The organism is Psychroflexus sediminis (genome assembly GCF_900099815.1).
Taxonomy (GTDB): domain Bacteria; phylum Bacteroidota; class Bacteroidia; order Flavobacteriales; family Flavobacteriaceae; genus Psychroflexus; species Psychroflexus sediminis.
On record NZ_FNCW01000001.1, the window covers coordinates 121,276 to 178,946 of the forward strand.

A 57,671-nucleotide genomic window follows, 5' to 3' on the forward strand; every position below is an offset into this window, starting at 1 on the left:
GTTTCTACCGCGCCATTTACAAAATCATAATTTAAATTTCCTGAAACAGATGAACCTACTTCCGTCGTCCAGAGTTCATTTAAACTTAAATCTGTACGTAAAGCAAAACCTAAGTTTAAACTACAACTAGGGTCCGCATTTGGACAGTTACCGAAAAAACCGGTGATTAATAAACCGAGATTAGGATTGGTATCCCCAGTAGCATCAGTATTAGATATAATTACATTAAACCCTGTGGAATTAAAACTCGCATTGAGGATTTCATAATATTTATCATCTAATATATCTCCGGTTTGAGCTTCAATTTGTGCTGCAAAAACTTTTTTTACACCACTTACATCGATAGAACCTACAACAAAAATGAGATCGAAATAGTTGACAATGTCAAAAAACCTGGCATTAGCTAAAGTAGTATCGTCATAAGTTTTGGACCATACAACTGTACCGTCATCCTGGAGGCGTTTAAGGATAGGTATTGGAGCAGCAGCAGATAGCAAATTACTGGCTATTATTACGTCATTTGTTCCGTCATTAACCTGGGCTAAATTGGCATTGGCAAAATGTCCCTGAGCAAATTCAATATTTTTTTGAAACAGCTGGCTGCTTGCCGTCATTGAAAATAGCAAACACAAAAGGAAGAGTAGTTTTGATTTCATAATGCATATTTTAAATGTTAAAATTTAATAAATATAGTTAAAAATTTTAAGTATCAACGAGTTAAGCTTATTTATAAAATCGAGAAATTTGCTTACAAGGGTTTAAAGCAATAAAAACCATAGCATTTTAGCAAAGGCATCTTATTAGCTGGTTTCGTATAATTTTATAAATTTCCCTGTGTAAGATTGTAAATATTATACCCGAATAAGATGAGAATGGTGAGAAGAGCGATAAGGGTTGGAATGGGTATATTTCTTACATTCATAGGAATATGAAAGGGCGCTTTTTTCAGATCCTTTCTGTTTTTGTAGCGATACCTGATCATGGAGAAATTCACCATGCCAAAGACGATAAAAATAAAAATATTGCTGATGCTCGCCACGAGTTTTAAATTACCCAATAATCCAAAACCAACAGCAGTAAGCGCAATTGCTATTATGGCATAATTTGGGGCATTGCCTATGCCGGAAATCGTGGTGAATTTCTTTAGCCATTTTATTTTACTGTCTCTTGCGATATCATAGAGCAGGCGAGAAGTTCCCAGGATATTACTCAGTATGGTTTTGCTTGTAGCAAATAAGGCCACGATTATAAGGCCAGTAGAACCTATACTGCCCAATTTTGTTTTGATAACTGCGGCTAGAGGACCTTCGGCCTGGGCAAGTCCATTCCAGCTTAACACACTTACGGAAGAAATGGCAACAAGAACATAAAGAAGCAATACAATCAAGCCGCTAAGAAGGATACCCCTGGGCATGACTTTTTCCGGATTTTTGGTTTCCTCAGCCATTTTTACCAAATCTTCAAAGCCTATATAACTAAAGAAAATTAAAGCACTTCCAGCTAAAACACCAGTCCAGCCATTACTGTTTAGTTGAGTGAGATCTACGCTCCCAAATTCTGGAAGGCAAACTCCTATAATCACAGCTAAACCTGTAATGGTAATAAGGGTAGCAATTGAATTGAAATACGAACTGTGTTTAGCTCCAAAAATATTGAATACGGCCATTAACCCAATTATACCTATAACAATTATCCAGGAGGGCAACTCCCATAATCTGGAGAGATAATCAGCAAAACTAATGGATATTGCCGCGGCAGCAACGACGCCTGTGAAGACCATGAATACAGACATGACTAAAGCAGATTTAGGACCCAAACTCTGTTTTATATATTCAAAACTTCCGCCAGAATCGGGAAATCTGCTTACAAATTCAGCATAACTTAAACCGGTGAGAAGTGCTACACAGGCTGCAATTACAAAACTTAACCAAAGCATATTTCCGCCAAGGGCTGCTGCCTCTCCAATAATAGCATAAATGCCGGCACCTACAATACCGCCTACACCAAACATTAGAATATCCCAAAAGCCAAGCGTTCGTTTAAGTTTTCTTTTTCCCATGATTAAATGCTATTTTAAAATGATACCATAAATTATTTCATTTTAAACTTCTGAAATGAATACCAGGAGTTAAATCAAAATATAAGCTCACGAATGTCTAGGCTATCTTTTTATATATGTTTTGGTTTTGCTCCAAATTTTCTCGTGTCTTCTTTGGTCAAAATTTTGTAGTCTTCGGTTTTAGTCAGGTGCTCTAAGGGTTTTAGTAAGTGTTTTGGCAAGGCTGTCAGTTGTCTTGTGTCCAAGTCCAGCCAGGATCCCATCATATCACACCTGGCACAATTTTTTCCATTTTGATTGTATAAATTATGTTCAAATTGAAAAAACATGCCGTCTTCACTAAGACCTTTAATCTCTAAGCTAACTCTCACGTGATCTTCTGGTTTTAGCTCCTTAAAGTAAAAAATATGCTCGTAAAATACGATTGGGCCTAAATTGTGTTTGATGAGTTCCTGCTGCGAAAACCCATTCTCTACCAGAAAAGCCATACGGGTGTGACTCATGAAGTTTTGGTATGAAGAGTTCGCAAGATGTCTGTTTGCATCGAGATCGCTCCAGCGTATTTCAAATGATTTGGTATACATGATGTTATAAAAATTTCGTAATTAAAATGACTATAGCGCTCAGGATGGTAGCTATCAGTACGCCTCTAGCTCTGTAGTCTTGTTTTTTTCGGATAAACACAAAAAAGGGGAGAAAGTTTAAAATAGCCCCGAGGGCGATGATACTTCCAAGTAGACCTTCTTCTGAGGCTTTATTTAGGACCGTTTCAAATTCCTTTTGCATTACTAAACTAATATAAAGGAACATGCCTGCAAGATTTGCGGCTATTCCTATTAAAAAACCAATGGCTACTTCTTTTTTAATCATCGATATTCCAGGATTTAAGTTCTCTTATAAAGTCATGTGCAGTAAGATCAAATTTTATAGGGACGACAGAAACATATCCAGATTCTAAGGCTTCTACATCTGTGTTTTTTCCCTTATCCTGGTTAACGAACTCACCAGACAGCCAGTAATAGTCTCGCCCTTGCGGATTTTGGCGCTTATCAAATTTTTCCTCCCAGCGGGCATTGGCCTGTCTGCACACCTGAATTCCTTTGATTTTTTCCTCACCAGCTTTTGGGATGTTTACATTTAAAACCACACCCATGGGCAAGCCATTTTTAATGACGCTCTGTGTGATGCGTTTCACATATTTGGTAGTATGGTCAAAATTCGCCTCCATAGAATAGTCCAGCAACGAAAAACCAATCGCGGGAATTCCCTCCACTCCTGCTTCTACCGCGGCACTCATGGTGCCGGAATAAATCACGTTGATAGAAGAGTTGGACCCATGATTAATGCCGCTTACGCACAAGTCTGGCTTGCGTTTTAGAATTTCCTGAGTGGCAATTTTTACGCAATCTGCCGGTGTTCCAGAGCACGAATATTCTTTAACTTTAGAATATTTATCTATGGTAACGGGATCGCAATACAGATTGTCACTTATGGTGATAGCATGTCCCATGCCGCTTTGTGGACTATCTGGAGCTACGACAATGACATCCCCAAGGGTCTTCATAATCTTGATGAGATGCCTTATACCTGGAGCCGTTATGCCGTCATCGTTAGTGACGAGTATTAAAGGTTTGTCTTCTTCTTGCATTTTTCAATTTTTAAAGTCGCTAAAATAAACATTTCATGAGGTATATTCGTCAAGAAACACGTTTAACAAATTATTAGCTAGCATTAAAGAAAGTGGTATAGTTTTTACTATATATTGTAAAATATTACTTTAGTATTTGATTTAATGAATTTTGACACAATGAAACGATACAATTTAAAAAACAATCTTGTTATTTTATTTTTAATAACATTATTATCGATTACTTCTTGCAGCTTTACAACCAAGGATTTTGACGAGAACTCCGATAAAGATCAGGTCCTCATTGAGCTTATCACTTATGTGATTGAGCAGGGACATTTCGATATGAAAGAAATGGACGATGATTTTTCTCAGTCTGTTTTTAAGGATTATATAAAAGGCATAGATCCCATCAAAAGACATTTTTTAGCTAGCGATTTTGAAGAATTTAAGGCTTTTGAAACTCAGATTGATGACCAAATCAAAAATAAAAACCTGCTTTTTTTCAACCTTACCGTTGAGCGCTACAAAAAGCGAATGGAAGAAGCCAAAGGATTTTATGCAGAATTGCTGAAGGAGCCTTTTGATTTTCAAAATGAAGAGACCATAAACACAGATTATGATCAGGTGGATTATGCAAAAAATAAGAAAGAGTTAAAACAAAGATGGAGGGAGCAATTTAAATTTTCTACACTGTCCACGTATTATGACTTAAAGGAAGAGCAGGCTCAGAAAATTGAAGAAGGCGAAGAGGTGAAGATTAAATCGGATAAAGAGCTGGAAGCAGAAGCTCGAGAAATTACAAGAGAGTCGACAGAGAATTATTTCGATACCATGTCTGATCTTGAGCGAAGAGACTGGTTCAATTTATATATCAATTCATTCGTAAGCCAGTTTGATCCTCATACCAATTATTTCGCTCCTCAAGATAAAGATAGATTCGATATTTCCATGTCTGGAAAACTTGAAGGTATAGGGGCCAGGCTACAAAAACAAAGAGATAATGTAAAAATTATAGAAATTATATCCGGGGGTCCTGCCTGGTCTAACGGCGAGTTGGAAGTTGGCGACCTCATCCAAAAAGTGAAACAGGAAGATGAAGAGGAACCCGTAGATATTAGAGGCATGCGTTTGGATGATGCAGTTGACCTTATCAAAGGGCCTAAAGGAACTCAGGTTACCCTTACGGTGAAAAAAGTAGATGGAAGCACTCAGCTTATTAGTATTATAAGAGATATTGTCGAAATTGAAGAAACTTATGCCAAAACGTCAACAGTTGAAAGAAATGGTGAGCTGTTTGGAGTTATAAATCTTCCCAAGTTTTACTTTGATATGCAGAATTACACAGAAAGAAATGCAGCATCAGACATTAAAAAAGAACTTGAAAGACTAAACCAGGTTGGCGCTGAAGGGCTTGTGATAGACCTTAGAAATAATGGGGGTGGTTCATTGTCTACCGTTGTGGATATCGCTGGGTTTTTCATAGAAAAAGGACCCATCGTTCAGGTAAGAGATGCTCAAGATAATACTGAAGTATTAAAAGATAATGATGCCGATGTGGTATGGGATAAGCCTCTGGTGATCCTGGTCAATGAATTGTCTGCGTCTGCTTCAGAAATACTTGCTGCAGCCATGCAGGATTATAAAAGAGCTGTTGTGATTGGCAGCAAACAAACCTACGGAAAAGGAACTGTTCAAAATGTAGTTGATCTCAACCGATGGATGAGAAATAATACAACTTTTGGAGATATGGGAGCTTTAAAAATCACAACCCAAAAATTTTATAGAATCAACGGTGGCTCTACCCAGCTCAAAGGTGTAGAAAGCGACGTAGCGGTTCCAGATCGTTTTTCTTATATAGACATTGGAGAACGGGATTATGAAAATCCTATGCCATGGGATAAGATTGAACCCGCAGCTTATAAAGTTTGGAAGGGTTATTCCAACTTGGAAAACATTATTTCTGCCAGTAAAGAGCGTTTATCCAGTAGTCCTCAAATCCAAATGATAGATGATAATGCTCAATGGATAAAATCGCAAAGAGAGCAAGATGTATTTAGTCTTGATTATGAAGAGTATAAAAAAGAAATGGCTCAGGTAGAAGAAATGGCTAAGAAATTTGAAGGCATCACTCAATACAATACAAATCTCGTGTTTAAGTCACTTCCATACGAGGAAGCTTTGATGGTTCAGGATTCCTCTTTAGCCGAAAAAAGAACAAGGTGGCATGAAAGCTTATCCAAAGATGTTTATGTAGAAGAAGCCATACATGTTCTGCAAAATTTGAATGTTGATGAAAATTCAATTAAACTTGCAGCCAGGAAAGATTAAGTTAATGTCAATAATAGACGTTTGAAAAGAAACACTTCTTTACAAGATTTAGCGCTCCAAAAGTTTAAGAAAAACCTTTGGGGCGTTTTAAGTTTTTGGTATATCGTACTGTGCTTGTTTGTAGGTGTTTTTGCCTATTTTCTGGCTCCGGATAGTTCTGAAAACGCCAATTCCATGGCCCTGAGTATTCATTCCAAGCCTCCGGGATTTACCGTGCAGGTTATTGAGCTCCCAAATCCTAATACAGGCGATCAATCCTGGTTATCAAAATCTTTTTTTGGAAATGAATACCCCAACGAAATCATACCCATTGAATCCTACAGAATAAAAGGTAATACACTCTATTATCAGGACTATGGAGTACAGGATAAGGCTTTAGAAAACGCATTGGAATTAACTTCATTGGAATCTGATTTTAGTTCAGAACATATTTACGAAAAGACCTATTGGTTAGGGACAGATAAATATGGGCGTGACCTGTTAAGCAGAATGCTCATCGGTTTGCGTATCTCGTTTTCGGTAGGGTTCATATCCGTTTTTATCTCCCTGCTGCTCGGTATCTTTTTAGGATCTGTTTCCGGATATTATGGTGGTAAAATTGATACTGCAGTGATGTGGCTTATCAACGTCACCTGGTCCATTCCAACTTTGCTTTTGGTGATTGCGATTACACTGGCGCTCGGTAAGGGCTTTTGGCAAGTGTTTATAGCAGTGGGCTTAACGATGTGGGTAGAAGTAGCTCGTGTAGTAAGAGGCCAGGTAATGAGTGTCAAATACGCTCAATATGTCACAGCGGCAAGAGCATTAGGGTTTAAAAATCAAAGAATAATTTTACGGCATATCCTGCCCAATGTCCTTGCACCGGTTATCGTAATATCTGCCGCCAATTTTGCGGCGGCTATATTGATTGAAAGTGGGCTTAGCTTTTTGGGCATAGGAGCACAGCCACCAACTCCCAGCTGGGGAGCAATGATCAAGGATCACTACAGCTATATTATCTTGGGGAAAGCCTATTTAGCCATTATCCCTGGATTGGCTATCATGAGCTTAGTGATGGCGTTTATGCTCATCGGTAATGCCTTGCGAGATGCTTTGGACGTCAAAAACTAGTCGTTAAGCTTCAGGACTGCCATAAAGGCTTCCTGAGGAATTTCCACATTTCCAACTTGCCTCATACGCTTTTTACCCTTTTTTTGTTTTTCCAAAAGTTTTCGCTTCCTGGAAATATCACCTCCGTAACATTTTGCCGTTACGTCTTTTCTTAAAGCTTTGACCGTTTCTCTTGCGATTATTTTTGCACCGATAGCAGCTTGTATAGGGATGTCGAACTGTTGTCTCGGGATTAATTCTTTCAGTTTTTCACAGATCCTCTTACCGATATCGTAAGCATTATCAACATGAAGCAAAGCCGACAGGGCGTCTACAGTATTACCATTAAGCAGCACATCCACTTTGACTAATTTAGATCTTCTCATGCCAATTGGCGAGTAGTCAAATGAAGCATATCCTTTGGAAACCGTCTTTAGTCGGTCATAGAAATCGAAAACAATTTCAGCTAGAGGCATATCAAAACTGAGCTCGACCCGATCCTGAGTCAGGTAAGTTTGGTTGGTGATTTGCCCGCGTTTCTCAATGCAGAGTGACATCACAGACCCCACAAAATCAGATTTAGTAATGATACTCGCTTTTATAAAGGGTTCTTCTACGCGATCCAAATAAGTAGGCTCAGGTAAATCTGTAGGATTACTGACAATGATAGGTTTGTCTTTGTCTTTTAGCGTATATGCGTTATAGGATACATTGGGAACCGTAGTAATGACAGTCATATCAAATTCACGCTCGAGACGTTCTTGAACGATTTCAAGATGAAGCATTCCCAGGAAGCCACACCTAAAACCAAAGCCTAAGGCTGCGGAACTTTCCGGAACAAAAACCAGCGAAGCATCGTTGAGCTGAAGCTTCTCCATCGCTGCTCTCAGGTCTTCATATTCATCGGTTTCTACCGGATAAATACCAGCAAAAACCATTGGTTTTACATCTTCGAAACCTGCCACAGCTTTTTTGGTAGGGTTCTCGGCATCGGTGATGGTATCACCTACTTTTACCTCTTTGGCAATTTTTATACCTGTGATGAGGTAACCTACGTCCCCGGCTTTTATTTCCTTTTTTGGAAATTGAACCAGTTTTAAGGTGCCGACTTCATCTGCAGAATAATTTTTATCGGTAGCGACAAATTTTATATTTTGACCTTTTTTGATGCTGCCATCAAAGACTCTGAAGTAAGTTTCGATTCCTCTAAACGGATTGTATACAGAGTCGAAAACCAAAGCTCTAAGTGGAGCTTCAGGATCGCCCTGGGGTGCCGGAACGCGTTCCACAATCGCATTCAAAATTTCTTCAATACCAATGCCTTCTTTGGCGCTGGCTCTGATAACGTCTTCCCGCTTACAGCCAATCAAATCTACAATATCGTCTGTAACTTCATCGGGATTGGCACTGGGGAGATCGACTTTGTTGAGGACAGGAATGATTTCCAGATCATTTTCTAAAGCCAGGTATAAATTCGAAATGGTTTGTGCCTGTATGCTTTGAGCAGCATCAACAATCAATAAGGCTCCTTCGCAAGCGGCGATAGATCTGGATACTTCATATGAAAAATCGACGTGTCCAGGGGTGTCGATGAGGTTGAAAACATAATCTTCCCCCTGGTAAGGGTATACCATCTGAATAGCGTGACTTTTTATCGTAATGCCACGCTCGCGTTCTAAATCCATATTGTCCAAAAGCTGTTCCTTGCGCTCGCGTTCGGTTACAGATTTGGTAAAATCCAATAAACGGTCGGCTAAAGTGCTTTTTCCGTGGTCGATATGGGCAATGATGCAAAAATTTCGAATGTTCTTCATAGTCCGTTTTCCTGATTAAAAGCTTAAAAAGCTCCAGAATTTGATGTGCAAATATACAGGAATTGTTTGGCTTAAGCGCTGTATCTGAAGCCCTCTTAAAAGCTTTATGTGAATTGTTTATAATTCCCTAATTTTGCAATAAAAAGTTGTGGCTAAGATAGGTAACATAGATTTAGGCGAATTCCCATTGCTCCTTGCTCCCATGGAAGATGTAAGTGATCCTCCTTTTCGCGCGTTGTGTAAAGAGTATGGGGCGGATATGGTGTATACCGAATTTATTTCTTCGGAAGGATTGATTCGGGATGCCGCCAAAAGTGTCATGAAGTTGGACATCTATGAGAAAGAAAGGCCTGTAGGCATTCAGATCTTTGGAGCCAACCTGGAGTCCATGCTGAGGTCTGTAGAAATCGTAGAGAAGACCAAACCCGATGTTATTGACATCAACTTTGGCTGCCCCGTAAAAAAAGTCGTGTCCAAAGGGGCCGGGGCCGGAATTTTAAAAGACATAGACCTCATGGTGAAACTGACCGATGCCATGGTAAAACACACCAACCTGCCTATAACCGTTAAAACCCGATTGGGCTGGGACCACGATTCTATCAAAATATATGAAGTTGCCGAACGCTTGCAGGACGTTGGCTGTAAAGCCATTTCCATTCATGGTCGTACGCGAGCACAGATGTATAAGGGTGAAGCCGACTGGAAACCTATCGCAGAAGTCAAAAACAATCCGCGCATGCACATTCCTGTATTCGGAAATGGCGATGTGGATACACCGGAAAAAGCGGTACTTATGCGCGATGAATATGGTCTGGACGGTGCAATGATAGGCCGAGCGAGTATTGGTTCGCCCTGGTTTTTCAAAGCAGTGAAGCATTATTTTGAAACGGGAACCCACTGCGAGCCGCCTTCTTTGGTGGAACGTGTTGATATTGCCAGACGTCATCTGCAAATGTCCATCGACTGGAAGGGTGAAAAGTTAGGTGTTTTTGAAACCCGCAGACATTATACCAACTACTTTAAAGGTATCCCTCACTTTAAAGAATACCGCATGAAAATGGTAACCTCAGACCATGCGGAAGATGTGTTTGCCACTTTCGATGAAGTAGAAGAGAAGTTTGCAGATTATCAGTTTGTAGATTAGCTAACAGTTTTTAATTTTTTCTGAATCTGATACCGTTCACCTAATTCCTGAAAATGAAGTTTTATATTTTAGTTGTATTGATGACGATGCTTGGTTTCACGACACAAGCTCAAAGTTTTGATGATAAAGCCCATCAAACTTTAAAAAACTATTTAACTGAATTTCCAAATCAAACCCAATTTTCTGTGGCGGTTCTGAATGGCAATAAAACGAATTATTATGGATTAGTTAAATTTTCAGACACCATAAATCAGTTGGATAACTCGGCTTCTGTTTTCCAGATTGGATCTGTAACCAAAGTATTTACGTCCACATTATTGGCTCAATTAGTTTTAGAAAACAAAGTGGAGTTATCAGATTCTATTCAATATTATTTCAGTTTCCCTTTAAAAGAAAATAAAATCACTTTGGAATCTCTTTCCAACCATTCCTCGGGATTGCCCAGATTGCCTTCCAATTTAAATTTAGCAACTGCCAATCTTAAAAACCCCTATCAGTCTTACGCAGAGGCAGATTTAGACTATTACCTAAGCACAGAAATGGAGTTCTCTTCAGGAGATCAGCCTAGCTATCAGTATTCTAATTTGGGTGCTGCTATTCTAGCCAAAGCATTAGAAAATGCAACGGGCAAAACCTTTGCTGAACTACTTTCAGAAAAGATATTTCAGCCTTTAGAAATGAAAAATTCTTCACTGGATAAAGACTCAGTTGGTGGAAATCTGGTACAAGGACTGGATGCAAGTGGAAATCCTACACCAGTTTGGGATATGGGTCAGTTTGGAGGCGCTGGGGCTATTTTATCGACAACCACGGATCTGTCAAGGTTTGTCAATGTTCATTTTCAAAATGCCGAAGATGCGTATTCGCTGACTACACTCCCCACCTATATGGTGAATGATAACCTGAGAATTGGTCTAGGCTGGCATATTTTGCAGGACGAGCAGGACAATAATTTATACTGGCATAATGGGGGAACCGGCGGATACTCTTCGTCTGTATTTATGGTTCCGGAGACACAAAAAGCGGTCATTATTCTAAGCAATGTATCGGCTTACCATCCTAAAGCTCCAAGTATAGATGAGCTGGCGTTCAAGCTTTTGAAGAGCCTCCTACCTCCTAAGAGGGACAAGTCCAGCGTGCTTAAAGAGAACGAGTGAAAGCCTCTTCCCTTTGGGAATCCCGAGGCTTCGGGAGAGATGGGCTTCCTCCCCTAGCCCCTCCCAAGGAGGGGGATAAGGATAAGAGATATGATTTTATTTTCAGAAATAAATAAAACAATTATATTGCATTATAATTCTACCCATTTGTTTTGATTCGGAACCGCTTCATCCTATTGAACAAAGTCTCAAAATCAAAAACTCATGATTCGTAATTATTACAATGAACAATGGAAAGACGTCGTCTTTGACGACAAAATTGCCACCTTCGAGAAGTACAAAATCTCAAACTACGGCAGAATGCTTAACTGCAAAGGTGAAAATGAAGTTTTAGTCAAAGAATCTTTCATCAATGGCTACCAGACTCTTCCTTTGAAACAAGAACTGAACAAAAAATCAACCAGTCGATACGTTCATAAACTGGTTGCTGAGCATTTTCTGGAAAAAGGAGAGGGGATTTATGTGATCCACCTCAACTACGACAAGCTCGATAATAAGGTTGAAAATCTTAAATGGGCTACCAAAAAAGAAAAAGAGGAGCATCAGTTCAGCAATCCGGACTATATAAATCGTCCCAAAAAAAGAACCTATTCCAAACTTACGGAGTCCCAGGTCAGGCTGATTAAGCGCAAAATAAACGATCCCAATCGCCGTACACGGATGAAGATGATTGCCAAGCAATTTGGTATTTCAGAAATGCAGCTCTATCGTATCAAAAGTGGAGAGAACTGGGGTTCGGTGACGGATTATTAAGGTTTTATAAAACTTACTGATTTGGTTTCAAGAGGTAAGCATAGCGCTCGGAGCTATACGTTCCGTCCTGGAAGGGCTTGCTTACCATGCTCCGCATTTAAATCCCGTTCTGTTTAATTCATCGGTGAATTTCATTACTGCCTGGGCGTAACCATCTCCCCGCAACGGCTTCCTGCACTGCCGCTTTATCATAATCCTTAAAGGTGGTTGCTGTGAAAGTGAGTTTTTGCTCAAATGCGGAGTTACTGGATGACTGATGTTTCACAATCTTAGACTGGTCTGACTAAGACGGGAGGTATAAAGCGATATAAAGAAAACCCCTTGTGCAGCTTTTCAAAAGACACGGATTTTTCTGATTCAATCCTAATAGTTCAGATTAAGTAATGTATTAATGACATCGAATAATTTCAATCCTTTTCATTTTTCAGAGTGAGAGGTTCTACCTGATTAACAAAAATTATATAAAAAAAAGAGGAAAGGTAGTTAAACTCCTTTTAAAAGCCCTGCATCATTTTCCATTTGGCTTTTAACTTTTAACTTTAATATGTTTAATCAAAAAAAATAAAACCTATGAAACTTTTTAAAATCATATTGCCGGCTATTTTAGGTCTGTTACTTATGAGTTGCGGTTCAAATGTACAAACGGTCAGACCCAATAAAGCCGACTTAAGCCAATATGAAACTTTCTCTTATTTGCCAAATGCCTCCATAGAAATACGCAATTCTGCGGTGCAAACCGATTTTTTAAATTCATTTATCATTGAAACTATTAATGAACAAATGAAAACTGCGGGATATACCCTGGATAGAGATAATCCAGATCTTTTGGTTCTCATTAGCATTACAACCGATCTGGAAACTGAAAGAGAGCAAGAACCTGTTTATGCGAATTATCCTTACGTAGGTGCCGTGCCTGGAACACCAGTTAGCCCTTTTTATCAGCCTTTTTATTATAGAGGATGGTATGACTGGTACTACCCGGGCGGAGTCATTGGCTACACAACGGATACTTACTCTTATAAAGAAGGTACTGTAGTTATTGACTTAATCGACAGAGAAACCAAACAATCGGTTTGGAAAGGAATTACGTCTGAACCTATAATGGATAAATCTGAAACCGAAGCAGTGCAGGAAGCTATCATCGATATATTTAAAGCCTATCCTTTGAATAACTAAAGATTCATAAATTAAATTCAAATTTTTTTAAAAAACAAAAGCCTTTCAATTTCTTGAAAGGCTTTCTTTATGGTGTGGTCCCGCTTTGACAAACTTTTGAAATCGCATGCAAAACCATGAAAATTATGGCATCGATTTGTATCTAACTTTGATTAAGTATTATTTATCGAACAATAAGCGTACAGATGAATATCAATTTTTGTACTTAACCTTCAAATCACTGACTACAGTTAATTTTCTTTAAGCAACTCGGATAAAATTAAAAAGGGAAAGCGATTAAGAGATGCAAAACTCTTAGATATCAACGGGAAACCTCAGAAGTCTTATAAGGCAAATGGGAGAGGACTTTGTTTTTAGATTTAGACTCAGATGTTAAATAGAAGGGCTGGTCCTTCAACTAAACAATGCTTTTTAAGTATCGGGAGTAAATGAAATGAGTTGACAGACTTGTGAAATCTAAACAGGACTCACTACCTGATAAGCATTTATTCTCTCAATTATGGGGGGATCCTTTGAAGCACTCTTTTCAATTCTAATATCTCTTGGCAATGATCCAGGTTGAGGGGAATGCCATTTTTTGGGAATCTTATTTCTGCAGCGATTTCTAATATTCAAATAAGGTGTCTTTCTGGTATGCCCTTAGCTCTCTTAAAAAAAAGACAAAGTTAAAAGGGGGCCAGCTTTAGAGAAATCTGTATGCGGAAGAATTTATAAATTGTAATTATGTAACTTCATCTTAAAATTCAAGCAGAAATGCCAAACATCAAAACAATTTCTCCTGAAGAAGCCGAAGGCAGACTCAAGGATATATATGATGATTTAATACAAAAGCGCGGAAAGCTTGCTGAAGTTCATAAAATACAAAGTTTGAGACCGGAAAGCATTATGAAACATATGGATTCATACATGGAAATCATGTATTCCAAATCTGAACTTTCGAGAGCTCAAAGAGAAATGATGGCAGTGGTGACTTCAAAAACAAATAATTGCAAGTATTGCATAGAGCATCACGCTAGCGCACTTCAGCCGTACTGGAAAGATGAAAAGAAGCTTGAGCGTCTCAAACAGAATTATTCAGAGGTTAACATGACTTCTAAAGACAGGGCGCTCTGTGTTTTTTCTGAACAACTGACTAAGAATGAAACGCAAGACTACACGAATTCAATAACACACTTGAAAGACGAAAACTTTAGCGACGAAGCTATTTTAGATGCAGCTTTGGTGGTGTCCTATTTCAATTTTGTGAACAGGATGGTTTTGAGTCTGGGCGTTGATCTTGAGCGTGATAAAGGCAAAGATTATAACTATTAATGTATTGATTATGAACTATGATGCTATAATTATAGGCACAGGACAGGCAGGACCTTCTCTGGCTGCAAGCTTGGCAAAAAACGGCTCCCGAGTTGCCATAGTAGAAAAAAGCTATCTGGGCGGCACTTGTGTAAATGTAGGCTGTACACCTACCAAAGCCTACGTTGCCAGCGCAAGACGCGCTTTCATCGCCAAAAACAGTTCTGATCTTGGTATCGAAATTAAAGGCGATGTGCATATCAACCTCAAAGCAATTAAAGAAAGAAAAGATAAAATTGTCTCCGACTCTAGAAATGGGTTAGAATCTGTGTTTTCCAACAATAAAAATATTGATTTGATACGAGGGAAAGCGAAATTCTTAAGCAACACTTCTGTTGAAGTAAATGGAAAAACCTATGAAGCAGACAGGTTTTACATCAATGTTGGCGCAAGACCCAGAATACCCAAAGGTTTTGAAAATGTAGATTTCCTTACCAATGAAAGTATTTTAGAACTGGAAACCATCCCGGAACATTTGATAATCGTTGGCGGGGGTTACATTGGACTCGAGTTTGGACAAATGTTTTCTCGTTTTGGCAGTAAAGTAAGCATCCTGGACAGAGGTGATCAACTGCTTAAACATGAAGACCCAGAGTTTGGAAAAGCAATACAGGAAATTTTTGAAAATGAAGGAATAGAGGTGCTCTTAAATTCTGAATGCATCACTGCTGAAAAAAATGGCGAGACCCTTGAGGTGACTATTCAAAGCGAACAACAGAAAAACAAAATTCGAGGCTCTCATCTTTTACTTGCCGCAGGGAGGTTGCCCAATACCACAGATTTGGGTCTGGAAAACACAGACGTGAGTTTAGATGATCGTGATTTCATAGAAGTAAACGATGCCTTAAAAACCAAAGCTTCCAACATCTGGGCCCTTGGAGATTGTAACGGAAAAGGGGCGTTTACGCATACAGCTTACAACGATTTTCAAATTGTAAATTCACATCTGTTTGGTGATAAAGAGCGGAAACTTTCAGACCGGTTCACCTGTTATGCCGCCTTTATAGATCCCCCTTTAGCCAGAGTAGGAATGAATTTACAGGATATTAAAAAAGCGGGGATCAAAGCAAAAGTGGCCTCCAGACCCATGAGCAAAATCGCCCGGGCCAAGGAGATGGGAGAAACGCAGGGAATGCTGAAAATTTACATTGAAGAAGATTCAGAAAAAATTTTAGGCGCCACGTTTTTAGGAACCGGAGCCGATGAATACATCCATACCATCATAGATCAAATGTATGCGAAACAGCCTTTTACTGTTATTCGGGATGCGGTTCATATTCATCCAACCGTAAGTGAATTATTGCCCACGATGCTCGAAAACCTAAAACCCCTGGAGGAAGAATAGTCAGGTTAAAAAAATTAATAAAAAAAGCCCTACATTTCTGTAAGGCTTTGATTTTACTGGTGGTCCCGCATGGGACCTCCCCGATAGCTATCGGGGTATGGGCCACCTGATTATGAATATTTTTCAATTAATCTTTTTACTATATCTGGATTAGTTTTAAGATTATGATAGTATTTTTTGCTTTTCATTCTTTTGACATGAGCTTCTATTTTTCTAGCAATCGATATATTTTCAACAGTAATTGAGAAGAAGAGTTCCCAGTCGGACGCAAAAGCAGTTGGAGCATTTTTAAATTGATGATTATTGTGCCATTCTATTCTTCTTTTTAAATCTGATGCTTCACCAATATAATATTTGTCTTTAGAAGGGGAATGTATGATGTAAACCCAATGCATGTCGTTATATACTTAAAAACCACCTATACGAGATAAGTGGTTTTTCTTTATTAGTGGTCCCACTTGGACTCGAACCAAGGGCCACCTGATTATGAGTCAGGTGCTCTAACCAGCTGAGCTATGGGACCAGTGCTGATTGTTAAGGAGGGCAAAAATAAGTATAAGTTTATTATCAGCCAAAATAATTCTTAAATTAAAATTGAGTTTGGTCTTCACATAACTCGACCAGCACCCCATGATTGCTTTTGGGGTGAAGAAACACGATGGATTTGCCGTCGGCTCCGGCTTTGGGTTTTTCGCTAAGTAGCTGAAAGCCTTCCTTTTGCAGTCTTTGCATTTCAGCCTGAAGATCATCTACATAAAAAGCAATATGGTGGATGCCTTCTTTCTGTTTGCTCAAATATTTTCCCACAGGGCTGTCTTCACGCGTGGCGCCTAAGAGTTCGATTTTGCTTTCACCACAGTCAAAAAAAATGGTTTTCACCCCTTCGCGCTCCACGGTCTCTGTTTTGTAAGGCGCTACATTGAGCAAGGTCTCGTAGGTTTTAGTGGCCTCTTCAAGATTATTAACGGCAATACCGATATGTTCGATTTTTTTAATCATAAGATATTCTCACAAAGTTTTGCCACAAAACTAACATTTATATATTTATTCTAACTTTGCAGCATGGAATCAAATAGACAAAAGAAAATTGCCGGAATCCTTCAAAAAGATTTAGCCGAAGTTATTCAACTGGAGCTTAAAGCAGCAGGGACCCAAAATTTAATTATATCGGTGACTAAAGTGAGGGTGACTCCGGATTTACTTCAGGCTAAAGCGCATCTGAGTATTTTTCCTTCTGAAAAATCAGAACAAATCGTTGAAGAAATAAGAGGCAGGAAATCTAAAATTAAGCATGAAGTTGCTCAAAGAACCAAGCATCAATTGCGACGTATGCCGGAGTTGACTTTTTTCAACGATGATTCCATAGAGTATATCAATGACTTAGAGCAGGCTTTCAAAGGCAAAAACGATCCGATTAAGAACCCAGATTTGATAGACAAGCGCAAGAAAAATTGAATGTATCCTTTTACATCGCCAAGCGTTATTTTTTCTCCAAAAGTTCCAATACGGCCATCAATATTATCACGTGGATTGCTTCTGTAGGGGTTATTGCCGGAGCATTATCGCTTTTCGTTGTCTTATCCGCCTTTGCAGGCCTTAAAGAGTTTAGTCTTTCGTTTACCAATAAATTTGATCCTGATCTGAAGGTCATGCCTGCCTCCGGAAAGTTTTTTACTGTGGATTCCCTTCAGAAATCGAAAATCGAAGCAAATAAAGACATTAAGATGTACTCCGAGGTCATTGAAGAGCGGGTATTGCTCAGTTTTAAATCCAAAAATACACCAGCCTACATCAAAGGGGTGGATTCGACATACAGCGGTATTAGTGATATTGAGAACGCTGTATTTCTCGGCCAGTGGTTAGAAGACAATGCCTATCAGGTCGTCCTGGGAAATGACCTCTCTAGAAAACTATCCGCCGGGGTCCGCGATTATTCAGGTCTGCTAAGCCTGTATGTGCCGAAACCTGGAAAAGGTCAGATTTTGAATGTAAAAGAGGCGTTTAGAACGGCTAATGCTACGGTTGTTGGAATTTATTCCATCAACGAAGAGCTGGATAATAAATTCGCTTTTACAGATATTGGCTTCGCTAGAGATTTACTTCAACTCCATACAAATGAAGTCTCAGCTTTGGAAGTAAACCTGTCCCCTTCAGCAGATTTAAATTCGGTAAGAAAAGAGTTGGAGGCTGTATTTGGTCAGAATATAGTTGTAAAAGATAGGATTCAGTTGAACGATAGTTTATATAAAATGTTGAATACAGAGAATTTAGCTGTGTATTTAATTTTTACGCTGGTCATCATCATCGCTTTATTCAACGTGATAGGTTCTATCATTATGGCAGTTCTAGAAAAACGACAAAACTCTAAAACCCTGCTGAATCTGGGGTTAACTAAAACAGAAGTTCAGCGTATTTTCTTTTTTCAGGGCGGGCTGATGAGCGTTGCCGGGGGTATTGTTGGTCTTGTCTTAGGTATTCTCCTGATTTTTTCCCAGCTTTATTTTGAGTGGATCATGATCACACCGAGTTTAGCTTATCCGGTAAAGTTAGAATTCATCAATATTGGAATAGTCTTCTTAACCATCTCGGGTTTAGGCTTTTTAGCCTCTTACATCTCTTCAAAAAGCGTAAAGCGCTCGTTTCGTTAATATTTCCCTTTTTTTGATTAAGTTGCTAAAATAAAGCGATTTAAGAAGAATTTTCGAACTAATTCTACAAGATTTTAAGCTTTTGGCACATAGTTTTGCTTCAAACTATCTTGTTATGAATAAAATTACATCCTTATTAATCATTTGTTTTGTTTTTATTTTCAGTATACGAACTATTTATGCTCAGTCTATTGAAGTAACAAATACAATCCCTGGAATTGAAACTAGGACAACGTCACCTACATTTAATACAACAATTCCTAATTTTAATCTTAACGGAGGTAATACTGTTGCAGTCTTATTTTCTGCTGAAGGTACTAACTCCTTTACAGCAACATATGATGGTCAACCTATGACAATAGTAAATACTTCTATTAGCCGTTTCTATTCAGGAATTGCTTATCTGATTAATCCCACAAGTAGTTCAGGTGATATTCAAATACAAAGCCCTTTTAGCGAAGGAGGTACTAGACTCTCTTCCGTGTATAGTGTTATTGCACTCAGTAATGTTGACGCAATAGCTGGAACGGATACAGATGCGACATCTGGAAATAATAGATCTACGTCTCTTAGTTATAGCACATCTTTAAACGGGAGCTATGTTTTAGGTGCAGCTGGAAACAATAACTTTAATGGGCCAGCACCAAATATAGCTGGACGACCATCACTTAACCTTTTTAGTGGAGCATCTGATGGTAATCATGCAGTAACTCATGCTCATGGTCCAGTACCTCTTTCTGGGACATTTACAGATAATTACGATGATTTCCGTACTGCCACAACTATTGCTTTTAATGCAACCTTTGAAATCTGTGATCCTGTTACCTCAGGCAATATTGATACAGATGGAGATGGAGTTAGTGATATTTGTGACTTAGACAATGACAATGATGGTATTTTAGATTCTGTTGAGAATTTAACTGGTTTTCTGAATTATGAATTTTATAACTCAGTTCCTGCTGGACCTTCAGTAGATAATATTCCTACCTCTGGAGCTGTAGGAACCGGTTTTGTTTCCGATTTTGATGTTGATGCGCTTTGGGAAAATATCACCCCAGGTGATGGTAATACTTTTTCTATACGATATACTGGAAATATTAATATTTCAACAGCTGGCAGTTACACTTTTTTCACGAATTCTGATGATGGGTCTAAATTGTTTATTGATGGAGTAGAAATAGTAAATAACGATGGAAACCATGCTGTGCAAGAAAGACAAGGAACAGTCAGCTTGACTGAAGGTTCTCATACCATTAGAGTTTTATATTATGAAAATGCAGGGCAAGAAACACTTAGTGTGTCTTACTCCGGTCCTTCTATTGCAAAACAACCTCTTCCTTTTTCTATTTTGAGTCCTGATCCTGGTAGCGTGGATACTGATGGAGATGGAATTCCAAACTACTTGGATTTAGATTCTGACGGTGATGGATGTTCAGATGCTAATGAATATTATGGCTTATCCAATGCAGACGGAGCAGATGATGGAGTATTTGGAGTTGGTACTCCTACGGTGGATGCTAATGGTTTGGTCGCTGGAGCTGGATATAATGGTAGTTATTTTTTAGATGTTATCGATAATTCTATAAGTCGTTCTTGTGAGGATTTTGATGGTGATTTTATTCCAGATTTTATTGATCTCGATGATGATAATGACGGTATTTTAGATACAAATGAGGGAGATTTAACAATCGGTGAAATTAACTATGAATATTATAATTTGGTGCCGACTGGAAATACAGTAGATAATATACCAGCAAGTGGAGCAGATCAAACGGGTGTTATTTCAAATTTTGATGTTGAAGCTTTGAGTATAGCCATAACTGGTAATGCAGAAACTTATTCTGTGAGATACACTGGATTCATAAATATTGCTGCAGACGATACCTATACGTTTTTTACAAATTCTGATGATGGTTCAAAGTTATTTATTGATGGCATAGAAGTAGTTGATAATGATGGGCTTCACAGCGCTGCAGAAGCTTCTGGAAGTATTTCTTTAACAGCAGGTTTGCATGCTATCGAAATTCTTTACTTTGAAAACACTGGAGACGATTTACTGACTGTATCTTATCAGAGTTCAACTATTACTAAAGCACAAATACCTTTTTCAATTTTATCATCACTTTTGGGGGATTTGGACACAGATTTAGATGGTTTCCCTAATCGGATAGACTTAGACTCTGATAATGATGGCTGTTCTGATGCTAATGAATATTATGCGCTGGCAACTGTAGATGGAGGAGATGACGGTGTATATGGAACAGGTGTTCCGGCTGTAGATGCTGATGGTCTTGTGCTATCGGCAGGGTATGATGGTGCAAATTATGCTGATGCCTTGGATGCAAATGTCAACGAAGGCTGTTCTTACATCCAAACTGTAGATGGAAACTGGAATACGGCTACCAATTGGAGAGAACAAGCTGTTCCTTCTTTAAGTCATGATGCTATTATAAGAGCAAACAGTACGGTTTTCCAAAACCAGGCTGTAAATGATTTAATTATTGATTCTGGCTTTGCTGTTATTGTCGATTCTGGTCAGACGCTAAGTGCGAGTGGAAATTTAACAAATAACGCCGAAGTGACAGGAGCAGGCGAAGTTATTCTCAATGGAACCTCAGCTCAAAGTATTTCTGGAACAGGATCTTATGAAAACTTAAGAATAAATAATCCAACTACTGTTGATTTTACGGAAGCCTCAGAATTGTTTGGCGTTCTATATGTAGAACAAGGCACATTAAACACAGGGGGCAATCTTTCTTTAGGCTGTGATTTTGGAACAGGTAAAACTGCTCAGGTTGCCCCTGTATTAGGAGCCATTGTAGGCGATGTTACAGTAGAACAGTGTTACCCAGCAAGAAGAGCATTTAGATTTATTTCTTCCTCGGTTACTACATCTACATCTATAAGAGAAAACTGGCAAGGAAACCCTACGGATTATTTAGATGATGAGCCGCTTGGATATGGAACTCATATTACAGGTTTAGAACCAGATCCTGCTGTGGATGCGAGTCCTGCTCAGGATGGTACTAATGGGTTTGATTACAGTCCATCTGGAAATTCTTCCATGTTTACATTTGATAATACGGGAGCAAGCTGGAATGCGATTGCAACGACAGTACAAAACTTAGACGCAGGAGAACCCTATCGCCTTATGATCAGAGGAGATAGAAGCATTGATATTACAGATATTGCCACCTCTCCAACAAATACCAGGTTAAGAGCTACAGGAGCGCTTACCATCGGAAATACGATTCAAAGCGTTTTATCGAGTACGGCAGGTGGTTTCAATTTTATCGGGAATCCTTATCAGGCTCAAGTAAATATGAATTCAGTTTTATCAGGTTCAACCAACCTCTCTACAACAGAATATTACGTTTGGGATCCAACTTTAGGAGGAACACCTACACCAGGTTTGCCAGGAGGCAGAGGCGCATATGTAACGGTAGATTTGGTCACAGGCACAAATTCATTAGGTTCAGAAGCAAACCAATATCTCCAGCCTATGCAGGCAGCTTTCGTAAGAACCGATAATGATGGGGCTTCTTCATTATTCTTTTCTGAAGCTGTTAAGGAGGTAAGTCCTGTACAGACTCAAACCAAATCCTTATCACAAGCAGAATATATCAATATTCAGTTGTTTGATGCAAACTCATTTTCTCAGGGTGAAACCCCTTCAGACGGATTACGAATTACATTTGATAAATCTTACAGCCTTTCTGCGGAAGATGATTCTCCAAAACTTGGAAATCTGGATGAAAACTTAGCCAGGGTAGAGGATAATTACTACTCAGCAATTGAAAGACGACCTTTCCCAGAAACAAGTGAAAAGTTGGACTTGTTTATCAATCAGTATAGAAGCGAAGCTTATATCATGAAGTTTGATATGACGAATAATCTAAATACTGATGTGTTTGTTGAAGACAAGTATCTAAATCAAATATCGAAAATCACTACAACTGATGACACATTTTCTTTTATAATAGACAAATCTATTCCGGAATCTATGGCAACAAATCGATTTAGTCTGGTCTTTGAACCTGTGAGTCTTTCAACTCAAGAAGAAAGTTTAGGAAGCTTAAGCCTATATCCTAACCCGACTAAAGGTAGCTTCCAGATAAGTGGCCAAGATTTGGGAGAGGGCGCAGAAGTAGAGATTTATAATATGATTGGACAACAAGTTTACAACAGAAACTTGAATGGTTCATCGGGTACAGAAATCACAGATTTCAACGCTAATGCAGGGGTGTATTTAGTGAAAATAAAAAATGATCAAGGCGAAAAAACCTTCAAATTGATAAAACAATAAGCTTATGAAACTAAATAAATCACATTTTTTGGTACCAGGAATTTTAATCATCATGTTATTGGTCTCCACAGAAGCTTTTGCACAACAACTTCCTCCAGCTTTTGGGGGTGATGGTGATGATGTTAATGATCTCGCCGCTCCCATCAACGGACTCATTGCTTTAGGGCTTGCTGTTGGCGGATACCTCGGGGTCAGAAAATTAAAAAAGTAAATTTTATTCAACTATTAGATAAGACCACCTGAGAAACTCAGGTGGTTTTTTTGTATAAAGCATTTTACAGATTAAGCTGGTGAAGACCTTTAAAAGATGAAATTCAGTTAAAAATGCCTATTGTATTGATTTCGAACTAATTCTACAAGAAAAAATAGGCTCAAGCATTATTTTCGTCAAAATTCATAGTTTTTGAACAAAATTATACTTTTCCTTTTTTTCTCAATTTTTACTTGCATTACAGCTCCCTGTAATGCGCAGGGGACTACTTCATCCACAAATAAAACTGCTGAATATGTATTTATTTCAGATGGAGAGTGGACTAATCCTGATAACTGGAAGAACCAGAGCATTCCCCCTACATCTTCAAAGATCCTTATCCAGGCAAACCTGGTATTAAATGTTTCTGTAGTTTTAAGTGACCTTGAAATCAGGGATGGGGCTAGTATTGCTATAAACTCTCAAACCCTGCTTTCAGTAACAGGCCATATCAAAAATGACGGGGAAATTTATGGAGAAGGTGAACTTGTTTTAAATGCTAGTTCACCACAATACATCAGAGGAAACGGCAGTTATGTCAACTTACGACTGTCCAATCCAACTTCAGTTCACTTAAAGGATAAAATGGATGTATATGGCAATCTCTATGTAGACGCTGGAAATTTTGTTACAAACAATAACCTGCATCTCAGATGCGATTTAACCACCGATAAAACTGCTCAGGTGGGCCGGGTTTCAGGTCACATCAGCGGAAAAGTTACAGTAGAACACTGCTATACAGCGAGACGAGCCTTTAGACTGGTAAGCCCGTCTGTAACTACATTTACTTCCATTCATAAGAATTGGCAGGAAGATGCAGACAGTTATTTTGATGAAGATGTGCCCGAAAATTACGGGACGCATATTACCGGTTTAAATCCAGGTGATGGTCCGGCTTACTTGCATCAGGACGGAGAAAAGGGTTTTGATTTCAGCCCTTCCGGCGATGCCTCCATGTTTGTTTTCAATAATCAACAGGCCGAATTTATTCCCATAGATAATACAAATGTGAATAAATTGAAAGCAGGTTCTCCCTACAAGATTTTAGTGCGAGGCGACAGAAGCATAAATATTTATTCAAATTCTGCAAGTCCAACCCCTACGCGGCTTAGAGCTGAAGGTGAATTGGTGACAGGGGATTATACAAAAACCGACTTATCAACTGCTAAAGACGGATTTAGTTTAATTGGTAATCCTTATCACGCTCAAGTGGACATGAACAAAGTTCTGGCCAAATCAAAAAACATAAGGAAAGACGTGTACTATGTTTGGGATCCAAAACTGGGAGGAGTCCAGGATTTGGAAGAAGGTGGGGGACGGGGCGCTTATGTGGTCGTGGAGCTGCCTTCAGGCCGTAATTCGTCTAATTCTGAAGCCAGTCAATATCTTCAGCCGATGCAAGCTGCATTTGTTCAAACCATTGATGAAAATGCGCTCACTGAACTTAATTTTTCTGAAACGGATAAGGTTTCTGAACAGGAACAAACCCAGGCATTTTCTACATCAGGTGAACGATATCTAAATATTCAGCTTTATAATGAGATTTCATTCAATGCAGCTAGTACACCTTCAGATGCTTTAAGAATAGACTTTGGCGAAAACAACTCAAATTCGGCCAATGATGACATTGGCAAACTCCCTAATATCGATGAAAACTTCGCAAGGCTTTTAGATCAAAACCTGGTGGCCTGGGAAAGGAGAGCCTTGCTTGAAGATGAAGAAATCTTACCGCTTTATATAGATCAGTACAGAAGAAAAAATTATATCCTGCATTTTGAAACTTCTGATGTCTTCGAAGCAGACATATACCTGTGGGATCAATATTTAGAAACCGAAATTCTTATCTCAGAGGCAAATCCCACCTATGCCTTTAATGTGGACTCATCAGTCTCTGCATCTGTAGATGAAAACCGATTTTCTTTGAGACTGAAACCTGTTAGCCTTTCTGCATCAGAAACACAATTGTCAACTACTAAACTTTACCCGAATCCCACTCAGGGTTCTTTCAGCATTAGCGGGTTGGAAGGTGTTGAAGAAGTCAGTATTTACAATATGATAGGTCAGAGGGTTTATTCTCAACAAACAGCTAATCTCTCACAACTCCTTATCAGGGACTTTAGTGCTGAAGCGGGAATTTACCTAGTCAAATTGACGTCTAAAAATCAAGAGCAGAGTTTTAAACTTCTGAAGGAGAATTAAATTTACACCAACAAAAAAAGAGCGCTTTCTAAGCTGAAAGCGCTCTTTTTATATGAAGTATTCCGTATCTATTCCTCCAAAATCATGACGTTATTTTCACGATTCACATCGGCCATAAAGCCAGACGGATCGATTTCAATTTTTTCAATTCCGTAGCGTGTGCTCGTAATCTCAAGATTATAAGTCGGATAAGCCCAGGCCCAGTCCTCTACAACAGTTCCCGCATTCGGTTTTTCCCATCTCATGATTCTCAATGGAATGTAGAAAGTTTCAGAAGTTCCGCCTTTGTAATCTACCTTCACTTCCAAAGGCATTGGCGTAAGCCCAATTCTTTCCAGAGTGATATTAGTGGTTTCCTGAGCAGTGTTGACATCCTTTATAGCATAATCAACAGTATTGGTAGTTCTGGTCCAGTCGTTGAGGTACCAGCTCAATTCTGCGCCGCTTACCTTTTCAGCTACGCGAATAAAATCATTGGGGGTAGGATGTTTAAATTTCCATTCATCAAAATATCTGTTCAGGACCTGCTCTAAATTTTCCTTACCGATCAAATAGCCAAGCTGACCTAAAAATACGGCTCCTTTGGAATAGGCTGAGGTTCCATAAGCTTGGTTGTATGCATAACGATCGGCATGAGTAGTTTGTGGTTGCTCATAGCCGGAATTTGCTAGGCTTACATAACCCCTGTAGTTCCCGGCTGTTGGATTTTCTTTGTTTTGATCCATAACTTCATTCATGGCCAGACCGGAAATATAAGATGTAAAGCCTTCATCCATCCACTCATGCTGAGCTTCATCTGTAGCTAGAATATGCTGAAACCAGGCATGCGCCATTTCGTGAGCAGTAACGCCAACAAGACTTCCGAACTTTCTTTCGCCTGTAATTAAAGTGCACATGGCATATTCCATACCGCCATCACCGCCTTGAATTACAGAATATTGATCGTAGGGATACAGACCGATATGTTCGTTGAAATAATCTAAAAGTTCAATGGTTTTAGACTGTAAATTTTTCCAGTTTTCTTTAATATCTTCATTGTCTTTATACAGGAAATGAAGCGTCGTTCCGTCATTTCCGGTCACGGTATCATGGATGTAGTCTTTATCTGCAGCCCAGGCGAAATCGTGAACATCAGGAGCTATAAAGTGCCAGGTCAGTTTCTTTCCTCGTCGTTTTACATCAACGCCTTCATCCTCATAGCCATAACCCACTTCGTTAGGGTTTTGGATATAACCGGAACCTCCTAATATAAAATCTTTATCGATTGTGATTTTTACGTCAAAGTCTGCCCACACGCCGTGGAATTCTCTGCCGATATAAGGGTCTGCATGCCAGCCTTCAAAGTCGTATTCAGCCATTTTAGGATACCATTGGGTCATAGACAGTTCTACGCCTTCAGCATTATTTCTGCCCGATCTTCTTATTTGCACAGGGACCTGTCCTTCAAACTCCATGGTGAAGGTTGAGGAATCACCCGGTAAAATCGGTTTGTGGAGCTCTACTTCCAGAACGGTACCCACTAGCTCGTAATCTAAAGCAACTCCATCTTGGGTTAAGGACGTAGCTCTCATGAAGCCTATTTCACTTTCGCTAAGCTTGGAAATTCGATCTCCAACTCTGGAGTCCGGATCCTGTATGGTTCTGGATCTCACGTCCATTTCACTGCCAGGCTGAAAAGCATTGAAATACATATGGTAAAAAACTCGGTTTAAGGTGTCCGGAGAATTATTCGAATACACGAGTTTTTGATCTCCTTGATATTGGTAATTGGTATCATCAAAGTCAATATCCATGTCATAATTGGCGTATTGCTGCCAGTAATTCGTGTTATTTTGACCGAATAGCGTTGCTATTGAGATTAATAAAATAAAGGTTAAAGTGTGTTTGAGCATTTTATTTGGTTTTAGAAGCTAATATTAAAGCATTATACATGTTTACCATTTTCCCTGAAACTGAAATTTCATCAAATGGTTTGGTTTCCTGGGGATCTCCTCCAAGAATGACTTCCTGATCTGTGCTTAAGCCAGATTCCATCAGAACTTGTTTTACCTGGGCAGCACTTAATGAGGGATATATTGACCTGATCATGGCAGCGACTCCTGCAACATTGGGAGCGGCCATAGAAGTACCCTGAAGGAACTCGTAGGTGTTTAAAGGAGTTGTAGCATAAATAGATGAGCCAGGAGCAAATACATCTACACTGCTTTTTCCATAGTTTGAAAATCCTGAAACAAGATTTTTACCATATTCAGAGGTGATCGAGCCTACATTGATAAAATTATCTACAATGTTAGCAGGGTTTTCTGGAGTCTCATCGTTGGGGTATACCCGTTTTTTATCCAGGTTTATGCCCTCATTACCAGCAGCGTTGACGATCAGGACATCATTTTTCTCGGCATATTTTATAGCATCGTTAACCCATCCAGGGTGCTTTGAGAAATATTTCCCAAAAGATGTATTGATAATACTAGCTCCGTTATCTACAGCATAACGGATGCCTAAAGCAATATCTTTATCATATTCATCTCCATCCGGTACAGCTCTTATAGGCATGATCAAAACATTTTCAGCAACCCCTTTAATCCCTTTCTGATTTGCCCTGTTGGCAGCTATAATACCAGCTACATGAGTTCCGTGTTTTGCATCTTCTTTATCTTCATTAGGTCCACTCACCTCATTGTTGCCGTAAATTTTGCTTGAAAAATCATCTGCATCATCTCCTAGTATTTTGGCTCTGGCATAAAGACCCAGATTGAGATGGTATTTGATTTTATTTTTAAAATACGCCATGGCTTCAGCTAATTGATCCTGGATATCTTGAAGATCTTCACCAATATTATTCATCACATTCAGCAAAAGCATTTTTTGATTGGTGGCAATGTCATCTTGTGGCTTAAAGGCTGTCACGTTTTCTATAGTAAGAACATCGGTATCAAGTTCGATTTTTATGCTTTCCTCGGCTTCCTGTAATTGATTGTTCATCATAACATATCTATCCAGGTTGGCTTGAGCCATATTCAATTCTTTATCATATTCAGCTTTGGCAGCTTTGTAAAGTTTAAAATCTTCCAGATTTTCCTCAGCTATTTCACTCTCCAGCTTTCCTTCAAATGAATCTTGAAAATCTCTTACAATCCTGGTGAATTCGAGATTTTCCTCCACTACATCACCGAGAAAATTCCACCCGTGAATATCATCTATAAAACCATTGTTATCATCGTCTGTTCCATTCTCTGGTATTTCATCTATATTGGTCCACACAACGCCTTCCAGGTCTTCGTGTTCTATATCGATTCCGCTATCCAAAACGGCTACGATTACCGTTTTTCCTTCGTAATCCTTGAGGAGTTCCTCATAAGCTCTGTTGACACTCATTCCGGGAATAGTATCATTGAGTAAGTCTTTACTTCCCCAGTACTGAAGCTCCTCTTCTGTGAGTTCTACGGTTTTTTCATTGACACTTTGTAAATTGGGAATAGGTTCGGACGAAAACCTGGGCCCGGTAGCACAACCGATTAAAAAGGCTGAGACTAAAAGGCTTAAGCCTCCAGTTTTGAAAAAATTATTGTTCATGTTGTTTAATTTAAGTAGTGAAAAGTTCATTGAAGTTAAATTTTGAATCAAGTCTGGCTCCTTTTTCGGTATCCTTCAAATTGATAACTTCGTTATGGGCATCGTGTTCTAAAAACAGGTAGTAGTTGTTGTTGACCGCTTCTTTCAAAAAAAGTTTCTTTTCCGTCAGCGTTTTCAGAGGTCTAGTGTCGAAACCCATCACATAGGGTAATGGTATATGTCCGGCCGTAGGAAGTAAATCTGCAGTAAAGACCAGTTTTTTATCCTGATACTCAATAATGGGGATCATCTGCTTATCGGTATGTCCATCAACAAAAAGAACTTCAAATCCCAGATTCTCATAAAAATGACGGTTTTTGGATCTTTTTAAAAAATTTAAATGACCAGACTCCTGCATAGGGAGTAAGTTTTCCTTCAGGAAAGAAGCCCTTTCTCTGTCGTTAGGATTAATCGCCCAGTCCCAGTGTTCTTGGTTGGACCATATCTTTGCATTTTTAAAAGCAGGTTCATAACCTGTTTTGTCTTTATTCCATTGGATGGTTCCTCCGCAATGATCGAAATGCAAGTGCGTTAAAAATACATCCGTAATATCATCTCTATGAAATCCGTGTTTTTTTAAAGAGCTATCAATGGAATGGTCTCCCCATCTGTGGTAGTGACTAAAAAATTTTTCGCTTTGTTTATTTCCCAGGCCTGTATCTATAAGGATGAGTTGTTTGCCGTGTTCTATCAAAAGGCTAGTAGCAGCAATGTCTATCATATTGTTGGCATCTGCCGGGTTCGTGCGTTGCCAGAGTGATTTTGGAACAACACCAAACATGGCTCCTCCGTCAAGTTTAAAATGTCCGGTTTCAATGGGATATAATGTCATATAATTATATTTTAGAGCAAAATACTAAAAGAGTCTTAACTTTGGAATTCGAGTCTTTTAGATTATGCTATTTTTAACGACTCAAACTTAACATTTATGATTGAACTGGCAGGAATTATAATATTAGGGATTTTAGCTCAGTGGTTTGCATGGCGTTTTAAAATTCCTGCGATTTTACCACTTATTCTTATTGGACTTCTGGTAGGTCCCTTAGCTACTTTATATACTGAAGATGGGTCCAAGTTAATCGAACCTATCTGGAATGGTGAATCCGGATTGTTTCCCGGGGAGAGTTTGTTTTACTTTGTTTCACTTGCTATTGGTATTATTCTTTTTGAAGGCGGACTTACTTTAAGACGTGGTGAAATTCTCCACGTGGGACCAGTAATCGTCAAACTGATTACAGTTGCGGTAGTCGTTACCTTTATTGGGGCAGGTATGGCTGCACACTGGATTCTTGGACTGAGCTGGCAAATTTCCCTCCTGTTTTCAGGTCTCATCATTGTCACTGGTCCAACCGTTATCACCCCTATTTTAAGGAATATACCTCTAAAAAAAGATGTGTCTACGATTTTAAAATGGGAGGGGATTTTAATCGATCCCATAGGCGCTTTGGTAGCCGTATTGGTGTTTGAATTTATTTCAGCCGGAGGTGGAGAAGCGGTGACTTCTACGGTATTGATTGAATTTGGTAAAATTGTGCTTTTTGGATTTACATTTGGATTCACATTTGCCAAAGCTCTGGCTTTAGCCATTAAATCCAAGGTGATCCCACATTATTTACTGAATGTGGTTACCCTTGCTGCGGTTTTAGGTGTGTTTGTTTTAGCCGATCATTTTGCTCACGAAAGTGGGCTGCTTGCTGTGGTTATCATGGGTATTATCATGGGGAATACCAACCTGCCAAATTTGAAAGACCTGCTCTATTTCAAAGAATCACTTAGTGTATTACTGATCTCCATACTTTTTATTTTGCTGGCGGCTAATATCAATTTAGAAAATCTGCTCCTGGTAATTAACTGGGAGACACTCATCCTTTTTGCTGTGGTCGTCTTCCTGGTCAGACCACTGGGTGTTTTCTTAAGCAGTTATAAATCGTCTTTAGAAACCAATGAAAAACTTTTCATCAGCTGGGTAGGACCAAGAGGTATTGTGGCTGCCGGGGTGGCTTCTCTGTTTGGGCTTAAACTCGTAGAACAAGGTATCCCCAGTGCCGAATTAATCACACCTCTGGTATTTATAATAGTATTGGGTACTGTTCTTTTAAATGCGACTACAGCCAGGCCTTTTGCCAAGCTGGTGGGTGTGTTTTTAAAAGAATCTCAGGGTATATTAATCGTTGGATCGTCTTCTTTTTCAAGAATTATCGCCAAATATCTTAAGGATAACGATCGGCATGTGGTGATCGTGGACAACAACAAAAGCAATATTGATAAGGCTAAAGAGATGGGACTGGAAGCTATAAATGCCAATATTTATTCAGATGACTTGATAGATAATGTAGAATTGAGTGATGTCGGTTATCTTATGGCTTTAACCGGGAATACAGCGGTCAATAAAAAAGCTATCGAGAATTTTGCCAAGCAATTTGGTGAGCGAGGCACTTACCGGGTGATCTCTTCTGAAGAAATGGAAGACCCGGAAAACAACCCTGATGACGGTTTATTCTCTCAAACCGACGATTACATCAAACTTGTAAATCTTACGAGAAAATATCCTGAAATTCATGAAATAGCTCTCAATTCTCACGAACACTTTGAAGGCTTAATCGAAATAACAAAAGTAGAGCCTGAAATTATCCCGCTCTTTATAAAGACCCCTGAGGGGCAACTTGAGATTTTACCAAACAACGCCAAAGAACTTGATGTAGAGCCTGAATCTAAATTGGTTTATCTGGGAAAATCCTTTGACAAGGAGCCCTCCAAGATGGTGGTGGAAGATCAATCCATAAAGGAAGAGGAAGGTGATAAAGAAATAGAGAGGGAAAAGAATCAAGATCAAAAAGAAAAAGACTCTGGTGAAGATTCTGAGGAGGATAAAGAAACTGAAGAAGAGAATGATAAAGATAAGAAGGAGTCTTAATCAAGCTTAAGATGCAAGAACAAGAACTGCTAAATTTATTGATGTTACAAAACATCCCTGGCATAGGACATATCAATGCCAAGAAATTGGTGCAGTACTTTGGGAATGCCACCAATCTTTTCCAGGCTAATATCAAGCAGTTATCTGAAGTAGAAGGTATTGGTGATAAGCGCTTAAAAAGCCTTAAGGATTCAGCCTACCTCAGAGAAGCTGAAAAAGAACTTGAATTTATTAAAAAAAATAATATTGAGGTTCACTACTATCAGGATGAAGATTATCCTTTTCGGCTAAAGCAGTGCATAGACGGGCCCTTACTCCTTTTTTCCAGAGGAAAAATCGACCTGAAAAACAAGCCGATCTTGAGCATTGTCGGTACCCGCCAAATTACCAGTCACGGGATTGCTTTTTGCGAAAAATTTATCAGTGATCTGGCTCCCTTGAAGCCGGTGATTGTCTCTGGTTTTGCCTACGGAACCGATATTGTGGCGCATAAAGCAGCTATGGATCATAATTTGCAAACCATAGGTTGTCTTGCGCACGGGCTCGATCAAATTTACCCCAAAGCACATCAAAAATATACCGCTGCCATAGAGAATAACGGAGGGTTTTTTACAGATTTTTGCAGTCACCATACCTTCGATAGAAAAAACTTCCTGAGCAGAAACAGGATTGTTGCAGGCCTCAGTGAAGCAACGGTGGTGATTGAAAGCGCTGAAAAAGGAGGTTCTCTGGTCACTGCAGATATCGCTCATTCTTACGACCGGGAAGTTTTCGCAATTCCTGGACGACCACAGGATAAATTCAGTAAAGGCTGTAATATGCTTATCAAGCAGCAAAAGGCTCAAATGATTACCAGCGCTGCCGACCTTGTTTACTTTCTCAACTGGGACCTTACGGCGCAAAACAAAAATAAGCAAGCCCAGCTTTTTGTTGATCTTAAAGGAGAAGAAAAACTAGTTTTTGAAAAACTTAAGGAAATTGGCAAAGCCGAGATTGATGCCTTATCTTTGGCATGTGATTTACCCACGTATAAGTTGGCTTCTGTCTTGATTAGTCTGGAACTATCAGGATGTGTAAGGCCCTTGCCGGGTAAACAGTTTGAAATTATTTAAACCCTAAAATGACAACGATGAAAACATTTTTTAAAATTTTAAGTATAGCCGTTTTAGTTAGTGTGTCTTCATGCCAGGAAGAAAAGTCTGAAGACGCAAAAGCCTTTGAAGCTCAGATGAAAGAAACCATCAAAATTCACGATGAGGTTATGCCTAAACTGAGTACAATCAACAGCATGATTTCCAGGCTGGAGCGTGAAAAAGAAGAAGTGGCAGAGACTGAAACGAGTTCAGAAGAAGTGGCATTATACAATGAGGCTATAGCGGATTTGGAGAAATCTCACGATCTTATGATGTCCTGGATGAAGAACTTCAGTTATTCCTTTTCCAGAACAGAAATCAATCAAGGCTTAGCTACCATAGACAGGGATAGCGTAAAAGCCAAATTAGAAAATTTGCAGATTCAATATAAATCTGCTGAAGAGATGAGAGATTTCACCAATGAATCTATCGAAAACGCTCAGGCACTCCTGGCTGAAGAATAAGATTTTGGCAACTGAATTTAAACCAGCTTCGGCTGGTTTTTTTTATGGGGTAAAACCTTTAAAATCCCCTTTAAAATAAGAAATACTAATAGTAATTATTCTAAATAATTATGTTAAGTGATACGCCAAAATAATTCATTAATCTTATATTTGTTTCTAATTTAGAATTAATTCATATAATATGATTAAAGTAAGTGAAACCGCTAAGCGAAAAATCATCAATTTAATGGCTGAAGATGGCTTCAATACTAGTGATCACTTCGTGAGAGTTGGTGTGAAAAGCGGTGGTTGTTCGGGTTTGTCTTACGAGTTGAATTTCGATCAAACTCAGCTGGAACAAGACAAGGTTTTTGAAGATAACGATGTTAAAATCGTCATCAATAAAAGCAGTTTTTTATACTTAATAGGAACGACTCTGGAATACTCCGGAGGATTGAACGGAAAAGGGTTTGTTTTCAACAATCCTAATGCGCAAAGAACATGTGGTTGTGGTGAAAGTTTTTCACTTTAATTAAAAAAAAGAATATGGCTTATACAGAGCAAGAACTCGAGAAAGAACTTCAAAATAAAGAGTACGAATACGGTTTTTACACGGAGATGGAAGCGGATACGTTTCCACCCGGACTAAATGAGGATGTGGTTATTGGCATTTCCAAAAAGAAAGGTGAGCCGGACTGGATGACCCAGTGGAGGCTGGAAGCTTACAGGCATTGGTTAACTATGAAAGAGCCTAACTGGGCAAACATCGGTTATGAAAAACCAAATTACCAGGCGATATCTTACTATTCTGCACCTAGCACAAAACCGAAGTACGACAGCTTAGACGAAGTAGATCCGGAAATGCTGGAGACTTTCAAAAAGTTGGGTATTTCTATAGATGAACAAAAAAAATTGGCTGGTGTGGCGATGGACGTAGTTATGGATTCAGTTTCAGTAACAACGACTTTTAAAAAGACTTTAGCTGAAAAAGGAATTATATTCTGCTCAATTTCAGAGGCGATTAAGGAACATCCTGAACTTGTCAAAAAATATATCGGGAGTGTAGTTCCCACTTCAGACAATTACTTTGCAGCTTTAAATTCCGCAGTATTTAGTGATGGGTCATTCTGTTACATCCCAAAAGGGGTAAGATGTCCAATGGAATTATCGACTTATTTCAGAATCAATCAGGCAGGAACCGGACAGTTTGAAAGAACTTTGGTGATCGCTGAAGATTCGAGTTATGTGAGCTACCTCGAAGGATGTACAGCTCCTTCTCGTGACGAAAATCAATTGCATGCTGCGGTTGTAGAACTTGTCGCTATGGATAATGCGGAGATTAAATATTCAACCGTTCAAAACTGGTATCCAGGTAATAAAGAAGGAAAGGGCGGGGTTTATAACTTCGTCACCAAACGTGGAATTTGTGAAAAGAACGCTAAAATAAGCTGGACACAGGTTGAAACGGGTTCTGCAGTGACCTGGAAATATCCAAGCTGTATCTTAAAAGGCGATAACTCTACAGGGGAGTTTTATTCTATTGCTGTAACCAACAATTTTCAGCAGGCAGATACAGGCACAAAGATGATTCACCTGGGTAAAAATACCAAGAGTACCATTATTTCTAAAGGTATTTCAGCAGGGAAATCTCAAAATAGCTACCGAGGCCTGGTGCAAATCAATAAGCGTGCGGAGAATGCAAGAAACTTTTCTCAGTGTGATTCCTTATTGATGGGAAACAAGTGTGGAGCACATACCTTCCCTTACATCGAAGCTAGAAATAAAACCGCTCAGGTGGAGCATGAGGCGACGACCAGTAAAATTGGAGAAGATCAAATTTTCTACTGTAACCAGCGTGGGATTGATACTGAAAAAGCCATCGCCTTAATTGTGAACGGATTTAGTAAAGAAGTCCTGAACAAGTTACCGATGGAATTTGCAGTAGAAGCACAGAAATTGCTCGAGATTTCCTTGGAAGGATCAGTTGGATAAATAACTATGAGAAACCTTATTTTTCTTTTTGCGATCTGCGTCTTGTTTTTAGGATCCTGTAAGTCAGATTCTAAAACCTCTGATGCCGAAACAAAGAAGGTTCAAACGGAATCCGATCTAGAATTCAATTCGATTTCAGGTGAATTCATTTACACCGATTCTGTTGCAGTTTTCAGTAAGCAAGATGAAATTTACGGGGTTGTGATGAATGTAAAAGCCAGGCAGCTAATCGCTCAAGCTCGGGAATTAAATTCAGATCCATATGCTTCTTTTGAAGTGACTCTGAAAGCCGATATCAAAGAGAATCCAGAAAAAGATGCTTGGCCACAAGTCATCGATATTCAACATATAATTAAAGTAAAGCCGCTGTCCAACGATGATAGCTTGAGATTAAATAAATAAGAATAAGTTATGTTAAAGATAAAAAATTTACACGCCAGCGTAGAGGGTGAAAAAATATTAAAGGGAATCAATCTGGAAATTAATCCAGGTGAGGTTCACGCTATAATGGGGCCTAACGGTTCCGGAAAAAGCACACTTGCTTCTGTAATTGCAGGAAACGAAGATTTTGAAGTGACCAAAGGTGATATCCTGTTTGAAAAAGCAAATATTTCGGAATTGTCTCCGGAAGAAAGAGCTCATAAAGGCATTTTCTTATCCTTTCAGTATCCAGTAGAAATCCCAGGAGTTTCAGTGACCAATTTTATCAAAACCTCTATCAACCAGGTTAGAAAAGCTCAAGGTCAAAAGGACATGCCGGCTAATGAAATGCTGAAAAAAATTAGAGAGAAATCAGCTTTGCTGGAGATGGATAGAAAATTCCTTTCCAGATCACTGAACGAAGGTTTTTCCGGTGGAGAAAAGAAAAGGAATGAAATCTTCCAAATGGCTATGCTGGAACCTAAACTGGCAATTTTAGATGAAACCGATTCCGGTCTGGATATCGACGCTTTGCGCATCGTTGCCGATGGTGTTAATAGATTGAAGACCAAGGAGAATGCTACATTGGTGATTACGCACTATCAGCGTTTATTGGATTATGTTATTCCAGACGTTGTTCATGTATTGATGGATGGTAAAATAGTTAAAACTGGTGGTAAAGAATTAGCCAAAGAACTGGAAGAAAAAGGATACGACTGGCTGAAAGAGGAACGCGCAGAAATGACTTCATAAGCACCAAAACGATTGAAAACTATGGAACTTAAAGATAAATTAATGTCTTCTTATCTTGCTTTTGAAGAGCAGGTCGATTTGGAGAACGATATTCACGAAGTACGAAATAAAGCGATAAAGTTCTTTGAACATACAGGCTTTCCTACCAAAAAGGAGGAGGCATGGAAATATACCTCGCTCAATTCCATTTTGAAAGAGGATTACAGCATATTTCCTAAAAAGGAGGATGCTATTGATTATAAAGACATCAAGAAATACCTGATTCACGACATAGATACCTACACGATTGTATTTGTAGACGGTATTTATTCTTCTCATCTGTCCAGAACCACGCATGATAAACTGGATGCATGTTTGATGTCTTCTGCTTTGGATAAAGAAAAGTATAAGCCTGTTATCGAGAAGTATTTTAATAAAATTGTCCCTGAAGACAGTATGTCTTCTTTGAATACGGCTTTTGCCAAGGAAGGGGCTTACATCAGAATACCAAAGAACGTGGTCGCTGAAAAGCCTATTCAAATCATGAATTTCTTCACTAGCAATGAAGCTGCTTTGATGGTTCAGCCTAGGAATTTAATCATCGCAGAAGAAGGTTCTCATGTGCAAATTATAGAAAGGCATCAGAGTTTGACAGATAACCCTGTGCTTACCAATTCAGTGACTGAAGTTTATGTAGGCAAAAATGCTGAGGTAGACTATTACAAAATTCAGAATGACAGAATCACCTCGTCCCTAATCGATAATACCTTTATCAAACAGGAACGCGACAGTAAATGCTCCATGCACACCTTCTCACTGGGTGGAAAAATTACCAGAAATAATCTGAAGTTCTATCAGCACGGAGAAAACTGTGATTCAGTATTAAAAGGGGTGACTATTTTAGAAGACAAGCAGCATGTCGACCATAACACCCTGGTGCATCATACCCAGCCTAATTGTGAAAGTCATCAGGATTACAAAGGCATTTTTTCAGAAAAATCTGTCGGGGTGTTTAATGGAAATGTACTTGTAGACAGAGTGGCACAGAAGACTAATGCGTTTCAAAGCAATAACAATATCTTAATTGACGATACAGCCACCTGTAACTCAAAGCCACAGTTGGAAATTTTTGCAGATGATGTGAAATGCAGTCACGGTTGTACGATTGGTCAGCTGGATAACGAGGCCTTATATTATTTAAGAACGCGTGGTATTCCTAAAAAGGAGGCTAGAGCTTTGCTGATGTTTGCCTTTGCCAACAAGGTTTTGAGCAGTGTTAAGATACCGGAAATTAAAAAAAGAATCACTAAACAAATTGCATTGAAATTAGGCGTAGAACTAGGGTTTAACCTGTAAAAATTTCAATTCAGTCAACTTGTTTAGAAGTAAATAAACGAAACGAAACATGACGAATACTTCTGAACAAATTTTAGATATAGACAAAATACGCAAAGACTTTCCAATACTCAGAAGAGAAATCAATGGAAAGCCTTTAGTGTATTTTGATAATGCAGCGACTTCGCAAACTCCAACGCAGGTCATCGACTGTATCGTAGATTATTACGAAAACAAAAACGCTAATATCCATAGAGGGGTTCATTCTCTTTCTCAAATTGCCACCGATGCCTATGAAGCTGCCCGGGAAACAGTAAGAAAGCATTTCAATGCTGAATTTGCCCACGAAATCATTTTAACGGCAGGAACCACACACAGCATCAATCTGGTTGCTAACGGGTATGCTTCTGTTTTGAAACCTGAAGATGAAATCCTGGTTTCGGCAATGGAACACCACTCCAATATTGTGCCCTGGCAAATGCTTTGTCAAAAAACGGGCTCTCAGTTAAAAGTGATACCGATGCTGCATACGGGTGAGCTGGATATGGAGGCTTATAAAGAACTTCTGAATGCAAATACGAAGCTGGTTTTTGTCAATCACGTCTCAAATGCTTTAGGAACCATCAATCCGATTGAGCAGATTATCAACTTGGCTCATGGAGTGGATGCCAAAGTTTTAATCGATGGTGCACAGGCAGCACCCCATCTTAAAGCAGACGTTCAGGCTCTGGATGTCGATTATTACACCGTTTCGGCGCATAAGATCTACGGACCTACCGGTGTTGGTATGCTCTACGGAAAAGAGGAGCTTTTGAATATGCTGCCCCCTTATCAGGGTGGCGGTGAAATGATTTCAGAAGTGACTTTTGAAAAAACAACCTATGCTGGCTTACCGCATAAATTTGAAGCAGGGACCCCAAACATCTCGGGGGGAATTGCTTTTGGAGCTGCTTTAGATTATATGAATGACATCGGTTTTGAGGCGATTGCAGCCTATGAAATGGAATTGCTGAACTATGCCACTACAGAAATTCAAAAAATAGAAGAGGTCGAGATTTACGGGACTTCGCCAGATAAAAAAACAGCGGTCTTGTCGTTCAATATTCAGGGACTTCATCCTTACGATATAGGAACGCTTTTAGATAAAATGGGAATTGCTGTGAGAACCGGGCATCATTGCGCTCAGCCTATCATGGAATTTTATAAAATTCCAGGAACCGTGCGGGCTTCCTTTTCATTTTATAACACCAAAGAAGAAATAGATTCTTTTATAACTGCTTTGAAAAAGGCAAAATCCATGCTATTATGAAAGGAATTTTAAATTCGGGTATCCTTGTGGTGTCTTTAGTCATAATACTTGGATCGTGTAAAGCTCAGAAGAGGACTTCAGATCAATTGATAGCCCAGGAATACGCAATAACACAACTAGGGGATAAGGAGGTTTCTGAGTCTGAATTGACCTTAAAAGTAAATCCGGAGAATTCTGTGATATCGGGATATGCAGGCTGTAACAATTATAGCTACAGCTATAAACTGAAAGAGGGAAAACTCAATTTAGGTTATGCGACAGCTACCAAAATATACTGTGAGGACTCCATGGAACTTGAAAATTTATTCTTTCAAAAAATGTCCTCAGTGACTCAGTTTGAAAGTTCAAAACAAGCCATTTATTTTAAAAACGAAGACGGTAAAATCCTCGTCAAAGCAAAAAAGAAAGATTAACGTGAATAGTATTCAAGAAAGACAAGAAGAGATTATAGAAGAATTCAGCATGTTTGAAGACTGGATGCAGCGCTATGAATATATGATAGAACTTGGTAAATCTCTGCCGCTTATCGATGAAAAGCATAAAACAGAAGAAAACATCATCAAAGGCTGCCAGAGTAGAGTCTGGGTGTATGCGGAAATGGATGATGATCAGGTGGATTTTACAGCAGATAGCGATGCCATAATTACCAAAGGCATCATTGCTATTCTCATTAGAGTTTTTTCAGGTCAGAAACCTGAAGATATCATCAATGCCAAGACCGATTTTATAGACGAAATCGGCCTTAAAGAACACTTGTCACCCACCAGAGCAAATGGTTTGGTGAGTATGATAAAACAAATGAAAATGTATGCTATTGCTTACAATAGCCAACAAAACAATAAAGCTTAAGAAAATGGCTGAAGAAAGAAATACAGAAGAATTGGGAGAAGACATCGTAAGGGTTTTAAAAACCATTTACGATCCGGAAATTCCTGTTGATATCTACGAATTAGGTCTTATCTATGACGTATTTGTCAATGAAGATAACGACGTCAAAATACTGATGACTTTAACCTCACCCAACTGTCCGGTTGCAGAATCTTTACCCCAGGAGGTCAAAGAAAAGGCCGCCTCTTTAGATTGGGTCAATGAATGTGAGGTGGAACTGACTTTTGATCCTGCCTGGTCACAAGATTTGATGAGTGAAGAAGCGAAACTGGAACTGGGAATGCTGTAATCTATGGCAGAAATAGTCAATAAAGTAGCCCTGAGTTCTCTCAAAACCTTCAATCTGGAAGATTACTATCCGGTGGGTGAACGCAAATCTATTGATATTAAAGACTGGTTGTTCGAAGGGATTATTCTTAAAGAAAAAGACTTTAGAGAAGCTTTAAAAAATCATGACTGGTCTCAGTATCAGGATGCCTATGTGGCTCTAGACTGCTCAAGCGATGCCATCGTTCCGGGCTGGGCTTACTTATTGATTACCTCTTACTTGCAAGGCTTTACAAAAAAAGTAGTATTTGGAAATCTGGAATTTCTCAACGCTTTACTTTACCAGGAAGCATTGCAGGATGTGGATTTTACTGAATATCAGGATAAGCCGGTCATCATTAAAGGCTGTTCCAACAAACCCGTTCCGGAAAATGCTTATTTACTGGCCTTACAAAAACTTCAGCCGGTGGCCAAGTCGATTATGTACGGAGAAGCCTGTTCTGCAGTGCCGCTTTATAAGAGACCTAAGAAATAATTGATAAAAGTTACAAAAAACCAAACTTTTAAATAGTTATCTTTTGGTTTCATAGATTTGTTTTTAAAAACTTTAAAAATGAGACCTCACTATTTTTTATGTTCCTTCTTGTTTTTTTTGGCTACTTTTTTTGCTTCAGCTCAGTCTGATGACAACAAGTTGACCAAAAAGGATACAATCTGGACCACTGAAGGAACCTTCCAGTTTTTAATCAACCAGGCTGCTTTCAACAGCGATTGGCAAGGGGGTGGGACGAGCAACTACTCGGTAAATGCTGTGGTCAATTATGACATCAGTTATAACAAAGGGAAATACACCTGGGACACCAAGCTTCTTGGAGATTACGGAATCAGTAAAACCAAAGACCAGGAATTCAATCGAAAAACCAGCGACCGTCTGGAAATCAATTCTACCGTTGGTCGTCAGATCAACCAGTCGAACTGGTATACCTCCGCCTTTGTAAATTTCAGAACTCAGTTTGATAACGGTTATACGTTTGGGGAAGATGCCGACGGCAATGAAAGCAGAACACTCAGAACTCAGTTTATGTCTCCGGCCTTCACGCAGTTAGGTTTGGGGGCTTTGTGGAAAAAAAGTGAGGATATACGGGTGAATATTTCGCCTGTTACGGGCCGTATCATCACAGCCAATAGCAGATTCACAACTGGACCAGACTACGTCGATGGAGACTTTTTCGGTTTGGATCAGGGGAAAACTATACGTACAGAATTTGGGGCCTCTGTCAATGCCTTTGTGAAGTTCAAATTGATGGAAAACATCACGGTAGACAACATTTTGGGCTTGTATTCCAACTATCTGGAAGATCCTCAAAACGTCGATATCGACTATACCCTCAATTTGATTATGGATGTGAATAAGTACATTTCGGCCAATTTCATTTTTCAGGCCATTTATGATGACAATGCCGTACAGGGCTTTCAAATACGAGAGAGCCTTGGCGTAGGATTCAATTATAATTTCTGATTTTTTGGGCGCTTACCTGCTATCCGTTACAACCCGCTAGCGGTTTTTTTACAGTTGTAAGCTGTTGGAAGGCTTTTCCTTTGGTCAAGCTCACAACAAGCACAACTTTATAAAAAAAAACTGCTCGCGGGGTTTCCACTTCTATAAGGAGCGCGGGGTTTTTCACTAAATTCAATGACTTTTTCAAATCTTAAAGCTTTTTGAAATTACTTTTCTAATTTTTGCTGCTGCAAGCGCCTCACTTGCATCAAACCTATTCATTAATCAAACTTTAAATTCAAAGTTCATTTCCAAAATTAAAGGCTAGTCATGATCATACCTTTTCTTTTTGATGTTTCTAAATAGTAAATGAGACTTCCAAAAAAATCTCTCATGGCATGTAACAACTTAAGTTAATATTAGTCAATATGGTTATTATCTAAACCTTAATTATCATGAAACACCTTTTTGTTTTACTTACCTTTTTAGGGAGTCTTTCGCTTTTTGCTCAGCCTAAATTAGATACACTGGCCTATCAGACGTTTCAAAACGAACGCTTTCCGATAGTCAACTTCGAGACCCTGGGCAAAGAGGTCGATAGCGCCTCGGTTATTCAGTACCTTAGTATGGAGGAGAAAATCCAGGCCTTAAGTACAGTATGGCATGAAGCTAAATTTAATTTTGCCAATTTTGATCTGATCCCCCATGTGCAATGGGATAGCCTGTATCGAGCTTATCTTCCCAAAGTCATAGCCACGGAGCATATCATGGAAACTTATACTGTTTTGATGCAGTTCAATCAGCATTTAAGAGATGGTCACACGCGCATACTTCCGCCTTTATACCATTTCAAAAAGCAAAAATTAAACTTTGTTCCTATCCATTTTAAGCAGATAGAAGGCAAAACAGTGGTGTATAAGGTAAATTCCAAAGATCCAGTGTACTCTAATATCACAATAGGAATGGTTTTGGAACATATAGACGGTATGCCCGTGCAGGAGTACATTCACAAGCAGATCACTCCTACGCTTCATTTTTCTACTGCACAGGATAGTATTGGCAGAATTTACCACCATGAATTGCTTAGGGGAGCCGAAAATACGGTCGTTGCTTTAGATTTTAAAACTCCTCGGGGAAAGTTGATCCGTGAAACCTTTACGCGGCAGCCTTATGACTGGAACGTCAGGAAATCTGTGGCTTTCAAAATTTTGCCCGGTAATGTAGGCCATTTAACGATCGACAGTTTTGCAAATGAGGATACGTTTACCGAATTCAAAAAACACTTCCCGGATATTCTAAACACCAGTGCTTTAATTATTGATGTTCGACATAACGGAGGAGGTAACGGGCACTGGGGTCACGAGATTATAGGCTATTTAACCAAAGATCCTTTTTATCCTTCCATGACTTTAATGAATACTTACCACCCTTCAGAACGCGCCTGGGGAGGTCAGGCTATTCAATCCAAAAAAACGATATACGACTGGAAACCTTACCATACAGAAACCTATAAAAAACCTGTGGTGGTCCTTATTAGTGAACTGACTTACTCTGCAGCTGAAGATTTCAGTTCTGCTTTTAAAATGGCTCAAAGGGGTGTTTTGATAGGGACAGCTACGGGAGGCAGCACAGGCCAGCCCCTTGGATATCATCTGCCGGGTGGCGGCGTTGGTTTTGTGTGTACGAAACGGGACGCCATGTACGACGGTACAGAATTCGTTGGCCTAGGTATACAGCCCGATGTTGAAGTAAAACTCACTTTAGAAGGCTTGCAAAATGGCAAAGACGAAGTGCTGGACGCTGCTTTGAAGTATGTAAAGCAACAGAAAAATAAAAGTTAGACGCAGCTATGTTGGTCAAACACACTTAGGGTAATAAGTCAAAATCTGTTAACTACCCCGAACGGCATTGCCTCGGGATAGATTTTTAATATGCATGAACCCGACGGTCAAGCCAGACTCGTGCCGTTACATAGATAGGTTTTAGCTTTAGCCGGAATACACCTGTCCGCGATGTGGTTTTAAGCGGTCTCTTAGGTCTTTCATCTGGTCTTCCTCCACGACGAGAAAAGCCAAACAATGAAATTCATTGAGGCATTCTACACCGGTAGGATGATTTTCCATAGCATTCATCTTCAGGAAATCTTTAAGATGGATTTCATGATGTTCAGCTGTTTTTTCGGCATGAGGACCTCGGAAGTCCCAGATTAATTTGAGTTGTCTGTTCATGAAATTTCTATTCAGCTATCGCTTTTAAAAAGGCTCTCACCTCCTCAATTGTTTTTACATAGTACTTTGCTTTGGTTTTTCGAACGCCTACTTTTACGGTTTGAGAGCGCTCCGGCAGTTCTTCAAACATAAATTCATCGGTCCAGTCATCGCCAAAGGCAAACACATGCTCTGATGGAAACTGATTGAGCAGACTGGAACAGGCTCTTCCTTTGTTCACTTTGCTGCTTTTGATTTCGATGACTTTATTGCCTTCCAGCAAGGTAAGGTCTGTATTGGATATAAAACTTGTGAGTACGGTTTTGATTTCAACCAGTCTTTTTTCAGCTAGTTCTACATCGGTATTTCTATAATGCCAGGCCAGAGAGTATTTCTTTTTTTCCACCAAAGTCCCTGGTGTTCTGTCTACGAAGGTTTCTAAAATCGGTAGAATGTCTTCCATCCACTCTGTTTTTAAACGTTCCGTAGTTTTCCACTCTTCATTTTCAATTCTCATGGAAACCCCATGATCCGAGACCAGGGTATAGGGGGTATGCCCAAACCAGTTGTTGAGGGTTTCCTTATCCCGACCGCTGATGAGGACCAATTTAAGGCCTTGGATGGCGTGAAGTTTTTCTAAAATAGAGAATAATTCTTTGTCTGGCTTAGCATCCTGAGGATTGTTTGTAAAATTGACCAAAGTTCCATCGTAGTCCAGGAACATTATTTTTTTCTCATCGGATCTGAGTTTTTTAATAAAAATGGCTTTGATATTTTCATCAACTTTTTCAGCTTCAATGACATTATATACCTTGTGCACCTGGTCGAGGGAATTCATAAATTCGTTGGCCCATTTTTTTACACTATACCGGGAAACCCGATTTTGCAGGGCCTGCATTCTTTGTTTTTGTTCAGCTTTGGGCATTTCTAAAGCCTGCTTGATACTGTCTGCAATCTCCTCGAAATTGAAGGGATTGATGAGCAGAGCTTCATTCATTTCTATAGAAGCACCAGCCATTTCACTTAAAACCAATACCCCGTCTTTTCGAGTTCTCGTGGCTACATATTCTTTAGCCACCAGATTCATGCCATCCCTCACCGGCGTAATCAGTGCCACATCGGAAGAGGTGTAGAGGTCGATTAAATTTTCGAAGGGTAAAGCTCTGTAAAAGTACCAGATGGGTGTCCAGCTCACAGTGGAATATTCCCCGTTGATTCTTCCGACAAGCTCGTCGGTTTCCTGTTTCAGCTTTTGGTATTGAGGAACCTGAGAACGCGAGGGGACGGCCAGCATAATCAGGCGGATTTTCTCTTGAAACTGGGGGTATTTTCTCAAGAAATATTCAAAGGCTTTAATACGGTTGGGGATGCCTTTGGTATAATCCATCCGGTCGATAGAAAGTATCATTTTTATACCATCTTCATTTTGCAAATGCTGGTCCAGGCGTTTTTGGATTTCAGATTTGTCACCTTCATTCATCTGGTTGTGATCCAGGGCTGCATTTTCAAATTTTTCATAATCAATTCCCATAGGAAAGGAGTCCACCCTTATGATGCGATTATCGTAAGTGATCTTGTTAAAACTAACATCTAAACTCAAAATTCGTTTGACTGAGCTTAAAAAATGCCTTTCATAATCATAAGTGTGAAAACCGATGAGATCTGCTCCAAGCATGCCTTCCAATAATTCCTTACGCTTGGGAAACGTTCTAAAAATCTCATAGGAAGGAAAGGGGATGTGGTTGAAGAAACCTATCGAAATATCAGGTCTCTTTGCTTTCACCATAGCAGGCACCAGCAGTAATTGATAGTCTTGTATCCAGACGTTATCACCTTCGTTCACCTGTTCCAATACCGTATCGGCAAACTTTTGGTTCACGCTTTTGTAGACCTCCCAGGATTCCGGATTGTATTCTGTGTATTCTATAAAATAATGAAATAAGGGCCAAAGCGTTCGGTTGCTAAACCCATAGTAATAATGATCCAAGTCCCTTTGAGTAAGATTTACCGAAACACACTGCTCTTTGGTGACAGCTTTTGAGATTTTGGTCTCCAGTTCAGGGGTCAATTCTTCCTGTGTAATTCCGCTCCATCCAATCCAAATACCGTTGCTTTCTTTATGTACAGATTTAAGTCCAGTAGCAAGCCCTCCCACACTGGGTGTCACTTCTATTTGATCGTTTTCAATAATGACTTGAAGAGGTAATCTGTTGGAAACAATTATTGTTTTATTCATAAGAAAGCTTTGTTTTACTCAGATTATTTACTTTTATTTAATCAAAAATATGATTTTAATTTTCGAAATACTTCAAATTGATGAATAATCTAAATTACGGAATTATAGGCAATTGCAGAACGGCAGCTTTAGTTTCAGATACCGGGTCGCTGGATTGGTGCTGTTTGCCTGAGTTCGATTCTGCTTCTGTTTTTGCAAAACTACTTGACGAAAAAAAAGGAGGGCAATTTGCTTTTCAGGTCGATGCGGCTTATACTGTCACTCAAACTTATGTTGAAAATACCTGTATTCTAAAAACCGAATTCAGATCTGAAAAAGCGAGTTTTGAAGTTCATGACTTCCTCCCCCGGTATCCCAAAAAAGATAAAACTTATCACGCTCCCCCCGAAGTCATCAGGTATCTGAAAGTGACCAAAGGCACTCCAAAGCTTAACATTGACTATAGTCCCAAACTTGAATATGCCTTAGGGAATACCGAAATTTACGTAAAAGATAATTTTATCGTTGCGCTCACCGAAGCCGATGAATTTGACACTTTATTTTTATACACGTCACTTTCAAAAGAAGCAGTGGTGAATTCAGAAGAAATTGAACTCACTGAAGATGCATTCTTTTTAATGTCTTATAATGAAAAAATCGATTTGCCGGGCATGGAGTCGATAGGTCAGGATTATGAAAAGACACTGGCTTACTGGACCTACTGGAATGATAGTACGCAGCGTTTTGAAAATTATAATGACATGATCTCAAGAAGTGCCATGACGCTTAAGTTGTTGAGTTATGATAAAACAGGGGCTGTTCTTGCCGCTGCAACCACTTCTCTGCCAGAGACCATCGGTGAAGTCAGGAATTGGGATTATAGGTTCTGCTGGATACGAGATGCGTCTATGGTGGTGAGAGTGGTTTCGCAACTAGGGCATGCGAGAATGGCTAAGCGTTATCTTCAGTTTATCATTGATTTGATTCCCGATAAAAATGAGAAGCTTCAAATCATGTATGGCATTAATAAGGAAAAGCAGCTGACCGAAAAAATATTGACGCATCTTTCTGGTTACAAGGATTCTGCACCTGTAAGAATCGGGAATGCCGCCTATGCTCAAAAACAGAATGATATTTATGGCATTTTAGTGGATGTTATACATCAGGAGTTGATGAAATTCAAATCAGATACTGATAATAAAGAGGAATTATGGACGATTACCAAAGGTATTGCCTGGGTGGTTGGTAAGCATTGGCAGGAAGCAGATAAAGGGATTTGGGAGTTTAGGACGGAAGACCGCCACTTTACCTTTTCCAAAGTCCTGTGCTGGGTAGCGATTGACAGGGCCATAAAAATTTCAGAACTGTTTCATAAAACTTCCAAACTCGAAAGATGGAAAACCCTGGAACAAGCCATTCGACATGATATTCACGAAAATGCCTGGAATGAAGAAATGCAGGCCTTTACACAATCCTATGGCTCAACAGATATGGACGCTTCAGTGCTCCTGATGGAATCTTATGGATTTATAGAGGCCAAGCATCCAAAGTTTATAAGTACAGTCAAAGCTGTTGGCAAACACCTCACCAATGACGGACTTCTATACCGGTATAAGAATAAAGATGATTTTGGTTTGCCAAGTTCATCATTTACCATTTGTACGTTTTGGTATATCAATAGTTTGATTAAAATAGGTGAAGTTAAAGAAGCAAAGCAACAATTTGAAAGGCTGATAAGTTACTCCAATCACTTAGGTTTGCTGAGTGAAGATATCGATTTTAAAACTAAGCGTTTACTGGGAAATTTTCCACAGGCTTATTCCCATCTGGCCTTAATTGAAACGGCTATCAATTTGTCTAAAGCAGAACAGATCTAGTTGATAATAAGTTTTCTGGTAAATGAATTATTGATTCTAAGCATGTATAAACCCGCTTTAAAAGATTCGACATTAATTGTAAGATCACGCTTGTCTTTGAATTTTTTGGAATAGACTTTTTGTCCTAATAGGGTGTACAATTCTACGCTTTGGATGGATCGAGAGCTGTTCTTAATCTGCACATAAGAACTTGCCGGGTTAGGAAAAATGGAAAAATCTTCCTGAGTAAAATCAGAGGCGCTTAAAGTGCCGGATTTCCTAATCAGGAAAAATCCGCGTTCGATATCACTCACAAGGATATTTCCGCTTTCAAAAAACGGATAATTGCTCCAGGAACCACTGAAGCTTGTGCTATTATTTTCAGGATGGGTGTCAAAAAAACCAATTTCTGAGAGGGATTGAGAAGCCACATTGGTCACATCTATAATTTTAATTCCAGCCGTGTAATTGGATAAATAGAACAGGTTATTATTGAGGTAGCCATTGTGATCTATCGCAGAGGTTGGTCCAAAATATTCCTGGTGTTGAACTGGATTGTTCAGATCTTGTAAATCAAAAACAAGCGTCCTGGTATTCAATGCGAAATCGCGTTCATCCAGCTCATCCCCTAAGAAAAAATACCTTTGATTCTCGGTTAACCAGCCTTGGTGTGGATAACCGATATCGCTATAGGTCATCGTTGAAATCAAAACTGGACTTCCGGGGACGGTCACATCTACAATAACAGCCTCTTCTTCATTACATCCCAGAAAAATTTCTTTTCCGGTATAGTCAGTGTCCGGACCATTATAGGTAACAACCTGAGCATCGTGAGTGTATAAACTCCCTGCATATCCTCCAGCTAAAACAGGGTTTAGGGGATTGCTTATATCAATGATATGAGGCCCTCCTTCATAGGTTGATGTTCCCACGACATAAGCATAAGCTTTACCAGTGCTGATAACAATATTATGGGCATTTCCAAATCCATCATAATGGGCATCGCTATTAAAAGTAACCGGTGTATTAGTAGAATTACGAAGTCTCCTGAGGTCAAAAACCTGCATGCCGTGATTTGGAGCTTCCGAAACTATAAACGCATAATTATCGTATACTTTCATATCCCTCCACGGGCTAGACTGGGTGTGTGTAGGGAGTTTGCCAAGGTATACAGGAGCTGTTGGATCGGAAACATCTATAAAAGCCGTGCCGTTGTTTAAGCCCATCAATGCGTATTCTTTACCATCCTGTGGATCTGTCCAGCCCCAGGAATCATTTCCTGCAGTAGCCGAAAGAGCTTCCAGGCTAATCTGTGACATAAGGTCGTAACCATCACAGGGATATGCTCCTGCGAGGCCGTTTTCACAAGGCGTTTGAGAACATACCGTAATACTTAAAAAAAGCCCTAATGTACTGAAGTATAGTTTTTTCAAAATTATTATTTGAGTCAAATATAAAGAAAAGATTTACTGACTTGGCAGTTTTAAGAATAGTCTATGGATATAAGTAAATGCTAAGCCTTCAAAAATACGGCGGCCTGCATTAATCCCTGTTAACGCTTATTTTTTAAGTTAAACACTAAATCGAAAAGAGGGTTGACTTAAAATTTTTAAAGTTTAGAAAACACCAGTCTTAGCATATGGTTTAGAACTTTACAAAACCTTTTGAGTAACTTTGCCATTCAAAACAAAAAGACATGTTTCAAAACACGAAAGACAGCAAAACCAAATTATCAGAACTGGGAGAATTTGGTTTGATAGATCATCTCACTCAGTTTTTTAAGGTGAAACATAGCTCGACCGTAAAAAGCATAGGGGATGACGCTGCTGTGCTCCACCACGATAAACATAGCGTGGTAACCACCGATCTTTTGGTAGAAGGAATCCATTTTGATTTGGCTTACATGCCTTTAAAACATTTGGGTTATAAAGCGGTGATGGTCAATCTGTCTGATGTGTATGCCATGAATGCTCAGGCTGAGCAAATTACGGTTTCCATAGCCTGTTCCAACAGGTTTACAGTGGAGGCGCTTGAAGAAATTTACAGCGGTATAACCACTGCTGCAGAGCTTTATAATATAGATGTAGTTGGAGGTGATACCACTTCAGCTATAAAGGGTCTAACCATCAGCATCACGGCCATTGGGCAGGCTAAAGCGGAAGATATTACCTACAGAAGTGGAGCAAAACCAAACGATTTGCTAGTGGTTTCAGGGGATTTAGGCGGTGCCTTTTTAGGTTTAAAAGTCTTACAGAGAGAGAATGAAGTCTTTAAAGTAAACCCTAATGCTCAGCCCGATCTTGAAAAATATACTTATATTGTAGAGCGACAACTGAAGCCGGAAGCCAGAAAGGATATTGTAGAATTATTAAAAGCTTTGGAAGTCAAGCCAACAGCTATGATCGATATAAGTGACGGATTGTCTTCAGAAGTGATGCATTTATGCAAGCATTCTAAAGTAGGGGCTAATGTGTTTGAAGATAAACTGCCTTTAGATCCTATGAGTATTTCCACTTGTGAAGAATTTGAGCTGGACTCAACAACGGTTGTACTCAATGGTGGAGAAGATTATGAGTTGTTGTTCACCATCGATCAATCGGATTTCGATAAGATTAAGGCCAATCCAAATCTTAGTGTCATTGGACATATGGCAGAGCAAAGCGAGGGGATTCACCTTATTTCTAGAATGAATACCAAAATACCAATAAAAGCCAGAGGCTGGAATGGAATGCAGGAAGAAGATTAAAACCTAAAACATATGGATAAGAAAGTATATTACACCAAGTCTAAAGTTGAAATGATGGGAGTCAAAAACTTATTGGAATCTGAAGGCATCGAATGCTACGAAGTGGATAAGGTGGATTCCTCCTATGGCGGAGTATTTGGAGATTATCAGCTTATGGTAGATGAAAGCGATGAAGAAAAAGCCAAAGCACTTATCGAGAAATTTGAGTCGGAGTAGACTACGGGCTTTAGGTTAATTTTTATTAAAAACTTAAGGTGCAGAGCTTATAATAATTATTTTTATAAAAAATAAAGACAATGAAAAGACACGCTACAGCCATTTGGAAAGGAAGTATAAAGGAAGGAAATGGAACGCTAAGTTCGCAGAGTGGAGTTTTAGATAACACCCAGTACTCGTTCAAATCCCGATTTGAAGAGGGGAAAGGTACAAACCCGGAAGAATTAATCGCAGCGGCCCATGCAGGTTGTTTTGCCATGCAGTTATCCGCTTTTTTAACAGAAGAAGATTTTGAAATAGGAAGCCTGGAGGCCAAGGGCGAAATCACTTTAAAAGATGGAAACATTACCAAATCCCATATCACACTTGAAGCTAAGATCGATAATATTGACCAGGAGAAATTTGATGAATTAGTCAATAAGGCCAAAAAACAATGTCCGGTTTCAAAACTTCTGGATACTGCGATTTCAGTAGAATCAAGCTTACATTAAATATTAGTCACTATTCTTAAAAATGCTGTTGAATTTTCAACAGCATTTTTGTTTAAAATACCCCCGGTGTTTTTTCAATTAAATACCAAAGTACACAAAGAGCCGCTCTCTTTGTGAAATATAGATATATTTGCAAAAATAAATTTAAGCATGCTAGAAGCAGTACTTTTAGGTTTTTTATTCTCTTTATTCCTAGTCTTCGCTGGATCTTACTTTAGAGGTAAGCTTGCAGTTCTGTCCTCTATAATTCCAATAAGTCTTTTTGTTTATTTTCTAAGTTTTATCCCTGAAGTTTCAAACGGGGAGGTGATTTATGAAAATCACGAGTGGATTCCGAGCTTTGGAGTCAATTTGAGCTTTACTTTAGATGGCTTAGCGCTTCTTTTTGTTTTGATGATCACCGGGATTGGTTCCTTGGTATTTCTATATACCTCTGCCTACCTGAAAAATCATAATTATCTAGATAGATTCTATGGCTATTTAAGTTTATTTATGGCCTCCATGCTTGGTCTGGTGCTATCAGACAATCTGATGTCCCTGTTTATTTTCTGGGAACTGACCAGCATTTCTTCGTTCTATTTAATCGGCTTCAATAACGATAAAGCCGACTCGAGAAAATCGGCACTTGTTGCTTTAGGAATTACCGGAATTGGAGGTTTATTGCTTCTGGGGGGTGCTGTTTTACTTGGAGATGTCGCTGGCACTTATCGCATTTCAGAAATGCTATCCATGAGAGATGCTATTACAGACAGCTCCCATTATATACTGATTTTACTCCTAATTTTTGGAGCAGCCTTTACCAAATCAGCTCAGTTTCCCTTCCATTTCTGGTTACCGGGAGCCATGAAAGCCCCGACACCGGTTTCTACCTATTTGCACTCTGCAACCATGGTAAAAGCCGGAGTCTATTTATTGTTCAGGATGACGCCTGTACTCAATGGAGGTGAAATTTGGCATACTATTTTGATTGCCGTTGGAGGAATAACCATGCTCTATTCTGCAATACATATTATTTTCAGAACAGACCTGAAAGGAATATTAGCGTATTCCACGATTTCGGCCTTAGGCATACTTGTTTTTCTCATAGGGATCGGTACTCAGGCTGCACTTATTGCAGCAGCAGTGTTTATCGTAGTACATGCCCTTTATAAGGCTTCTCTATTTTTGATTACAGGCATTATCGATCATGAAACAGGAACCCGAGACGTTACCCAGTTAGCTGGCTTACGCAAGGTTTTACTGCCGGTTGCCATCGCTGGATTTATAGCAGCACTAATCAGCGGAGGCGTTCCGCCAACTTTAGGTTTTGTTGGTAAAGACCTGATTTACGAGTCGACTTTACATTTTACCAGTAATGCTGTATTACTCACCATCATCGCCATTTCAACAAATGTGCTCTTGTTTTATGCCGGTTTTGTGGCAGGGGTGAAACCCTTTATGGGGCAGCTTCCTAAAAAATTTGAAAACATACACCTTCCAAGTCCGTTGATGTGGGTTCCCCCTCTAATTATGACCTTTGCCGGGGTCGTATTTGGTATTTTTCCAGGCCTTATCGAATCTGCTTTTGCTAAACCTATAGCTATGACTCAGGCCATCGCGTTTGAAGACTTCCACCTAAAACTATGGCACGGTTTCAACACGATTTTAGGTTTGAGCGCCATTACACTGGTGCTGGGAACCGTTTTATATTTAAAACTGTCACCCAGGCATGCTCTTGAAAACAGCATCGCAAAATTTGATTTCATCAGTCCTAAGGTTTTGTTTTTGAAGTTATCTGAAGGTTTTGCAGTTTTTTCAAAATATTGGACAAACTTCTTTCAGACAGGCTATTTAAGGCATTATATTTCCACAATTGTTGCCTTTTTAATTTTACTTCTAGGCTATCTTATTTTTTCGGATTTCTCTCTTGAAACCGATTTTACAGCCTTAGCTGACTTGACGATTTACGAGATTTCAATTTTATTGATGTTATTAGCAGGAGTTCTTTACACGGTTTTTACAAAGTCACGATTAGCTGCTGTTGCCGCCCTTGGAGTGGTTGGATTATCTTTTAGCCTGCTGTTTTTGTTTTATAGCGCACCAGATTTAGCGATGACTCAGTTTTCAGTAGATACCCTTACAGTCATTTTATTCGTATTGGTCCTTTACAAGTTACCCAGATACCTCAACCTTTCTGAAAAGTGGCTTAGAATTAAACACGGCATACTGTCCGTCAGTTTTGGAATTCTGATTACATTGCTGATATTGAGAGTATTAACTGAGCCAAAAAATACGGAGATTACAGAATTTTATGCTGAAAATGCTTATAAGCTCGCTCACGGAAAAAATGTGGTTAATGTTATTTTAGTCGACTTTAGAGGGATTGATACCATGATAGAGATTTCGGTACTGATTGTCGCTGCTTTAGGCGTTTTTGGATTATTAAAACTAAGATTGAAAACAAGAGATAAAAAATAAGATGAGAACGATAATATTAAAATCTGCTTCGAGTTACCTCCTTCCAGTATTATTACTGTTTTCAGTATTTATCTTGTTAAGAGGTCATTATTTGCCTGGCGGAGGCTTTGTTGGTGGTCTTGTAGCGGCCATTGCTTTTGTCCTGGATGCCTTTTCTAACGGACTGGATAAAGCTAAAAAGATTTTAAAATTTCACCCCGGGTTTTTAATGCCCGTGGGATTAATGATAGCTTTTTTAAGTGGTATATCACCCATGCTATTGGCAGATTTACCAATGATGACAGGAATCTGGGCAGAAAATCCGATACCCGTTATCGGGGCCATCGGCTCTCCTTTATTTTTCGATATAGGCGTTTATCTGGTTGTTATAGGATCGTCCTTAACCATCATATTTACAATTTCTGAATCTGTATAAATGGAAATAATATTAGCAGTTATAACCGGTGTTCTTTATGCTTCTGGCATATATATGATTTTGCGAAGAAGTATGGTAAAGCTTATTCTGGGTATTATCTTACTGGGGAACGGCGTTAATTTATTGATTTTTTTACTTGGTAGGATCACCAAAGGTGAGCCCCCTATTATAGATTCTGCAGAAAAAGTTCTTGAGGGGGTGTACGCAGACCCTATTCCTCAGGCCTTAATACTCACAGCTATTGTTATCAGTTTTGGTTTACAGTCCTTTGCAATCATACTTGTAAAACGAACCTACAAAGTATTAAAAACAGACGATTTAGATCAACTTAATACTACAGACGAAGATTCATGACAAACGATATCATCATACTGCCCCTGGTAGTCCACTTTTTTTTAAGTATTCTCCTGATGTTTTTCTGGAATAAACTGAATTTCCAAAAAATCGTCAGTGTGGTGGGTAATGCTGTGGCTCTAGGCGTTGCGATCTGGGCATTTACTTTTGTTTACAATAACGGTACCCAGATCGTAGAATCCGGAGACTGGCCTGCCCCTTTTGGGATTGTTTTTGTTGGAGATATGCTGGCTGTTACTTTGGTCCTGCTTACAGCCATTGCCGGCTTTGCTGTGTCTATCTTTTCAACGATTTCTGTTATCAAAGCAAGATTGCGCTTTGGATATTTTAGTGTATTTCATTTTCTGCTCTTGGGACTTAACGGAGCTTTTTTAACAGGTGATATTTTTAACCTGTATGTTTGGTTTGAGATTATTATTATCAGTTCGTTTGTGTTGATAAGCATTGGAGGAGAGAAGAGTCAGCTGGAAGGCGCTGTCAAATATTTTGCTTTAAATTTCTTTGCTTCCATGATTTTCCTTACAGCCTTAGGGGTTTTATATGGGCTGGTAGGCACCTTAAACATGGCGGATATTTCGCTTAAAATTGCTGAGGTTAAAGATACTACGCTTGTAGAAATAAGCGCCGTTTTATTCCTGGTGGGTTTTGGGATTAAGTCGGCTATATTCCCTTTATATTTTTGGTTGCCGGCTTCCTACCATACACCCCCTTCAGCGGTGTCTGCTATTTTTGCAGGTTTACTTACCAAAGTTGGTGTTTACGCCTTGATTCGAATATTTACATTGATTTATGGGGGGGATTCTTTCCTAACGATCTTATTGTTAACCTTAGCCATCATGACCATTTTCAGTGGAGGGGTGGGAGCAATTATTCAAAACAACATCAAGAAGGTTTTTATGTATTTTATCATTTGTCATATTGGTTTTATGATTGGTGGTTTAGCCTTGTTTACCGAAGTGGCTATGGCTGGTGTGATTTTTTATCTCATTCACGATATCATCATCAAAACGAATTTGTTCTTGATCAGCGGCTTGATTTATAGAATAAAAGGCACGACCAATATGAAGAAGCTTGGGGGCTTATATGCAAATTATCCCAAGCTGAGTTTACTTATGGCCATCCCCTTATTTTCTTTGATTGGAATACCGCCACTTTCCGGTTTCTGGCCAAAAATATCACTTATTTTAGCCAGCTTTAATGCCCAGGAATATTGGTTTTTTGGAGCTTTGATTTTTGGGAGTTTAATCACTCTTATCGTCATCGCAAAACTCTGGTCTGAGGTGTTTTGGAAAAACCAGCCTGAAATCAGCTTTCCTGAAAAGTTTATTTATTTCAATCAACTGAGATTTGGCCAAAAGTTCACCTTTATATTTCCTATAGCATTTCTAACTTTTGTAACTTTATACATAGGATTCGGTGCAGAGCATATTCAGCAGTTATCCCAAAGAATTGCTACAGAGCTAATCAATAATGAATTATACATCGATGCCGTTTTAAAAAGATAAATCCAGATGAAAACTAAATTTCTTTCTAACATATTATTGATGCTTATCTGGGTGTTCCTTACGGGTGAATACAACTTTAATAATTTTTTATTTGGTTTTTTACTGAGCTTCATTATTCTCTGGATTTTGAGTGGATTTGAAGATAAAAGCGCTAAAAAATACTTTAAAATTATTCCGAAAATTATAAGTTTCTTTTTGTTTTTTATCTGGGAGTTAACCAAGGCAAATATCCAGGTAGCTTATGAAGTGATTACACCAAACTTAAATATGAAACCTGGTATTGTGGGTTTGCCACTCGATGCCAAAACAGATTTGGAAATTACACTTTTGGCCAATTTGATTACCCTTACTCCGGGGACCCTTGCTCTGGATGTATCTACAGACCGAAGTGTTTTGTATGTTCACGCCATGTATGTGGTAGATAAAAAGGATTTTATAGAGGACATTAAACAAGGTTTTGAAAAACGCTTATTAGAAATATTGAGATGAATGTACACGACTTTTTATATTATATCATTTTGCCTATCCTGTCGGTTTCATCGCTACTGGTGTTTGTAAGGTTTTTCAAAGGGCCCAGCATCATAGACCGGGTTGTTGCTTTGGATTTATTGATTACCATTGGCATAGGTATTATAGCCATTTATAGCATATTGAGCGATAAACCCACATTTTTGGACATCTCTCTTGTGCTAGCACTCATCGCCTTTTTAGGTTCGGTCGCCTTTGCCTATTATCTCGAAAAACGCAATAAAAATGAATGATATTTTAGTTTACATCACTTCTGGCTTAGGAGCATTGTTTGTCTTGCTGGCTGCAATAGGCACACTGAGAATGCCAGATCAATACCTGAGAATCTCTGTAAATACCAAAGCAGCAACTCTGGGCGTCGGACTTTTACTCACCGCTGCAGCCTTGTTTTTCCTGGATTTGTCTGTAACTACACGTGTTATAGCTGTTATCATCTTTATTTTTATCACGGCTCCTGTATCCGCTCACCTTATCGGAAGAACGTCTTATTTTATCGGAAATAAGCTTTGGGAGAATTCTTATATCGATGATCTAAAGGGAAAATACAACAAATCGACTCACGAACTTAAAGGGATTAACCAAAGGGAGGATAATGAAGAAGAAACGGAAGAAAAATCCTAAAACTGATTTCCCCTGGTCACTGAACCGAAAACTAAATCAGCGTAAGGATCAAGGGACTTTAAGATCACTTAAAAGCTCTGCGCTGAACTTAGTGGACTTTTCTTCCAACGATTATTTAGGATGTTCTCACAATGAACGTATTACTGAATATGCCTTAGATAAACTTAAAGCTTATCCTCATCACTTTCACGGAGCAACTGGCTCCAGACTTCTCACTGGGAATTACCCTATGATTGAAGACTTTGAGTCTTATTTAGAATACTATTACA

At 39.1% G+C, this 57,671-nt stretch carries 55 protein-coding genes and 1 tRNA gene (2 of these 56 only partly in view); 40 read left to right on the forward strand and 16 right to left on the reverse strand.

The genetic code is table 11. The features are described 5' to 3' along the window. From BLP81_RS00485 to surE, 5 genes are all read right to left on the reverse strand, one after another. On the reverse strand, positions 1-656 hold the start of the coding sequence (locus BLP81_RS00485; protein WP_093364206.1) for a T9SS type A sorting domain-containing protein. It extends 1,078 nt beyond the left edge of the window; 656 of the gene's 1,734 nt are visible here — the first part of the coding sequence; its start codon is at positions 654-656; its stop codon lies beyond the left edge, outside the window. A 164-nt stretch (positions 657-820) separates the two neighbouring features. After that, positions 821-2,059 carry an APC family permease gene (locus BLP81_RS00490; RefSeq protein WP_093364208.1) on the reverse strand — a complete coding sequence of 413 codons (1,239 nt, stop codon included), beginning with the start codon at positions 2,057-2,059 and terminating at the stop codon, positions 821-823. Between the two features lie 110 nt (positions 2,060-2,169). After that, positions 2,170-2,643 carry an acyl-CoA thioesterase gene (locus tag BLP81_RS00495; RefSeq protein WP_093364210.1) on the reverse strand — a complete coding sequence of 158 codons (474 nt, stop codon included), beginning with the start codon at positions 2,641-2,643 and terminating at the stop codon, positions 2,170-2,172. Between the two features lie 4 nt (positions 2,644-2,647). Continuing rightward, positions 2,648-2,929 (reverse strand): hypothetical protein, encoded by a 282-nt coding sequence (locus BLP81_RS00500; RefSeq protein WP_093364212.1) that lies wholly within the window; start codon positions 2,927-2,929, stop codon positions 2,648-2,650. Beyond that, positions 2,922-3,707 carry a 5'/3'-nucleotidase SurE gene (gene surE / locus BLP81_RS00505; RefSeq protein ID WP_093364215.1) on the reverse strand — a complete coding sequence of 262 codons (786 nt, stop codon included), beginning with the start codon at positions 3,705-3,707 and terminating at the stop codon, positions 2,922-2,924. Before surE ends, BLP81_RS00500 begins: the two co-directional genes overlap by 8 nt. Positions 3,708-3,866: 159 nt before the next feature. Here surE and BLP81_RS00510 point away from each other — a divergent pair, with 159 nt between their 5' ends. Together BLP81_RS00510 and BLP81_RS00515 are read left to right on the forward strand one after the other, a co-directional pair. Next, complete coding sequence (locus tag BLP81_RS00510; protein ID WP_245686385.1) at positions 3,867-6,017, forward strand: carboxy terminal-processing peptidase; 2,151 nt, start codon at positions 3,867-3,869, stop codon at positions 6,015-6,017. 21 nt (positions 6,018-6,038) lie between these two features. Then, on the forward strand, positions 6,039-7,127 hold the full coding sequence (locus BLP81_RS00515) for an ABC transporter permease (RefSeq protein WP_093364221.1): 1,089 nt from the start codon (positions 6,039-6,041) through the stop codon (positions 7,125-7,127). Here the strand turns inward: BLP81_RS00515 and lepA are convergent. Then, positions 7,124-8,920: a translation elongation factor 4 gene (gene lepA, locus BLP81_RS00520; RefSeq protein ID WP_093364224.1), complete on the reverse strand. Its 1,797-nt coding sequence runs from the start codon at positions 8,918-8,920 to the stop codon at positions 7,124-7,126. The genes BLP81_RS00515 and lepA overlap by 4 nt on opposite strands. A 148-nt stretch (positions 8,921-9,068) precedes the next feature. Between lepA and dusB the strand changes: the two genes are divergently transcribed. The 3 genes from dusB to BLP81_RS00535 all read left to right on the forward strand — a co-directional run bounded on the left by dusB (position 9,069) and on the right by BLP81_RS00535 (position 11,974). Next, complete coding sequence (gene dusB, locus BLP81_RS00525; RefSeq protein ID WP_093364227.1) at positions 9,069-10,064, forward strand: tRNA dihydrouridine synthase DusB; 996 nt, start codon at positions 9,069-9,071, stop codon at positions 10,062-10,064. A gap of 53 nt (positions 10,065-10,117) precedes the next feature. After that, positions 10,118-11,221 (forward strand): serine hydrolase domain-containing protein, encoded by a 1,104-nt coding sequence (locus tag BLP81_RS00530; RefSeq protein WP_093364230.1) that lies wholly within the window; start codon positions 10,118-10,120, stop codon positions 11,219-11,221. Between the two features lie 204 nt (positions 11,222-11,425). Then, positions 11,426-11,974 (forward strand): NUMOD4 domain-containing protein, encoded by a 549-nt coding sequence (locus tag BLP81_RS00535; protein WP_093364233.1) that lies wholly within the window; start codon positions 11,426-11,428, stop codon positions 11,972-11,974. 118 nt (positions 11,975-12,092) lie between these two features. Here the strand turns inward: BLP81_RS00535 and BLP81_RS13575 are convergent, their stop codons facing one another. After that, positions 12,093-12,239 (reverse strand): hypothetical protein, encoded by a 147-nt coding sequence (locus BLP81_RS13575; protein ID WP_176752657.1) that lies wholly within the window; start codon positions 12,237-12,239, stop codon positions 12,093-12,095. 305 nt (positions 12,240-12,544) lie between these two features. On the opposite strand from BLP81_RS13575, the gene BLP81_RS00540 reads away from it, so the two are divergent. The 3 genes from BLP81_RS00540 (at position 12,545) to BLP81_RS00550 (ending at position 15,845) form a co-directional block, all read left to right on the forward strand. Then, positions 12,545-13,150: a DUF4136 domain-containing protein gene (locus tag BLP81_RS00540; protein ID WP_093364236.1), complete on the forward strand. Its 606-nt coding sequence runs from the start codon at positions 12,545-12,547 to the stop codon at positions 13,148-13,150. A gap of 753 nt (positions 13,151-13,903) precedes the next feature. Further along, positions 13,904-14,461: a peroxidase-related enzyme gene (locus BLP81_RS00545; protein ID WP_093364239.1), complete on the forward strand. Its 558-nt coding sequence runs from the start codon at positions 13,904-13,906 to the stop codon at positions 14,459-14,461. Between the two features lie 10 nt (positions 14,462-14,471). Further along, a complete protein-coding gene (locus BLP81_RS00550) occupies positions 14,472-15,845 on the forward strand; it encodes an FAD-containing oxidoreductase (protein ID WP_245686386.1) in 1,374 nt (457 codons plus the stop codon). A gap of 110 nt (positions 15,846-15,955) precedes the next feature. On the opposite strand, the gene BLP81_RS00555 is transcribed toward BLP81_RS00550, so the two are convergent. The 3 genes from BLP81_RS00555 to mce form a co-directional block, all read right to left on the reverse strand. Further along, entirely contained in the window at positions 15,956-16,240 is a 285-nt protein-coding gene (locus tag BLP81_RS00555; protein WP_093364242.1) for a GIY-YIG nuclease family protein, read from the reverse strand. 54 nt (positions 16,241-16,294) lie between these two features. After that, positions 16,295-16,368, reverse strand: a tRNA-Ile gene (locus tag BLP81_RS00560). Positions 16,369-16,433: 65 nt separating this feature from the next. Beyond that, positions 16,434-16,844, reverse strand: coding sequence for a methylmalonyl-CoA epimerase (gene mce, locus BLP81_RS00565; protein WP_093364245.1), 411 nt, complete (start codon positions 16,842-16,844; stop codon positions 16,434-16,436). Positions 16,845-16,907: 63 nt separating this feature from the next. Between mce and rbfA the strand changes: the two genes are divergently transcribed. The 5 genes from rbfA to BLP81_RS00590 all read left to right on the forward strand — a co-directional run bounded on the left by rbfA (position 16,908) and on the right by BLP81_RS00590 (position 25,248). Continuing rightward, positions 16,908-17,300 carry a 30S ribosome-binding factor RbfA gene (gene rbfA, locus BLP81_RS00570; RefSeq protein ID WP_093364248.1) on the forward strand — a complete coding sequence of 131 codons (393 nt, stop codon included), beginning with the start codon at positions 16,908-16,910 and terminating at the stop codon, positions 17,298-17,300. Next, positions 17,297-18,493, forward strand: coding sequence for an ABC transporter permease (locus BLP81_RS00575; RefSeq protein ID WP_093364252.1), 1,197 nt, complete (start codon positions 17,297-17,299; stop codon positions 18,491-18,493). The genes rbfA and BLP81_RS00575 overlap by 4 nt, the downstream gene beginning before the upstream one ends. Before the next feature lie 115 nt (positions 18,494-18,608). Next, positions 18,609-22,799 carry a PA14 domain-containing protein gene (locus BLP81_RS00580; protein ID WP_093364255.1) on the forward strand — a complete coding sequence of 1,397 codons (4,191 nt, stop codon included), beginning with the start codon at positions 18,609-18,611 and terminating at the stop codon, positions 22,797-22,799. Positions 22,800-22,803: 4 nt separating this feature from the next. Next, the gene (locus BLP81_RS00585) at positions 22,804-23,010 is read left to right on the forward strand and encodes a hypothetical protein (protein WP_093364258.1); all 207 of its coding nucleotides are present in this window, start codon (positions 22,804-22,806) and stop codon (positions 23,008-23,010) included. 192 nt (positions 23,011-23,202) lie between these two features. Then, positions 23,203-25,248 carry a T9SS type A sorting domain-containing protein gene (locus BLP81_RS00590; protein ID WP_093364261.1) on the forward strand — a complete coding sequence of 682 codons (2,046 nt, stop codon included), beginning with the start codon at positions 23,203-23,205 and terminating at the stop codon, positions 25,246-25,248. Positions 25,249-25,316: 68 nt separating this feature from the next. On the opposite strand, the gene BLP81_RS00595 is transcribed toward BLP81_RS00590, so the two are convergent. The 3 genes from BLP81_RS00595 to BLP81_RS00605 are packed head-to-tail and all read right to left on the reverse strand — an operon-like array spanning position 25,317 to position 29,692. Beyond that, positions 25,317-27,140 (reverse strand): M1 family metallopeptidase, encoded by a 1,824-nt coding sequence (locus BLP81_RS00595; RefSeq protein ID WP_093364265.1) that lies wholly within the window; start codon positions 27,138-27,140, stop codon positions 25,317-25,319. 1 nt (position 27,141) lies between these two features. Next, positions 27,142-28,821, reverse strand: a complete 1,680-nt coding sequence (locus BLP81_RS00600) for a S8 family peptidase (RefSeq protein WP_093364708.1) — start codon at positions 28,819-28,821, stop codon at positions 27,142-27,144. Between the two features lie 10 nt (positions 28,822-28,831). Continuing rightward, positions 28,832-29,692 (reverse strand): MBL fold metallo-hydrolase, encoded by an 861-nt coding sequence (locus BLP81_RS00605; RefSeq protein ID WP_093364268.1) that lies wholly within the window; start codon positions 29,690-29,692, stop codon positions 28,832-28,834. Between the two features lie 96 nt (positions 29,693-29,788). On the opposite strand from BLP81_RS00605, the gene BLP81_RS00610 reads away from it, so the two are divergent. From BLP81_RS00610 to BLP81_RS00680, 15 genes are all read left to right on the forward strand, one after another. Then, positions 29,789-31,774: a cation:proton antiporter gene (locus tag BLP81_RS00610; RefSeq protein WP_245686387.1), complete on the forward strand. Its 1,986-nt coding sequence runs from the start codon at positions 29,789-29,791 to the stop codon at positions 31,772-31,774. A gap of 11 nt (positions 31,775-31,785) precedes the next feature. After that, entirely contained in the window at positions 31,786-32,886 is a 1,101-nt protein-coding gene (gene dprA, locus BLP81_RS00615) for a DNA-processing protein DprA (protein WP_093364271.1), read from the forward strand. Between the two features lie 17 nt (positions 32,887-32,903). Then, positions 32,904-33,371: a hypothetical protein gene (locus BLP81_RS00620; RefSeq protein ID WP_093364273.1), complete on the forward strand. Its 468-nt coding sequence runs from the start codon at positions 32,904-32,906 to the stop codon at positions 33,369-33,371. 181 nt (positions 33,372-33,552) lie between these two features. Then, positions 33,553-33,882, forward strand: coding sequence for a HesB/IscA family protein (locus tag BLP81_RS00625; RefSeq protein WP_093364276.1), 330 nt, complete (start codon positions 33,553-33,555; stop codon positions 33,880-33,882). A 14-nt stretch (positions 33,883-33,896) separates the two neighbouring features. Then, entirely contained in the window at positions 33,897-35,342 is a 1,446-nt protein-coding gene (sufB, locus tag BLP81_RS00630) for a Fe-S cluster assembly protein SufB (RefSeq protein WP_093364278.1), read from the forward strand. A 6-nt stretch (positions 35,343-35,348) separates the two neighbouring features. After that, on the forward strand, positions 35,349-35,744 hold the full coding sequence (locus BLP81_RS00635) for a hypothetical protein (protein ID WP_093364280.1): 396 nt from the start codon (positions 35,349-35,351) through the stop codon (positions 35,742-35,744). A 9-nt stretch (positions 35,745-35,753) separates the two neighbouring features. Next, entirely contained in the window at positions 35,754-36,515 is a 762-nt protein-coding gene (sufC, locus tag BLP81_RS00640; RefSeq protein ID WP_093364283.1) for a Fe-S cluster assembly ATPase SufC, read from the forward strand. Positions 36,516-36,536: 21 nt separating this feature from the next. Beyond that, positions 36,537-37,850, forward strand: a complete 1,314-nt coding sequence (sufD, locus tag BLP81_RS00645; protein ID WP_093364286.1) for a Fe-S cluster assembly protein SufD — start codon at positions 36,537-36,539, stop codon at positions 37,848-37,850. Positions 37,851-37,899: 49 nt separating this feature from the next. Continuing rightward, on the forward strand, positions 37,900-39,138 hold the full coding sequence (locus tag BLP81_RS00650) for an aminotransferase class V-fold PLP-dependent enzyme (RefSeq protein ID WP_093364289.1): 1,239 nt from the start codon (positions 37,900-37,902) through the stop codon (positions 39,136-39,138). Then, complete coding sequence (locus BLP81_RS00655; protein WP_093364291.1) at positions 39,135-39,551, forward strand: META domain-containing protein; 417 nt, start codon at positions 39,135-39,137, stop codon at positions 39,549-39,551. The genes BLP81_RS00650 and BLP81_RS00655 overlap by 4 nt, the downstream gene beginning before the upstream one ends. A 1-nt stretch (position 39,552) precedes the next feature. Then, complete coding sequence (locus BLP81_RS00660; protein WP_093364293.1) at positions 39,553-39,987, forward strand: SufE family protein; 435 nt, start codon at positions 39,553-39,555, stop codon at positions 39,985-39,987. A 4-nt stretch (positions 39,988-39,991) separates the two neighbouring features. Then, on the forward strand, positions 39,992-40,315 hold the full coding sequence (locus BLP81_RS00665) for a DUF59 domain-containing protein (RefSeq protein ID WP_093364295.1): 324 nt from the start codon (positions 39,992-39,994) through the stop codon (positions 40,313-40,315). A gap of 3 nt (positions 40,316-40,318) precedes the next feature. Beyond that, positions 40,319-40,828: a DUF2480 family protein gene (locus BLP81_RS00670; RefSeq protein ID WP_093364297.1), complete on the forward strand. Its 510-nt coding sequence runs from the start codon at positions 40,319-40,321 to the stop codon at positions 40,826-40,828. A 78-nt stretch (positions 40,829-40,906) separates the two neighbouring features. Continuing rightward, positions 40,907-41,812, forward strand: a complete 906-nt coding sequence (locus BLP81_RS00675) for a DUF3078 domain-containing protein (RefSeq protein WP_093364299.1) — start codon at positions 40,907-40,909, stop codon at positions 41,810-41,812. Positions 41,813-42,246: 434 nt separating this feature from the next. Then, positions 42,247-43,632 (forward strand): S41 family peptidase, encoded by a 1,386-nt coding sequence (locus BLP81_RS00680; protein WP_093364300.1) that lies wholly within the window; start codon positions 42,247-42,249, stop codon positions 43,630-43,632. A gap of 147 nt (positions 43,633-43,779) precedes the next feature. On the opposite strand, the gene BLP81_RS00685 is transcribed toward BLP81_RS00680, so the two are convergent. Together BLP81_RS00685 and BLP81_RS00690 are read right to left on the reverse strand one after the other, a co-directional pair. Continuing rightward, positions 43,780-44,019, reverse strand: coding sequence for a hypothetical protein (locus BLP81_RS00685; RefSeq protein ID WP_093364302.1), 240 nt, complete (start codon positions 44,017-44,019; stop codon positions 43,780-43,782). A 7-nt stretch (positions 44,020-44,026) separates the two neighbouring features. Continuing rightward, positions 44,027-46,234, reverse strand: a complete 2,208-nt coding sequence (locus BLP81_RS00690; RefSeq protein ID WP_093364304.1) for a bifunctional alpha,alpha-trehalose-phosphate synthase (UDP-forming)/trehalose-phosphatase — start codon at positions 46,232-46,234, stop codon at positions 44,027-44,029. Between the two features lie 80 nt (positions 46,235-46,314). Between BLP81_RS00690 and BLP81_RS00695 the strand changes: the two genes are divergently transcribed. After that, entirely contained in the window at positions 46,315-48,090 is a 1,776-nt protein-coding gene (locus BLP81_RS00695) for a glycoside hydrolase family 15 protein (protein WP_093364306.1), read from the forward strand. Here BLP81_RS00695 and BLP81_RS00700 read toward each other — a convergent pair. After that, positions 48,087-49,502 carry a choice-of-anchor B family protein gene (locus tag BLP81_RS00700; RefSeq protein ID WP_176752658.1) on the reverse strand — a complete coding sequence of 472 codons (1,416 nt, stop codon included), beginning with the start codon at positions 49,500-49,502 and terminating at the stop codon, positions 48,087-48,089. The two genes, BLP81_RS00695 and BLP81_RS00700, sit on opposite strands and share 4 nt — an antisense overlap. A gap of 263 nt (positions 49,503-49,765) precedes the next feature. Between BLP81_RS00700 and thiL the strand changes: the two genes are divergently transcribed. The 11 genes from thiL to BLP81_RS00755 all read left to right on the forward strand — a co-directional run. Next, positions 49,766-50,815 carry a thiamine-phosphate kinase gene (thiL, locus tag BLP81_RS00705; RefSeq protein ID WP_093364310.1) on the forward strand — a complete coding sequence of 350 codons (1,050 nt, stop codon included), beginning with the start codon at positions 49,766-49,768 and terminating at the stop codon, positions 50,813-50,815. A gap of 12 nt (positions 50,816-50,827) precedes the next feature. After that, positions 50,828-51,031, forward strand: a complete 204-nt coding sequence (locus BLP81_RS00710; protein WP_093364312.1) for a putative signal transducing protein — start codon at positions 50,828-50,830, stop codon at positions 51,029-51,031. An 80-nt stretch (positions 51,032-51,111) separates the two neighbouring features. Next, complete coding sequence (locus tag BLP81_RS00715; RefSeq protein ID WP_093364313.1) at positions 51,112-51,522, forward strand: OsmC family protein; 411 nt, start codon at positions 51,112-51,114, stop codon at positions 51,520-51,522. Between the two features lie 150 nt (positions 51,523-51,672). Continuing rightward, positions 51,673-53,979 carry a putative monovalent cation/H+ antiporter subunit A gene (locus tag BLP81_RS00720; RefSeq protein ID WP_093364315.1) on the forward strand — a complete coding sequence of 769 codons (2,307 nt, stop codon included), beginning with the start codon at positions 51,673-51,675 and terminating at the stop codon, positions 53,977-53,979. Position 53,980: 1 nt separating this feature from the next. Further along, entirely contained in the window at positions 53,981-54,394 is a 414-nt protein-coding gene (locus BLP81_RS00725) for a Na+/H+ antiporter subunit B (protein ID WP_093364317.1), read from the forward strand. Beyond that, entirely contained in the window at positions 54,395-54,748 is a 354-nt protein-coding gene (locus BLP81_RS00730) for a Na+/H+ antiporter subunit C (protein ID WP_093364319.1), read from the forward strand. Beyond that, positions 54,745-56,253: a proton-conducting transporter transmembrane domain-containing protein gene (locus tag BLP81_RS00735; RefSeq protein ID WP_093364320.1), complete on the forward strand. Its 1,509-nt coding sequence runs from the start codon at positions 54,745-54,747 to the stop codon at positions 56,251-56,253. Before BLP81_RS00730 ends, BLP81_RS00735 begins: the two co-directional genes overlap by 4 nt. A gap of 6 nt (positions 56,254-56,259) precedes the next feature. Beyond that, positions 56,260-56,742 carry a Na+/H+ antiporter subunit E gene (locus BLP81_RS00740; protein ID WP_093364322.1) on the forward strand — a complete coding sequence of 161 codons (483 nt, stop codon included), beginning with the start codon at positions 56,260-56,262 and terminating at the stop codon, positions 56,740-56,742. Continuing rightward, on the forward strand, positions 56,739-57,014 hold the full coding sequence (locus BLP81_RS00745; RefSeq protein ID WP_093364324.1) for a monovalent cation/H+ antiporter complex subunit F: 276 nt from the start codon (positions 56,739-56,741) through the stop codon (positions 57,012-57,014). Before BLP81_RS00740 ends, BLP81_RS00745 begins: the two co-directional genes overlap by 4 nt. After that, a complete protein-coding gene (mnhG, locus tag BLP81_RS00750) occupies positions 57,007-57,402 on the forward strand; it encodes a monovalent cation/H(+) antiporter subunit G (RefSeq protein WP_093364325.1) in 396 nt (131 codons plus the stop codon). Before BLP81_RS00745 ends, mnhG begins: the two co-directional genes overlap by 8 nt. Then, a protein-coding gene (locus tag BLP81_RS00755; protein WP_093364327.1) for an aminotransferase class I/II-fold pyridoxal phosphate-dependent enzyme crosses the window boundary here: on the forward strand, positions 57,374-57,671 show its 5' portion. 878 nt of this gene lie beyond the right edge of the window; the window shows 298 of its 1,176 coding nt (coding positions 1-298); its start codon is at positions 57,374-57,376; its stop codon lies off the right edge, out of view. The genes mnhG and BLP81_RS00755 overlap by 29 nt, the downstream gene beginning before the upstream one ends.

Bases quoted from the DNA above. Each gene is read 5' to 3' on its own strand.
- BLP81_RS00490 (WP_093364208.1), bottom strand. From the start codon at position 2,059: ATGGGAAAAAGAAAACTTAAACGAACGCTTGGCTTTTGGGATATTCTA.
- BLP81_RS00495 (WP_093364210.1), bottom strand. From the start codon at position 2,643: ATGTATACCAAATCATTTGAAATACGCTGGAGCGATCTCGATGCAAAC.
- BLP81_RS00500 (WP_093364212.1), bottom strand. From the start codon at position 2,929: ATGATTAAAAAAGAAGTAGCCATTGGTTTTTTAATAGGAATAGCCGCA.
- surE (WP_093364215.1), bottom strand. From the start codon at position 3,707: ATGCAAGAAGAAGACAAACCTTTAATACTCGTCACTAACGATGACGGC.
- BLP81_RS00510 (WP_245686385.1), top strand. From the start codon at position 3,867: ATGAAACGATACAATTTAAAAAACAATCTTGTTATTTTATTTTTAATA.
- lepA (WP_093364224.1), bottom strand. From the start codon at position 8,920: ATGAAGAACATTCGAAATTTTTGCATCATTGCCCATATCGACCACGGA.
- BLP81_RS00530 (WP_093364230.1), top strand. From the start codon at position 10,118: ATGAAGTTTTATATTTTAGTTGTATTGATGACGATGCTTGGTTTCACG.
- BLP81_RS00535 (WP_093364233.1), top strand. From the start codon at position 11,426: ATGATTCGTAATTATTACAATGAACAATGGAAAGACGTCGTCTTTGAC.
- BLP81_RS00540 (WP_093364236.1), top strand. From the start codon at position 12,545: ATGAAACTTTTTAAAATCATATTGCCGGCTATTTTAGGTCTGTTACTT.
- BLP81_RS00545 (WP_093364239.1), top strand. From the start codon at position 13,904: ATGCCAAACATCAAAACAATTTCTCCTGAAGAAGCCGAAGGCAGACTC.
- BLP81_RS00550 (WP_245686386.1), top strand. From the start codon at position 14,472: ATGAACTATGATGCTATAATTATAGGCACAGGACAGGCAGGACCTTCT.
- BLP81_RS00555 (WP_093364242.1), bottom strand. From the start codon at position 16,240: ATGCATTGGGTTTACATCATACATTCCCCTTCTAAAGACAAATATTAT.
- mce (WP_093364245.1), bottom strand. From the start codon at position 16,844: ATGATTAAAAAAATCGAACATATCGGTATTGCCGTTAATAATCTTGAA.
- rbfA (WP_093364248.1), top strand. From the start codon at position 16,908: ATGGAATCAAATAGACAAAAGAAAATTGCCGGAATCCTTCAAAAAGAT.
- BLP81_RS00580 (WP_093364255.1), top strand. From the start codon at position 18,609: ATGAATAAAATTACATCCTTATTAATCATTTGTTTTGTTTTTATTTTC.
- BLP81_RS00585 (WP_093364258.1), top strand. From the start codon at position 22,804: ATGAAACTAAATAAATCACATTTTTTGGTACCAGGAATTTTAATCATC.
- BLP81_RS00595 (WP_093364265.1), bottom strand. From the start codon at position 27,140: ATGCTCAAACACACTTTAACCTTTATTTTATTAATCTCAATAGCAACG.
- BLP81_RS00600 (WP_093364708.1), bottom strand. From the start codon at position 28,821: ATGAACAATAATTTTTTCAAAACTGGAGGCTTAAGCCTTTTAGTCTCA.
- BLP81_RS00605 (WP_093364268.1), bottom strand. From the start codon at position 29,692: ATGACATTATATCCCATTGAAACCGGACATTTTAAACTTGACGGAGGA.
- BLP81_RS00610 (WP_245686387.1), top strand. From the start codon at position 29,789: ATGATTGAACTGGCAGGAATTATAATATTAGGGATTTTAGCTCAGTGG.
- dprA (WP_093364271.1), top strand. From the start codon at position 31,786: ATGCAAGAACAAGAACTGCTAAATTTATTGATGTTACAAAACATCCCT.
- BLP81_RS00620 (WP_093364273.1), top strand. From the start codon at position 32,904: ATGAAAACATTTTTTAAAATTTTAAGTATAGCCGTTTTAGTTAGTGTG.
- BLP81_RS00625 (WP_093364276.1), top strand. From the start codon at position 33,553: ATGATTAAAGTAAGTGAAACCGCTAAGCGAAAAATCATCAATTTAATG.
- sufB (WP_093364278.1), top strand. From the start codon at position 33,897: ATGGCTTATACAGAGCAAGAACTCGAGAAAGAACTTCAAAATAAAGAG.
- BLP81_RS00635 (WP_093364280.1), top strand. From the start codon at position 35,349: ATGAGAAACCTTATTTTTCTTTTTGCGATCTGCGTCTTGTTTTTAGGA.
- sufC (WP_093364283.1), top strand. From the start codon at position 35,754: ATGTTAAAGATAAAAAATTTACACGCCAGCGTAGAGGGTGAAAAAATA.
- sufD (WP_093364286.1), top strand. From the start codon at position 36,537: ATGGAACTTAAAGATAAATTAATGTCTTCTTATCTTGCTTTTGAAGAG.
- BLP81_RS00650 (WP_093364289.1), top strand. From the start codon at position 37,900: ATGACGAATACTTCTGAACAAATTTTAGATATAGACAAAATACGCAAA.
- BLP81_RS00655 (WP_093364291.1), top strand. From the start codon at position 39,135: ATGAAAGGAATTTTAAATTCGGGTATCCTTGTGGTGTCTTTAGTCATA.
- BLP81_RS00665 (WP_093364295.1), top strand. From the start codon at position 39,992: ATGGCTGAAGAAAGAAATACAGAAGAATTGGGAGAAGACATCGTAAGG.
- BLP81_RS00670 (WP_093364297.1), top strand. From the start codon at position 40,319: ATGGCAGAAATAGTCAATAAAGTAGCCCTGAGTTCTCTCAAAACCTTC.
- BLP81_RS00675 (WP_093364299.1), top strand. From the start codon at position 40,907: ATGAGACCTCACTATTTTTTATGTTCCTTCTTGTTTTTTTTGGCTACT.
- BLP81_RS00680 (WP_093364300.1), top strand. From the start codon at position 42,247: ATGAAACACCTTTTTGTTTTACTTACCTTTTTAGGGAGTCTTTCGCTT.
- BLP81_RS00685 (WP_093364302.1), bottom strand. From the start codon at position 44,019: ATGAACAGACAACTCAAATTAATCTGGGACTTCCGAGGTCCTCATGCC.
- BLP81_RS00690 (WP_093364304.1), bottom strand. From the start codon at position 46,234: ATGAATAAAACAATAATTGTTTCCAACAGATTACCTCTTCAAGTCATT.
- BLP81_RS00695 (WP_093364306.1), top strand. From the start codon at position 46,315: ATGAATAATCTAAATTACGGAATTATAGGCAATTGCAGAACGGCAGCT.
- thiL (WP_093364310.1), top strand. From the start codon at position 49,766: ATGTTTCAAAACACGAAAGACAGCAAAACCAAATTATCAGAACTGGGA.
- BLP81_RS00710 (WP_093364312.1), top strand. From the start codon at position 50,828: ATGGATAAGAAAGTATATTACACCAAGTCTAAAGTTGAAATGATGGGA.
- BLP81_RS00715 (WP_093364313.1), top strand. From the start codon at position 51,112: ATGAAAAGACACGCTACAGCCATTTGGAAAGGAAGTATAAAGGAAGGA.
- BLP81_RS00720 (WP_093364315.1), top strand. From the start codon at position 51,673: ATGCTAGAAGCAGTACTTTTAGGTTTTTTATTCTCTTTATTCCTAGTC.
- BLP81_RS00725 (WP_093364317.1), top strand. From the start codon at position 53,981: ATGAGAACGATAATATTAAAATCTGCTTCGAGTTACCTCCTTCCAGTA.
- BLP81_RS00730 (WP_093364319.1), top strand. From the start codon at position 54,395: ATGGAAATAATATTAGCAGTTATAACCGGTGTTCTTTATGCTTCTGGC.
- BLP81_RS00735 (WP_093364320.1), top strand. From the start codon at position 54,745: ATGACAAACGATATCATCATACTGCCCCTGGTAGTCCACTTTTTTTTA.
- BLP81_RS00740 (WP_093364322.1), top strand. From the start codon at position 56,260: ATGAAAACTAAATTTCTTTCTAACATATTATTGATGCTTATCTGGGTG.
- BLP81_RS00745 (WP_093364324.1), top strand. From the start codon at position 56,739: ATGAATGTACACGACTTTTTATATTATATCATTTTGCCTATCCTGTCG.
- mnhG (WP_093364325.1), top strand. From the start codon at position 57,007: ATGAATGATATTTTAGTTTACATCACTTCTGGCTTAGGAGCATTGTTT.